We start from the raw sequence: 52,635 nt of genomic DNA, 5'->3' as shown, positions 1-52,635 counted from the left end.
CGGTGCGGACGCGTTCGGCGTGGGCGTCGGCGGCTTCGCGGACGGCGGCGGCTTCGGCGGCGGTGCGCTCGGTGAGCTCCGCGGCGGCCGTCTCGGCCTGCTCGCGTGCGGCCGCCGCGGCGGCCAGCTGCTCGGCGGTCTCCTCGCGCTCCCGGAGCAGCCCGGCGGCCGCCTCCTCGCGCTCGCGCCGGCTGTCCTCGCGCAGCTTCCCGGCGGCCGCCTCGGCCTCGGCCCTGGCCCGGGCCGCCTCGGTGTCGGCCTCGGTGCGCACCCGTTCGGCGTCGGACACCGCGGCGTCGCGCACCGCGTTCGCCTCGGCCTGGGCGTCGGACCGCAGCGCCTCCGCGGCGGCGTTCGCCTCCGCGCGCACCCGCTGGTCGAACTCGGTGGCCCCGCGGCGCAGTTCGGCGGTCTCGCGCTCGGCGGCGGACCGGTTCTCGGCGGCCGCGGCCTTGGCGGCGGTGAGCGCGTCCCGGCACTGCTGCTCGGCCGCGGCGGTGGTCTTGGCGGCCTCGGCGCGGGCCCGCTCCAGGGTCTGCTCGGCCCGGCGCTGGGTCTCGGTGGCCTGCTCCTTGGCCTGCTCGCGCAGCCGCTCGATCTCGGCGGCGGCGCCCGCGCGCAGCTCGTCCGCGTCCGACTTGGCCTTGGTGAGCAGCTCCTCGGCGCTCTTCGCCGACTCCTCGATCTGCAGCACCGCCTGCCGGCGGGCCTCGCCGCGCACCCGGTCGGCCTCGGCGGCGGCCTGGGAACGCAGCTCCTCCGCCTCGGCCCGCAGCCGGGCGGCCTCGTCCTGCATCTCCTGGATCCGCTCGCGGATCGCGGCGGCGTCGTCCAGGGCGGCGTTCTGGGCGGCCTCGACGGCGGCCTGCGCCTGCTCGCGCAGCCGCTCGGCCTCGGCGGCGGCCTCGGCCCGGATCCGCTCGGCCTCGGCCCCCGCGCCGGTGCGGGCGGCCTCGGCGTCCCGGCCGGCCCGCTCCAGCATCTCCTCGGCGGCCTTGGCGGCCTTGGCCAGCTGGGCGGCGGCGTCCTTGGCACCGGCCGCCCGGCCGGCCTCCTCGGCCTCGCCGCGCAGCTGCTCGGCGGCGGCCTCGGCCTGCGCCCGCAGCTCGGCGACGTCCCGGTCGGCCTGGGCGCGCAGCTCGGCGATCGCGGCCTCGGCCTCGGCGCGCAGCTGACCGGCCACCGACTCGGCGGTGGCCCGCAGCCGCTCGCTCTCCTCGGTGGCGGCGGCCTTGGCGGCCTCCGCCTGGGCCTGCTTGGTGGCGGCCTCGGCGCGGATCGCCTCGGCCTCCTTGGTGGCGTGGGCGACCATCCGGGCCACCTCGGCCCGGGCGGTCTGCGAGCGCTGCTCGTTGGCGGCCTCGCCGTCGGCGACCTTCCGCTCGGCGGCGGCCTCGGCGTCGGCCTGGAGCTGCACGGCGGCGGCCTCGGCCCGGGCCCGCAGCTCGGCGGCCTCCTGGCGGGCCCGCTCGGCCTCGGCGACGGCCTCCTCGCGCAGCCGTGCTATCTCCGCCTGGGCGTGGTCGAGCTCCTGCTGGGCACGGGCCTGCTCGGCGGCGGCGGCCTCCTTGAGCCGGCCGATCTCGGCCCGGGCGTGACCCAGCTCCTGCTGGGCGGCGGCGTGCGCGGCGGCGAGCTGCTGCTGGGCCTCGCCGCGGGCGGCGTCCACGTCGGCGGCGGCCTGGGCACCGGCCTGCTGGGCCTGCTCGGAGGCGGCCCGCAGCAGCCGCTCGGCGTCGCTCTGGGCGCGCTGGAGGGCGGCCTCGGCGGCGGCCTGGGCCTCGCCGCGGGCGGCGTCGACGTCGGCGGCGGTCTGCGCGCGGGCCTGGTCGGACAGCGCGGCGGCCTCGGCGCGGGCGGCGGCCATCATCCGGTCGGCCTCGGCGCGGGCCTCCTGCAGCAGGCGCTGGGCCTCCTGCTCGGTGCCGGCCCGGGTCTGCTCGGCCCAGCTGACGTTCTCGTTGACGTGCTGTTCGGCGCTGCGCCGCAGCTCGGCGAGCTCCTCCTCCAGCTGGCGGCGGCGGGCGGCCAGCTCGGCCTCCAGCCGGGCGGTGCGCTCGGCGGCCTCGGCCATGATCCGCTGGGTGGCGGCCTGGGAGTCGCGCAGCTGGCGCTCGGCGTCGGCACGCAGCTGCTGGGCCTGCATCTCGGCGGTGCGGAGCATCTGCTCGGCCTGGCCGGACACGGCGTCGAAGGCGCGCGGCTGGGCGAGCATGCGACGGGACTCGTGCAGCTTGGCCCGGAGCACCTCCACCTGGTAGGCGAGGTCCTCGGCATGCTCGACTGACTTGTCCCGCTCCTTCCGAGTCCGATCCATCTCGGCCTCGAACTGGGAGAGGTGATCGTCAACCTCGTAGCGGTCGTAGCCCCGCACTCCGCGGTCCCATCCATCTCCTGGTCGCGTCCTCGACCCGGCCGGTCCGCGGTCCCCTCGTCGAGGCACGGTCCGACTGGTCCTTGCATCCGCGGCCGTCCGGACGCCCTGGCCTAGCCGGGGACGCCCGCCGCGGTCGTCGGAGTCCTGGGCGTGGGAGCGCGGTCGATCCGCATTCCCCCGTCCGGGTGGACTCCTGGGCGAACTCTTGCCTTGTGGAGAATGGTGACAGATCCGTCTAGCGACTGTTCAGCCGTGCCCGCGTAATGGACTCCCCTGCGACGGGCCTCCCGCCGGGGCGGACGGGCCTGTCTTCGGCCGTGCCCGTCGGCCCCGTCCCCCGGAGTCTTCGCGCACCTGGGCATTGTAGTGGGAGCGTCTTGCGGGGGAATGGTCGCGTGGGGGTTTTCGGGGTTGCCCGCCGAGGTTACTGACGGGTCATGAGGGTGGCGGGGCGGCGGACGGCCGGATGCCGCCCCGCGCCGGCGGCGGAAACCTCAGTGCGCGTCGGACTCCGCGGCGGTGACCAGCTCGGTCAGCACCCCGCCGCAGTCCTTGGGGTGCAGGAAGGTGATCCGCGAGCCCATCGAGCCGGTGCGCGGCTGCTCGTAGAGGACCCGCACGCCCTTGGCCCGGATCTCCTCGGAGTCGGTGTCGACGTCGGCGGTGCCGAAGGCGATGTGGTGGACGCCCTCGCCGTTCTTCGCCAGCCACTTGCCGACCGGGGAGTCCTCGCGGATCGGCTCCAGCAGCTGGAGGTAGGAGGCACCGCCGTCGCCGGTGTCGTTGATCTTGAGCATGGCCTCGCGGACGCCCTGCTCCTCGTTGACCTCGCTGTGGAACACCTCGAAGCCGTAGGTGGCGCGGTAGAACTCGACCGTCTTGTCGAGGTCGTGGCAGGCGATGCCGATGTGGTCGATGCGGGTGAGCACGGGGGCCTCCGGTCTGGGGCTGGTGCGACAGGACGGCAACAGTGCAGCGCATGGCGGACGGCGGCGCCAGGGGTGAGGGTGCGAGTCCGGTCACACGGGGGGCGCGGCAGGGTTCACCCGGATCGGAGCGGCACGGTGTTGACTGGATGGTGCCAGTGCGCTCGATCACATCTTGGGTCCGGTGACGGGCGGGTAACAGGTCAGTACATTGAGCGGAATCCTCCACCTGGCCACGACGTGCGAAGGGGCTCGTCCCATGACCAACACCACCTCAGTGATCGTCGCCGGGGCACGCACCCCGATGGGCCGGCTGCTCGGCTCCCTCAAGGGCTTCTCCGGTGCCGAGCTCGGCGGCTTCGCGATCAAGGCGGCGCTGGAGCGGGCCGGCGTCACCGGCGACCAGGTCCAGTACGTGATCATGGGCCAGGTCCTGCAGGCCGGCGCCGGCCAGATCCCGGCCCGCCAGGCGGCCGTCAAGGCCGGGATCCCGATGAGCGTCCCGGCGCTCACCATCAACAAGGTGTGCCTCTCCGGCCTGGACGCCATCGCGCTGGCCGACCAGCTGATCCGGGCCGGCGAGTTCGACATCGTGGTGGCCGGCGGCCAGGAGTCCATGACCAACGCCCCGCACCTGCTGCCGAAGTCCCGCGAGGGCTACAAGTACGGCGCGATCGAGCTGCTCGACGCGATGGCGCACGACGGCCTGACCGACGCCTACGAGAACATCCCGATGGGCGAGTCCACCGAGAAGCACAACGCCCGCCTCGGCATCCCGCGCGAGGTCCAGGACGAGATCGCCGCCGCCTCGCACCAGCGGGCCGCCAAGGCGCAGGCCGACGGCGTCTTCGACGCCGAGATCGTCCCGGTGGAGATCCCGCAGCGCAAGGGCGAGCCGGTCCTGTTCAGCCAGGACGAGGGCATCCGCGCCGACACCACCGTCGAGGGCCTGGCCAGGCTGCGCCCGGCGTTCACCAAGGACGGCACCATCACCGCCGGCACCTCCTCGCAGATCTCGGACGGCGCCGCCGCCGTGGTCGTGATGAGCAGGGCCAAGGCCGAGGAGCTGGGCCTGACCTGGATCGCCGAGATCGGTGCGCACGGCAACGTCGCCGGCCCGGACAACTCGCTGCAGTCGCAGCCGTCCAACGCGATCAAGCACGCGGTCGCCAAGGAGGGCATCACGGTCGGGGACCTTGACCTGATCGAGATCAACGAGGCCTTCGCCGCCGTCGCCCACCAGTCGACGAAGGACCTCGGCGTCTCCTCCGAGATCGTCAACGTCAACGGCGGCGCCATCGCGCTCGGCCACCCGATCGGCATGTCCGGCGCCCGGGTCGTGCTGCACCTGGCGCTGGAGCTGCAGCGCCGCGGCGGCGGCGTCGGCGCGGCCGCGCTGTGCGGCGGCGGCGGCCAGGGCGACGCGCTGATCGTCCGGGTGCCCAAGGCCTGACGACCGACGCAACGACCGTTCTTCCGGGGCTGCGGACCGCCACGAGCGGTCCGCGGCCCCTCGGCGCAAGGAGCAGCCACCCATGATCGATGTGCCGACCCTGGTCGAGCAGGCCCGGCAGGGCCGTCCGCGGGCCGTCGCCCGCCTGATCTCCCTGGTCGAGAACGCCGCGCCCGAGCTGCGCGAGGTGATGGCCGCGCTGGCGCCGTACACCGGTCGGGCCTGCACCGTCGGCCTGACCGGCTCGCCGGGCGTGGGCAAGTCCACCTCCACCTCGGCGCTGGTCTCGGCCTACCGCCGGCTGGGCAAGCGGGTCGGCGTGCTGGCGGTCGACCCGTCCTCGCCGTTCTCCGGCGGTGCCCTGCTCGGCGACCGGGTCCGGATGCAGGACCACGCCACCGACCCCGAGGTGTTCATCCGCTCGATGGCCACCCGCGGCCATCTCGGCGGACTGTCCTGGGCCGCCCCGCAGGCGCTGCGGGTGCTGGACGCGGCCGGCTGCGACGTCATCCTGGTGGAGACGGTCGGTGTCGGCCAGTCCGAGGTGGAGATCGCCGCGCAGGCCGACACCACCGTGGTGCTGCTCGCCCCCGGGATGGGGGACGGCATCCAGGCCGCCAAGGCGGGGATCCTGGAGATCGGCGACGTGTTCGTGGTCAACAAGGCCGACCGGGACGGCGCCGACGCCACCGCCCGGGAGCTGAACCACATGCTCGGCCTGGGCGAGGCCCGGGAGGCGGGGGACTGGCGCCCGCCGATCGTGAAGACCGTCGCGGCCCGGGGCGAGGGCGTGGACGAGGTGGTCGAGGCGCTGGAGAAGCACCGCGCCTGGCTGGAGGAGCACGGCGAGCTGGCCGTGCGCCGCCGCCGCCGGGCCGCCGACGAGATCGAGGCGATCGCGCTGGCCGCGCTGCGCGCCCGGATCGGCGACCTGCACGGGGACCGGCAGCTGGCGGCGCTGGCCGAGCGGGTGGTGGCCGGTGAGCTGGACCCGTACGGCGCGGCCGACCGGCTGGTGGCCGGCCTGACCGCGCACTGACCCGGCCCGCGCACGACGACCGGAGGCCGGCACCCCGCAGGAGGGGGTGCCGGCCTCCGGCCGGTCCGCTCAGCCGCGGCCGCGCAGGCCCCGCAGGTGCTCGGCGACGGGCGCCAGCGCCTCGTACATCGCGTCGAGCTGCTCGGGGGTGAAGCGGTCGATGAAGTGCGCCCGGACGCTGCGCACATGGCAGGGCGCGACCCGCTGCATGGTCTCCCAGCCCTGCTCGGTGAGGTGGGCGAAGAGGCCGCGGCGGTCACCGGGACAGTCCTGGCGCAGCACCAGCCCGGCGTTCTCCATGCGGGTGATCTGGTGCGAGAGCCGGCTCTTCGACTGGAGGGTGGCGGTGGCCAGGTCGGTCATCCGCATCCGTCGCTCGGGGGCCTCGGAGAGCACCACGAGGATCTCGTAGTCGTTGATCGCCAGGTTGTGCGGCTGGAGTTCGCGGCTGAGCTGGTAGTCCAGCAGCTTGGCGACCTCCAGGTGTGCGCGCCACAACCGCTGCTCCCTGGCGGTCAGCCAGGGGGTCTCCTCCTCGGGCGCCTCCGGCGGTGCGGCTGAGGTGTCGGCAGGGTCGATCGTGTGCGTCTCCATGGGCCCCAGGATACCGCATTTAGTTCAATGTTGTACGACTTTACCGGAGCCACATCCGGCGACCGCCGGGATCCGGCCACGGCGCGATGGGTCCGTCCGTCGCGCCGCGGCCGTGCGGTCAGAGCCCGAAACGCCGTCCGAGGTTGCCCAGGTTACCGAGACCGGGCACGTTCACGTTCGGCAGCTGGGTGCCGTGTCCCGAGGGGTGCTGGGTCGGCACCCCGCCCATCGGCACCCCGGCCTCGGCGTGCACCTGGCCGACCGCCCGCTCCGCCATCAGCACCTCGGTCGACTGCAGCAGCACCTGGCCGGCGCCGATGAACTCGAACTGGTGCTCCTCGCCGGAGGCCCCGCCCAGCCCGGTGAACCGGCGCAGCCCGCCGATAAGGCCGTGCATGTAGTCGTGGTCGTAGTGGTGGCACGGCGCCGGGCAGTCCGCCCAGCCGACCAGCGCCTGCGGGTCGACCCGGATCGGCGGCTCGACGAAGTGCACCGGCCCGTTCGAGGCGGCGACGAACTTGCCGGTGCCGATCAGGGTCAGGAAGCCCGGGATGATCGACTGCTTGAGCTTCAGGCTGGGCTCGAAGGCCAGCAGGTTCCCCGAGCGGACCGTCAGGTTCCCCTCCTCCAGGTCGTAGGAGTTGAGGTCGAAGGCCCGGTCGGCCAGCAGCAGCTTGCCGCGCCCCTCGGCGACCACCCAGTCCGCCGCGTGCATCGGGGAGTTGAAGTTGCCCATCAGCCGGTCGGCCACGCCGGCGCCGACGCCCTTGAAGGAGATGTCGCCGTAGTAGGCGATCATCTTGCCCTTCTGCAGGAAGTACGAGCCGTTGAGGTCCACCGAGAAGGCGTACGGGTTGACGTTGTCGTTGGGCGGCAGGCTGTGCGCGTCGTGCACCACCGGGCCGGAGCCGTCCTGCGCCTTGGGCAGCGGGGCCTGCGCGCCGCCGTACTGCTCCTGGGCGTACTGCTGCGGCGGCTGGGCGGGGTGGCCCGGCGGCGGGGGCGGCGGGTAGCCGCCCTGCTGGGGGTAGCCCTGCGGCGGGTACGGCTGCCCCTGCGGGGGATAGGGCTGACCCTGGGGCGGGTACGGCTGTCCCTGCGGGGGGTAGGGCTGGCCCGGCGGCGGGTAGCCGGGCGGCGGGGCGGCGGGGTAGCCGGGCTGGGTCGGCTGGCCGTACGGGTCCTGGGGCTGCCCGTACGGGGGCTGCGGCGGGTAGGACATCAGAGCTTCTCCTCGCTCGCCTGCACGTACACCGTGCCGTTCCCGGACAGCTCCAGCTGGAACGCCTCGCCGGAACCGCGGCCGATCATGTCGCGCCACCCGAGCGCGGTGGACAGCTTGTTCTGGACCTGGCCGCGGTGCGCGACATAGGCCTGCGGGTCGACGTGCACCGGCTGGTGCGGGGTGATCGGCAGCTCGAAGACGCCGCCGTGCGCCATCACCGCGATCGAGCCGTGGCCGTCCAGCTTGGTGGTGAACAGGCCCTGGCCGGTCACCTGGCCGCGGACCATGCCCATCACGCCGCCCTGCGAGCCCATGAACATGGTGGACTGCTGCAGCGAGCCCTCGAAGGCCAGCAGCCGGTCGGCCTCGACGTACAGGGTGTCGCCGGTCAGGTCGATCACGTGCACGTGGTGGCCGCCGTGGCCGAACATCACGCTGCCCTGGCCCTCGACGGTCATCAGCGGGGTGTCCTCGTTGGCCACCCGGCGCCCGATCATCGACATCACGCCGCCCTGGCCGCCGGTGATGTTCGGCGTGAACTTCACCTCGCCGGTGTACGCGAGCATCGCGCCGCGCTGGCTGAACAGCCGCTGGCCCGGCACGACCCGGGCCTCGATCATCTTGTTGTTGATCTTCGTGAAGGCCATCAGACGTCCCCCCCGACGGTCAGCTTCTCGGAGGGCTGCACGTAGACCAGGCCCTCGCCGGTGAACTCCACCTGGACGGCCTCGCCGCCGCCCTCGCCGATGAAGGTGCTCCAGCCGGCGCCGGACTTGATGGAGCGGTTGAGGTTGCCGGTGTGGGCGACGTACGCGCCGGGGTCGACCCGCAGCGGCATGCCCTGCGAGACCCGCAGGATGATCGCCGGCCCCTGGGAGGTGACGGCGGCCCACCCGTGGCCCTCGACCTTGGTGGTGAACAGGCCGTTGCCGGAGGACACGCCGTTCAGGCCGGTGAAGGTGGTGCCGGTCCTCAGCGTGCCCTCGGTGCAGAGCAGATTGTCGGACTCGACGTAGAGCGTCTCGCCGTTCAGCCGCACGAGGTTGATCTCGGTGGCCTGGTCGGCGAAGTAGCAGGTGCCCTGTCCCTTCACCTCCATGACGGTCATCTGCTCGCCGGTGAGCCGGCGGGTGACCATGCCGCGCAGGCCGTCACCGCCGCCGCTGAGCTTCTTGAAGTTCATCTGGCCCGTGTAGGCGACCATGGAGCCGTTCTTGGCCTTCACGGAGTCGCCGGTCATGTCGACGGCGAGCGTCTTTGACCCCTGGAGTCGAAACTGTGCCACGGCCGCAATCTAGCGGTCGGCGGGCGCGGTGGGGGAGAGGGCGAGGGTGTTCTGGTACGCGTCTGCGACAAAGCGGGCGGCCGGTGCGGGCCGCCACCCCGGCGGCGGGTTCGGACGTGTGCTCGGTGATAATGGAGCGAATCCTTGTGAGTCCGTTCACAAGCGATCTCCGAGCCCCCCGCGTATCGAGGTACCCATCGTGAACAGCAGCGCCGTCCACCGCCTGCGCCTGGTCTCCGGCCCCGAAGGGGTCTCCTTCCTGCTCCTGCTGCTCTGCTCGGTGCTCAAGCGCACCACCGACTTCAATGCCGTGCCGGTGATGGGCATGATCCACGGGATCCTGTTCATCCTGTACGTGGTCTTCTGGATCATGGCGTGGCAGACGCAGAAGTGGGACGTCAAGCGCGGCGCCCTGCTGTTCGTCCTCTCGGTGCTGCCCGGCGGCGGCTTCGTGGCCGAGCGGATGCTCGCCAAGGAGGAGCGCGGCGAGGCCCTGGCACCGGCCGCGGCCTGACCCTCTCCCGAACGTGCCGGCAGGCTGCCGGGGCCTCCTCTCCCAATGGGCCCCGGCAGCCTGCCGTCTTTCCGGTGGTGGTCAGTCGGCGGTCAGTTGACGCCCACCGCGCTCCAGGCCGCGGCCACCGTCTTGTACTCGGGGGTGTTGACGCCGCCGAAGAGGTCCGCCGCGGCGGACAGCGTGCCGGTGCGGGCGCCCTTGTAGTTGGTGCTGGAGGTGAAGTACACGGTCAGCGCCCGGTACCAGATGGCGGCGGCCTTGTCGCGGCCGATGCCGGTGACGGTCGAGCCGTTGGAGGTCGGGCTGTTGTAGGTGACGCCGTTGATGGTCTTGGTCCCGCTGCCCTCGCTGGCCAGGTAGAACCAGTGGTTGGCCACGCCCGAGGAGTAGTGGACGTCGATGCTGCCGATGCCGGAGTACCAGGTGTCCTTGGACGAGCCGTCCTTGGAGGGCTTGTCCAGGTAGCGCAGCGGCTGGCCGTTGCCGAAGATGTTGATCTTCTCGCCGATGAGGTAGTCCGGCACGTCGACCGGCAGGTTGGCGTACCACTCGACCATGGTGCCGAAGATGTCCGAGGTGGCCTCGTTGAGGCCGCCGGACTCGCCGGAGTAGGTCAGGTTGGCGGTCGCCGAGGTGACGCCGTGGCTCATCTCGTGGCCGGCCACGTCGAGGGCGGTCAGCGGGTTGACGTTGCCGCTGCCGTCGCCGTAGGTCATGCAGAAGCAGGAGTCCTGCCAGAAGGCGTTGACGTAGGCGTTGCCGTAGTGCACCCGGTTGCTGGCGCCGACGCCGTTGTTCTTGATGCCGGTGCGGTTGTAGGTGTTCTTGTAGAAGTCCCAGGTGACGCCGGTGCCGAACTGCGCGTCGACCGCGGCGGACTGGGTGTCGGAGGCGGTGCCGTTGCCCCAGTTGTTGTCCGCGTCGGTGTACAGCGCGTTGCCGCTCTTGGCGTTGCCGGTCCACTGGTTGCCGCGGGACGGGTCCTTGAGCTGGTAGGTGGAGCCGCTCTGGGTGGTGTTGAGGGTGACGGTGCCGACGTGCACGCCCTTGCCGGTGCCGTTGACGGTCTGCACCTCCTCGTGGGTGGAGAGCACCTGGCCGGTGGCGTCGTCGGTGAGCAGCCGCTGGCTGCTCGGGGTGCCGTCGGCCCGCTCGCCGTGGACCACGGTCTGGTAGGCCAGCCGCGGGCTGCCGTCGCCCGCCCAGACCACCAGGGAGGGGGCGCTCGCGCCGTCGACCCTGGTGACCGGGGAGGCGTCCTTGTCGGTCGGGGCGATGCCGACGGTGGCCCGGACCGAGGCGACGGCCTGGTCGGAGGCGGCGGCGGAGGAGAGCGCCGGGGTGAGGCTCGGCAGCGCGAGCCGGCCGTCGAAGGCCCGGTCCACCGCGGTGATCGTGCCGTTGGCCTTCTGGTGGACGACGAGGTCGCCGCCGAGGACCGGCAGGCCGGCGTAGGTGCGGTCGTAGCGCAGGTGGCGGGTGCCGTTGGCGTCGACCACGACGTCCTTCACGACCAGCTGCTCCTGGCCGCCGAGGGCGAGCGCCCTGGCGACCGGCGCGGCCTGCTGCCCGGCCAGCGCGATGAGCGACGCCTGCTGCGGGACGGGCGCGGCCTGGGCCGGGGCGGCGGCGACCTGGATGGCGCCGGCCAGCAGGGCGGAGGCGGAGAGTACGGCGCCGGCTGTCAGCTTTCGCTTCACGAGCGGGTTCCTTCCACGAAACCGCGGGTGCGCGGTCACGCCTCGTACCGGGGCGCCGGGGTTGGCGCCAGGGGGCGGTAGGGCGCTGACGTGCTGCTCCCGTGCGGCCTGACGCGTCGTCGATGGGTGGGGGCGACGGGCGTCCGGACGGGGCTTTGGACAGAAGCATGACAATGCAGGTCGTGAAAGGACAGGGTGCCGCCGGGGATTGGCCAGGTCTCGCCAAGTCCCTTACGGGTGATGGGGGGTGGGACAGGTGCCCGGTATGTCCGGATGGGGCCGCTGGCGGGATCCCGCCAGCCGTTGGACTTGTCGACCCGGGCCCGCGTTGCTACGCGGGCGAATGACGAGGCGTCCGGGGCCCGCCTCCCGTCGGGGACCCCGGACGCCTGCCGCGCGGCCGTCAGTTGACGTTGACGCCGCTCCACGCGGCCGCCACCGCGTTGTACTCGGCGCTGCCCGCGCCGTAGAGGTCGGCCGCCGCGCTCAGGGTGCCGGTGCGGGCCGCCTTGTAGTTGGTGGTCGAGGTGAAGTAGACGGTCAGCGCCCGGTACCAGATGGCGGCGGCCTTGTCGCGGCCGATGCCGGTGACGGTCGAGCCGTTGGAGGTCGGGCTGTTGTAGCTGACGCCGTTGATGGTCCTGGCGCCGCTGCCCTCGGCCAGCAGGTAGAAGAAGTGGTTGCCCACGCCCGAGGAGTAGTGGACGTCGAGGCCGCCCACCGAGGAGGACCAGGAGTCGGCCGAGCCGCCGTCCTTGGAGGGCTTGTCCATGTAGCGCAGCGGGGTGCCGTCGCCGTTGATGTCGATCTCCTCGCCGATGAGGTAGTCCGGCGGGTCGGCGGGGAGGTTGGCGGACCACTCGACCATGGTGCCGAAGATGTCCGAGGTGGCCTCGTTGAGGCCGCCGGACTCGCCCGAGTAGTTCAGGCCGGCGGTGGCCGAGGTGACGCCGTGGGTCATCTCGTGGCCCGCGACGTCCAGCGCGGTCAGCGGGTTGGTGTTGTTGGCGCCGTCGCCGTAGGTCATGCAGAAGCAGGAGTCGTTCCAGAAGGCGTTGACGTAGTTCCTGCCGTAGTGGACCCGGCTGGTGGCGCCGACGCCGTTGTTCTTGATGCCGTTGCGGCCGAAGGTGTTCTTGTAGTAGTCCCAGGTGGCCGCCGCGCCGAACTGGGCGTCCACCGCGGCCGACTGGCGGTTGGCGGCGGTGCCGTCGCCCCACGCGTTGTCGGTGTCGGTGAACAGGGTGCCGGAGCCGGAGGTCTTGCCCTTGAGGTCGCTGGTGGACTGGCCGCCGCGCGAGGCGTCCTTGAGCGAGTAGGACGAGCTGCCCTGGGTGGTGGTCAGCGGGACGGTGCCGACGAAGACGCCGGTGCCGGTGCCGGAGGCGGTCTGCACCTGCTCGTGGCTGGACAGCACCTGGCCGGTGGCGGCGTCGGTGACCAGCAGCAGGCTGCTGGGGGTGCCGTCGGCGCGCACGCCCTCCACGGTGGTGCGGTAGGCCAGCCGCGGGTTGCCGTCGGCGGCCCAGACGACCAGCTGGGCGGCGCCGGCCCGGTGGACCCGGGTGATCGGGGACTCGTCCTTGTCGGCGGCGATGCCCGCGGTGGACGCCACCGCGCCGGAGGCCTGGTCGGCGGCCCGGTCGGCGGGGATCGCCGGGGTCAGGCTCGGCACCGATATCCGCGCGGCGACGGCCTTGTCGACCGCCTTGACGGCGCCGTCGGCACCCTGGTGCACGACCAGGTCGCCGCCGAGCACCGGCAGACCGGCGTAGGTGCGTTCGAAGCGGAGGTGGCGCGTGCCGTCGGCGTCCACCACGGCGTCCTTGGCGACCAGCTTCTCCTGGCCGCCCAGGCCGAGGGCACCGGTCAGCGGGCCGGCCTGGCCGTTCGCCAGCGCGATCAGGCCGGCGCGGTGCTCCGCGGCCTGCGCCTGGACGGAGGGGGTGGGAGTGGCCTGGGCGGCGGTGCTCACCTGGATGACGCCGGTGAGGAGGGCGGTGGCGGAGAGTACGGCGACGGCTGCGAGCTTTCGCTTCACGTACAGGTCCTTCCGGGAAACCGCGTGTGCGCGGTCGCGCCGCGCTCCGGGGTGCCGGGGTTGGCACCTGAGGGGCGGAACGGGCGCTGACGTGCTGCTCCGTGCGGTCCACGGCGGTCACCGGCGAGTGGGGCGGTGGCCACCGGACGGGGCTGGCGGAAAGCATGACAATCCAACACGTGAAATGACAGGTCTCGTTCATGGATTGGCCAGGTTCCGCCAGTGCGACGGAAGGTGAACGGAGTGACAAAAGGGGTGAATCACCCCGTCTTTCGGCGGGTTACCACCCGAACCGCCGCCCGGCAGCGGGGCGGGCGCCGTCGAGGGGAGTCGATCGCGGCCCCCGCAGGGGAGGTCGGCGCCCGTTCACACCCCCGCAACGTGCTGGTCCGGACCTGACGGACCGCTTGGCGGGTTCCCGCCACGTGTCGCGCTTGTCCACCATCAGGACGCCTGGTAGCCCCCGCCCCGCCCGCCGGTACGGTAAGGAGGTGGCCAAGCCCCTCGCACTCGACTTCGACCCGATCGCCCGTGCCGACGAGCTGTGGACCCGCCGCTGGGGGACCGTCCCCGCGATGGCGGCGATCACCTCGATCATGCGGGCGCACCAGATCCTGCTCTCCCGCGTGGACGCGGTCCTCAAGCCGTACGGGCTGACCTTCGCCCGCTACGAGGCGCTCGTCCTGCTCACCTTCAGCCGGACCGGCGAGCTGTCGCTCTCCAAGATCGGCGAGCGCCTCATGGTCCACCCGACCAGCGTCACCAACACCGTCGACCGCCTGGAGCGGGCCGGCCTGGTGGCCCGCCGCCCCAACCCGCTGGACGGCCGCGGCGTGCTCGCCGCGATCACCGACCGGGGCCGCGAGGTCGTCGAGGGCGCCACTCGGGAGCTCATGACGATGGAGTTCGGCCTGGAGGAGTACGACGCCGACCAGTGCCGCGAGGTCTTCGACCTGCTGCGCCCGCTGCGGGTGGCGGCGGGCGACTTCGCCGAGCCGCCGGGCGAGGGGCCTGCGCTGCCGGAGGCGTGAGGGCGGCTACCCTCGTGTGAGCGGTGCGCGGATCAGGACGTACCCCCCCGATGCTGCCGAGCGAGGCGATGTAGACGATGAAGGCGACCCCCCTGCTGGGCTGGTACCGCGCCCTGGCCATTGCGACCGGTGTGGCGCTGCTGGTGTTCTGCGGCTTCATGGTCGCGAAGTACGGCTTCGACGCGGCCGAGGACCTGACCACCTACGTCGCGATGCTGCACGGCTACCTCTACATCGGGTACTTCGTGGTGACCTTCATGCTCGGCCAGAAGCTGAAGTGGCCGCTGGGCCGGATGGTCTTCTTCCTGGCCGCCGGCTGCATCCCGTTCGCCTCCTTCGTCGCCGAGCGCAAGGTGGTCGCCGAGGCCGCCGCCAAGCTGCCCTCCGGCGACGCCGCCCGCCAGCCGGCCGGCGTCTGAGCCGCGGAGCCCTCGGGGCGCCCTTCCCCGCACGGGGGAGGGCGCCCTTTCCGTTCGTCCCGGCACTCCGGGCGCGGTGTCCGTCGACAAGTACTAGGACGTCCGAGTAAATTAGTAGGACGTCCTAACAGCTGTGCCGCCCGCTGGCGTGGCGGCCGTACGGAGCGGAGTTCGGGGTCATGGACGCCGAGGAGATCGAGCGCGGACGGCAGCGCTGGCAGCAGCGGTACGACAGCGCCCGCAAGCGGGACGCGGACTTCACCACCCTCTCCGGGGACGAGGTCGAGCCGGTCTACGGCCCGGCCCCCGGGCAGGCCCACGAGGGCTTCGAGCGGATCGGCTGGCCCGGCGAGTACCCCCACACCCGCGGCCTGCACCCGACCGGCTACCGCGGCCGGACGTGGACCATCCGCCAGTTCGCCGGCTTCGGCAACGCCGAGCAGACCAACGAGCGGTACCGGATGATCCTGGAGGCGGGCGGCGGCGGCCTCTCGGTCGCCTTCGACATGCCCACCCTGATGGGCTACGACTCCGACGACCCGCGCTCGCTCGGCGAGGTGGGCCACTGCGGCGTGGCCATCGACTCCGCCGCCGACATGGAGGTGCTGTTCCGCGGCATCCCGCTCGGCGAGGTCACCACCTCGATGACGATCAGCGGCCCGGCGGTGCCGATCTTCTGCATGTACCTGGTGGCCGCCGAGCGGCAGGGCGTCGACCCGGCGGTGCTCAACGGCACCCTGCAGACCGACATCTTCAAGGAGTACATCGCCCAGAAGGAGTGGCTCTTCGCGCCCGAGCCGCACCTGCGCCTGATCGGCGACCTGATGGAGTACTGCGCCGAGGGGATCCCGGCGTACAAGCCGCTCTCGGTCTCCGGCTACCACATCCGCGAGGCCGGGGCGACGGCCGCGCAGGAGCTGGCGTACACCCTGGCCGACGGCTTCGCCTACGTCGAACTGGGCCTGTCCCGCGGCCTGGACGTGGACGTCTTCGCGCCGGGCCTGTCCTTCTTCTTCGACGCGCACCTCGACTTCTTCGAGGAGATCGCCAAGTTCCGCGCCGCCCGCCGGATCTGGGCCCGCTGGATGCGCGACCGGTTCGGCGCGAAGAGCGACAAGGCCCAGTGGCTGCGGTTCCACACCCAGACCGCCGGGGTCTCGCTCACCGCCCAGCAGCCGTACAACAACGTGGTCCGCACCGCGGTCGAGGCGCTCTCGGCGGTGCTCGGCGGCACCAACTCGCTGCACACCAACGCCCTGGACGAGACCCTGGCGCTGCCCTCCGAGCAGGCCGCCGAGATCGCCCTGCGCACCCAGCAGGTGCTGATGGAGGAGACCGGCGTCACCAACGTGGCCGACCCGCTGGGCGGTTCCTGGTACGTCGAGGCGCTGACCGACCGGATCGAGCAGCAGGCCGAGGAGATCTTCCGGCGGATCCTGGACAAGGGCCGCGAGGACCACCCGATCGGCCCGATCACCTCCGGCATCCTGCGCGGGATCGAGGACGGCTGGTTCACCGGCGAGATCGCCGAGGCCGCCTTCCAGTACCAGCAGGCGGTGGAGAAGGGCGAGAAGCGGGTCGTCGGCGTCAACTGCCACCCGCGCAGCGTCACCCCCGAGCTGGAGATCCTGCGGGTCAGCCACGAGGTGGAGCGCGAGCAGGTCCGGGGGCTGGGTGCGCGCAAGGCGGCCCGGGACGAGGCCGCGGTCCGGGCCGGGCTGGACGCGATGCTGGCCGCCGCGCGGTCCGGTGCGTCGATGATCCCGCCGATGCTGGACGCGGTGCGGGCCGAGGCCACCCTGGGCGAGATCTGCAACGCGCTGCGCGAGGAGTGGGGGATCTACCGGGAGGCCGCCCGGTTCTGAGCCCGTCCCCGCGTGCGGAGGCCGCCCGGCACCCCTCCGAGGGGCGCCGGGCGGCCTCGGTGCGTTTCCGGGCCGCCCCCGGTCGCTCCGGCCGCCCTCAGCCGGTCGGCGGGGCCGGGAAGGTGCCGAGCAGCAGGCTTGTGAAGCGCCGGGTCCACTCGGGGGTGATCGGCTCGCCGCTGACCAGCACCCGGTGCTCGACCGTCCCGGCGATGGTGTCGAAGATGATGTCGACCTCCTCGCGGGCGGCCGCCTCGTCGCCGTCCGGGGCCAGCTCGCCGCGTGCCTGGGCGGCCGCGCGGCCCTGCCGGACGAGCCGCTTCTGCGGATCGACGATCGCCTCCCGGATCCGCCGGCGCAGCTGCCGGTCGCGGGTGCCCTCGGCGAACAGGGCGAGCAGCGCCGCCTGGCTCTCCGGGCGGGCCAGCAGCTCGGCGAACTGGGCCACCACCGCCTCGATGTCGGCCTGGAGGCTGCCCAGGTCGGGCATCACCAGCTCGTCGAAGAGGCTGGCGACCGCGTCCACCACCAGTTCGTTCTTGGACGGCCAGCGGCGGTACAGGGTGGTCTTGGCGACGCCGGCGCGGGTCGCCACGTCGCCCATGGTGAGCCCGCCCCAGCCGAGTTCGGCGAGGGCCGCGCGGGTGGCGTCCAGGATGGCGCGGTCGGCGGCGGCGCTGCGCGGGCGGCCCTTGGTCCGGGGGGCGGCTTCCGGGCTCTCCGGGACGGGTGGCTGGGGGGCCGGCACCGGGCCTCCTTGCGATTTACCGGTAAGTAACTTGGGTGGGGCTGGTAACGGTAGCGACTGTTGCGTGTCCGGGTCAGCCGGGCCGTGCGGGAAAGTGGCCCACCTCACGTCCGGCGGGGGCGGGCAGGGGTTGCGGTGGGTGCCCGGGGTCCAGTTACGCTACGACTCGTAGCGAAAGCGACGACCAGGCGCCGCGTCCCCGTGGGACGGGAGCGGCGCGGGCGCGGATGGGGATCCGCGCCGAACGGTTCAGGCTATCGGGGAGCGGCTCCGCCACTCCGGGAATCGGTACCGCGCAGCCCGCGCGGGGCGTTTTCCGGGAGGTTGGTGCCCACCAGCGGCGCGGGCGGGGGAGGATGGTGCCATGCAGCCACGGAATTCTCGTCTCAACAGTGCCGCCCTGCGTGGTGCGGTCGACCTCGCCGCGGTGAAGGCAGCCGGCGAGGCTGCCCAGAAGGCCGAGCAGGCCAGGGCCGAGCGGGCCCGCCAGGCGGCCGCCGGCGAGGCCGGGGACGCCCCGGCCGGAGCGGCCGGATACCCGCTCGTCATCGACGTCACCGAGGACACCTTCGAGGCCGAGGTGGTCCAGCGGTCCACCGAGGTGCCGGTGGTCGTCGACTTCTGGGCCGAGTGGTGCGGGCCCTGCAAGCAGCTCAGCCCGATCCTGGAGCGCCTGGCCGAGGAGTACGCCGGCCGGATCGTGCTCGCCAAGATCGACGTCGACGCCAACCAGCTGATCGCCCAGCAGTTCGGCATCCAGGGCATCCCGGCCGTGATGGCCGTGGTGGCCGGCCAGCTGGTCCCGCTGTTCCAGGGCGCCGAGAACGAGGCCAACGTCCGCAAGGTGCTGGACCAGCTGATCCTCGTCGCCGAGCAGCGCTTCGGCATCGTCGGCACCGGCGGCGCGCCTGTCGAGGGCGGCGCGGAGGCCGCCGCCCCGCGCCGGCCGGAGGACCCGGCGCTGGCCGCGGCCCACGACGCGCTCGACCAGGGGGACCTGGGCGGGGCGATCCGTGCCTACCAGAACGTGCTGGCCGACCAGCCGGGCAACACCGAGGCCAAGGTCGGCCTCGCCCAGGCCCAGCTGCTCCAGCGGGTCGAGGGCCTGGACCTCCAGGCCGTCCGGGCGGCCGCCGCGGCCGACCCGAAGGACGTCGGGGCCCAGCTTCGGGCGGCCGACCTGGACCTGGTCGGCGGCCACGTCGAGGACGCCTTCGGCCGGCTGGTGGCGACGGTCGGCAAGACCTTCGGCGAGGACCGGGACGCCGCCCGGCTGCGGCTGCTGGAGCTGTTCGAGGTGATCGGCCCGGAGGACCCGAGGGTCACCGCGGCGCGCCAGGCGCTGGCCCGGGTGCTGTTCTGAAGTCCCGCCGGTGACACGGCTGATGACCTGCGGTGCCGCTGGTGATTTGGCGACAATCCGGTCATCGGCTCTGAGGTTTACCAAATCTTGACAACACCCGTGGACGGTCACGACATGTGACCGTCCACGGGTGTTTCACTGATGTTTCCGAGGGATTTCGCCCCCACGAATCCTCCATTTCGTCACTCTGCGTGCCCGTGGCGCCGATTTCATGATCATTCGCGCCCGTGTGGGATTACCCGTCAGTAATGCGACCTCTTGTGCTTCGTCCGGGATTCGAGCAGCATCGGCACGCCCGGTCCCCACACTTCGACCCCCGCCGGCAGCCGGTCGGCGGACCCGGAGGAGGGGATCCCCACCGGGCGGCCGGCGGTCCTGCCGCCGGCGAGAGGGCAGGGGGGTGTCCGCTCCCACGGCGGTTCCTGTCCTTCGCACGGCCGCGCTGCCCGCGCGGTCGCTGGTTGTCGCTCGGGGGGACCGTCCGTGTCGTCACGGCGCTCTCCGCTACCGAGGACGTAGCTCTCTCCCATCCCAGGCCCCCGTCGGTGCGGATCCCGCCACCGGGGGGCCGGAGATGTACGTCCCAGAAGGAGGACACGCATGTCCAAGACCTACGGCAAGACCCGCTGGAAGCGCTTCGCCCTGGTGATGGTGCCGAGCCTCGCGGCCACCGCCGCCGTCGGCGTCGGCCTGGCGAACAGCGCGCTGGCCGCCTCGTTCAGCATCTCGGGCCAGCAGTTCAAGGTCTCCGCCAAGGAGCTGCACGGCACCAACTTCGCGCAGTTCGGCTCGATCGACGTGCAGACCGACAAGACGACCCACCCGGTCGCGGTCTCGGCCTTCGACACCGCCCGGATCAAGGGCCTGTGCCAGTCGCTGGTCACCGACCCCAACGTGATCCCGCTGCCCTTCAAGCTCCCGAAGGTCACCCTGCGCCTGGAGGCCGGCGACAGCGACCAGAAGGAGCGTCAGGTCGACGCCGCCAACCTGCTGATCGACCTCGACTCCCTGGAGGCCGACGCCGAGTTCGGCAACATCAACATCGGCCAGGACGCCTCCACCCTCAAGGGCGAGGCGACCAAGCACTGGACGTCCGCGCTCGGCTCCGGCCTGCCCAGCGGCAAGACCGGTTTCGCGCAGGCCGCCGACACCGCCGACCTGACCGGTGTGAAGCAGACCGCGTGGGCCACCTCGGCGGGCACCTTCAAGCTCCGCGGCCTGAAGCTCAACCTCTACACCGACGACAGCCACGAGTGCTTCTGAGCCGGCTCCTCGGTTGACCGGCTGACCGCCTGACGGCGGGTCGGGGGCCGGGGGCGGTGGCCACGGGGCCGCCGTCCCCGGGCTCCCCCTTTCTGTTTCACCTCGTCACACCATCGAGGAGCTGCTCCGTGTCCAGCACCCTTGCCGAGCCGCGGCCCGTCGAACGCGAGAACCCCCTGAGGTGGGCGCGCCGGGTGTTCCGTGACTTCCGCCGCTCCCGGCCGTTCTGGGGCGGGCTGCTGGCCGTCCTCGCCGGCGTCCCGATCATGTACTTCCCGTACGCCAACCTGTCGTTGAACGGCATGACGATCGCGATGGCCACCACGGCCGGCGCGGGGTCGCTGATCATCGGGGTGCTGCTGGTCGTGCTCGGGCTGACCGGGTGGTTCCAGCCGGTCGTCCGGGTCTTCGCGGGGATCGCCACCACGCTGCTCACCCTGGTCTCCATCCCGGTCTCCAACCTCGGCGGTTTCGGGCTGTCGATCCTGCCGGGCCTGATCGGCGGCGGCCTGATGATCGCCTGGGCGCCGCTGCCGGAGGCCGACCCGGCCGAGGCCGACGCGACCGCCTCCGGCGCGACCGCCGCCGACACGACCGTCCTCGCCGCGACCGCCGCCGGGGAGCCGGCCGCCGCGGCCGTCGCGGACCACCCCGCCGTCGAGGAGCCCGCCGCCGCCCAGCAGCCCCCGGCCGCCGCCGGGGGGACCGTCCCGGCGCAGCAGGCCGGCGAGCCGAAGGAGATCCGGTGAGCGAGCCGCGCGAGGAGCTTCCGCAGGCCCCGGCGCAGCGCTCGCCCCGGCACGCGGCGCCCCGCACACCGGTGCGGGTCCGGCTGCGCGGACGGGCGCTGGCGATGGCCGCGGTGCCGACCGCGCTGCTGATGGCCGCCGCCTACACGCCGAACCCGGCGATCGCCGAGTCCACCGCCGGCAAGCCGTGCGCCACCGCCCCGGACACCGTGCCGCAGGCCCCCGCGCCGGCCGAGACGCCGGTGCCGAAGAGCGAGCTGCCGCCGCCGGTCCCCGGGCCGTCGGTCCCGCTGCCCGGGGCCCCGGCCACCGCGGCGCCCGCGCCGGCCGGCGATCCGGCCGCCACCCCGGCCGCCACCCCGACGACCGCACCGGAACCGGGCGCGCCCGAACCGGGCGCGACCGCACCGGCGACGACGGCGGCCGCGCGCACGACCGACGGCGGCGGGGTCGTCCGGGCCGGTCTCATCGACGACCTCGTCGGCGGCATCACCCACCTGGTCACCCCGGGCGGCACGGCGAGCCCCACCGCCACCGCGGGCCCGTCCACCGGGGCGCGCGCCGCGGCCCCGGCCCCGACCGCCGAGCCCCCGGCGCCGACGGTCACCCCGACGGCCGCCCCGAGCGCCCCGAGCGCCCCGGGCGCCGAGCCCACGGGCACACCGGCCGGCACCACCGCGCCCACGCCCCCGACCACCCCGGGGACGACCGCGCCGACCGCCCCGGCCACGCCGACCGCCTCGACGGCCCCGGCGGGCCCGAAGACGTCCGGCACGCCGTCCGCGTCGGCGAAGCCCTCCGCCGCCGCGAAACCGACCGCGTCCGGCAGCCCCTCGGCCACCGCGTCGAAGGACCCGAACTGCCTGGTCGACACCAAGGCGCTCGCCCCGAACGGCAAGCCGGCCGACAACCCGATCCTGGTCCCGGACCAGAACTGGACCCTGCAGACCACCCGGCTCGCCCTGAACCACGCCGTCCTGCTCGGCGTGGTCGACGTCCGGTCGCCCACCGGCACCAAGCGGGTGCTGAAGTTCGAGGTGGAGAGCGTCGACATCGAGAACCTGCACATGTCGACGCTGCAGGGCAACGGCAAGACCTTCCACGTGAAGGGCGGGCCCGGCTCGGTCTCGACCATGCGCAAGGGCCCGGTCACCATGTACGTGGAGCGGCTCTCCGGCCACCTGGCCAAGGTGCTGGGCCTGCCGGTCCCGATCGACCTCGGCGAGCTCACCCTCACCCCGGACGGCCCGCTGCCACAGTGGCTGTACGACCTGATCGGCCAGCTCCAGGTGCCGCTGTGGATCGAGCTGACCGGGGTGACCGCGATCCAGTCGGGCCAGTTCGGCGGCACCCTGAAGATCCCCGGCATGCGGCTCTACAACGACGACCTGCCCTACCCCGGGAACGCCTGAGCCGGGGCCCCGGACGCCCGTGGGGCGGCCCCTCCCGTCCGGAGGGACCGCCCCACGGGCGTGTTCCGCGCGGCCTCAGGCCTTGCGGGTGCCCAGGTGGTGCACCTGGACCATGTTGGTGTTGCCGGGGATGCCGGGCGGCGAGCCGGCGGTGACGATCACGGTGTCGCCCTCGCCCAGCTCGCTGATGCGCAGCAGCTCGCGGTCGACCTGCGCGACCATCTCGTCGGTCGTCTCCACCTGCTCGGTGACATGGGCCTCGACGCCCCAGCTCAGCGAGAGCTGGTTGCGGGTGGCGTGGTCCGGGGTGAAGGCGATCACCGGGATCGGCGAGCGGTAGCGGGAGAGCCGGCGCGCGGTGTCACCGGACTTGGTGAACGCGACCAGCGCCTTGCCGTTCAGGAAGTCGCCCAGCTCGCACGCGGCGCGGGCGATGGAGCCGCCCTGGGTGCGCGGCTTGCGGCCCGGGTTGAGCGGCTGGAGGCCCTGGGAGAGCAGCTCCTCCTCGGCCTTCTCGCAGATCCGGCTCATGGTGCGGACGGTCTCGACCGGGTACTTGCCGACGCTGGACTCGGCGGACAGCATGACCGCGTCGGTGCCGTCCAGGATGGCGTTGGCGACGTCGGAGACCTCGGCGCGGGTCGGGCGCGAGGCGTGGATCATCGACTCCATCATCTGGGTGGCGACGATGACCGGCTTGGCGTTCCGGCGGGCCAGGGTGATCAGCTGCTTCTGGACCAGCGGCACCCGCTCCAGCGGGTACTCGACGGCCAGGTCGCCGCGGGCCACCATGATCGCGTCGAAGGCGAGGACGATCTCCTCCATCGCCTCGACGGCCTGCGGCTTCTCGATCTTGGCGATGACCGGCACCCGGATGCCGACCTCGTCCATGACCTCGTGCACGTCCTTGATGTCCGCGGCGTTGCGGACGAAGGACAGGGCCACCATGTCGACGCCCAGGCGCAGGGCGAAGCGCAGGTCGTCCTTGTCCTTCTCGGACAGGGCGGGCACGTTCACGGCCGCGCCGGGCAGGTTGATGCCCTTGTTGTTCGAGAGCACGCCGCCCTCGACGACCACGGTCCTCACCCGCGGGCCGTCGACGCTGACGACCTCCAGGGCGATGACGCCGTCGTTGATCAGGACGGGGTCACCGGGCTTGACGTCGCCCGGCAGGCCCTTGTACGTGGTTCCGCAGATGTGCTGGTCACCGGGGACGTCCTCGGTGGTGATGGTGAACTCGTCGCCGTTGTCGACGGTCACCGGACCGTTGGCGAAGGTCGCCAGACGGATCTTGGGGCCCTGGAGGTCGGCCAGAACGCCGATGGTCTTGCCGGTGTCCTCCGAGACCTGGCGGACCTTGCGGTACCGCTCCTCGTGGTCCGCGTGGGTGCCGTGGCTCATGTTCAGTCGGGCGACGTTCATGCCCGCTTCGACGATGGCCTTGAGCTGTTCGTAGGAGTCCGTCGCGGGACCCAGGGTGCAGACAATTTTCGCTCGGCGCATATCGATCAGTCTATCCGTTCGTGTTATTGGTGCATTCGGCGCGAATGGAGAGGAATCGCCGGCCGGGAGTCCGCGGACCGAGACGACGAGGGGTCAGTTTCCGGACAGCTGGTGCACCAGGGCGAAGGCCTGCCGGGCGATCTCCAGCTCCTCGTCGGTGGGGACGACGGCGACCGTGACCCGCGCACGGCCCCCCGAGGGGAGCAGGGCGGGGGAGATGATCCTCGGCTCGCGCGAGCGTACCGAGTTGAGCTCCGGGTCGACGGCGATGCCGAGCTCCTCCAGCCCGGCCGTGGCGGCCGCCCGCACCGGCGCCGCGTTCTCCCCGACGCCCGCCGTGAAGGCGATCGCGTCCACCCGGCCGAGCACCGCGTAGTACCCGCCGATGTACTTGCGCACCCGGTGGACGTACGTGTCGAAGGCCAGCTTCGCGTCCGCGTCGCCGTCGTCGGCGCGGCGCATGATCTCGCGCATGTCGTTGTCGCCGCACAGGCCCAGCAGGCCGCTGCGGCGGTTCAGCAGGTCGTCGATGCCGTCGATCGACAGCCCGCCGACCCGGTGGAGGTGGAACACCACGCCCGCGTCGATGTCACCCGAACGAGTGCCCATCACCAGGCCCTCCAGGGGGGTCAGGCCCATCGAGGTGTCCATGCAGCGGCCGCCGCTCACCGCCGAGGCGGAGGCGCCGTTGCCCAGGTGCAGCACGATCACGTTGACCTCGGCCGGGTCTTTGCCGAGCAGCCGGGCGGTGGCCCGCGAGACGTACTGGTGCGAGGTGCCGTGGAAGCCGTAGCGGCGCACCCGGTGCTCGTCGGCCACCGCCTTGTCGATCGCGTACCGGGCCGCGTGCTCGGGCATCGAGGCGTGGAAGGCGGTGTCGAAGACGGCCACCTGCGGCAGGTCCGGCCGCAGCGCCCGGGCCACCTCGATGCCGGTGATGTTGGCCGGATTGTGCAGCGGCGCCACCGGGATCAGCCGGCGGATCTCCTTGAGCACGTCGTCGGTGATCACGGTCGGCTCGGTGAAGCGCAGCCCGCCGTGCACCACCCGGTGGCCGATCGCGGCCAGCTGGGGCGAGTCCAGCCCCAGCCCGTCGGCGGCCAGCTCCTCGGCCACCGCCTTGAGCGCCGCGCCGTGGTCGGGGAAGGCCTGGACGGTCTCCCGCTCCGCGCCGCCGCGCGGGGCGTGCAGCAGCCGGCCGCCCGCCTCGCCGATCCGCTCGACCAGCCCGGAGGCGAGCCGGTCGCCGTCCAGCATGTCGATCAGCTGGTACTTCACCGACGAGGAGCCGGCGTTCAGCACCAGGACCCGCGTGCCCGCACTCATGCCGTGCCCCCTTCACCGCGCGGCTGGGACCCGCGCTCCTGCGACTGGATGGCGGTGATCGCCACCGTGTTGACGATGTCCTGCACCAGCGCGCCGCGCGACAGGTCGTTGACCGGCTTGCGCAGCCCCTGCAGCACCGGGCCGACGGCGACCGCCCCGGCCGAACGCTGGACCGCCTTGTAGGTGTTGTTGCCGGTGTTGAGGTCCGGGAAGATCAGCACGCTCGCCCGGCCGGCCACCGGCGAGCCCGGCAGCTTGGTCGCCGCGACGCGCGCGTCCACCGCGGCGTCGTACTGGATCGGCCCCTCGACCAGGATGTCCGGGCGCAGCTCGCGCACCAGCTCGGTGGCCTTGCGGACCTTGTCGACGTCCGCGCCGGAGCCGGAGGTGCCGGTCGAGTAGGAGAGCATCGCGACCCGCGGCTCGACGCCGAACTGGGCGGCGGTGGCGGCCGACTGGATGGCGATGTCGGCGAGCTGCTGGGCGTCCGGGTCCGGGTTGACCGCGCAGTCGCCGTAGACCAGCACCTTGTCCGCGAGGCACATGAAGAAGACGCTGGAGACGATGGCCGCGCCCGGCGAGGTCTTGATCACCTCGAAGGCGGGCCGGATGGTGGCGGCGGTGGAGTGCACCGCTCCGGAGACCATGCCGTCGGCGATGCCCTCCTGGACCATCAGGGTGCCGAAGTAGGAGACGTCGGTGACCACGTCCAGGGCCAGCTCGACGGTCATGCCCTTGTGCGCCCGCAGCTTCGCGTACAGCTCGGCGAACTGGCGGCGCAGCGGACTGGTCGCCGGGTCGACGATCCGCACCCGGGCGCGGTCGCCGGCCGGGGCCTCGGCCGGCAGGTCGATGCCGAGGGCCGCGGCCTTGCGGCGGACGGCGTCGGCCTCGCCGAGCAGGGTGAGGTCGCAGATGTTGCGGCGCAGCAGGATCTCGGCGGCGCGCAGCACCCGCTCCTCGGTGCCCTCCGGCAGCACGACGTGCCGGCGGTCCGCCCTGGCCTGCTCCAGCAGCTCGTGCTCGAACATCATCGGGGTCACCCGCTCGGACCGGCCGGTGTCGATCAGCTTGGTCAACTCGTCGGTGTCCACGTGCAGTTCGAACAGGCCGAGGGCGATCTCGGCCTTCCGGGGGCTGGCCGCCGAGAGCTTGCCCTCCAGGTGGGTCAGCGCGGCGGCGGTGAGCCAGCTGCCCTCCGGGACGACCGCGACCGGGGTGCCGGGGGCGAGCCGGGCGGCCAGTGCCATCACGTTCGGGCCGGGGTGCTGGCCGAGGGTGAGCAGCACCCCGGCGATCGGCGGTGCGCCGGCGGCGTGCGCGGCCAGCGCGCCGATCACCAGGTCGGCGCGGTCGCCGGGGGTGACCACCAGGGCCCCCTCGGTCAGCGCGTCCAGGAAGGTCGGCAGCATCGCGCCGCCGAAGACGAAGCCCCGGACGTCGCGGGCCAGGCCGGCCGCGTCGCCGATCAGCACCTCGGCGCCGGTCGCGTCGACCAGCTGGGCGACGGTCGGCGCGGCCAGCGCCGGCTCCTCGGGGATCACGTAGGCGGGGATCGGCAGCTTCTCGGCGAGCTTGCGCCGGACCGGCTGCTCGGCGGCCGGGGCGACCCGGTTGGCGATCATCGCCAGGGTCTCGCAGCCGAGGTCGGTGTAGGCGCGGTGGGCGTTGCGCACCTCGGCGACGACCGTGTCGGCGTCCTCGCCGTGGCCGCCGACCACCGGCAGCACGGCGGCGCCGAACTCGTTGGCCAGCCGGGCGTTGAAGGCCAGCTCGTCGGGGATGTTGGTGCCGGCGAAGTCGGTGCCCAGCACCAGGACCGCCTGGCAGCGCCGCTCCAGCGCGTGGAACCGGTCCACCAGCACCGAGACCAGCTCGTCCTGCCCCTGCGCGGCCTGCAGCGCGGCGGCCTCCTCGTAGGTGAGGCCGTAGAGCTCGGTGACCGGCAGGTCCAGCCGGTACCGGGCGCGCAGCAGCTCGACCACGTGGTCGGAGCCCGCCTCCCCCGGGGACGGGGCGTGCACCAGGGGGCGGAACACCCCGACCCGGTCCACCCGGCGGGTGAGCAGTTCCATGACCCCGAGCTCCACCGCCTGCCGGCCGTCCCCGCGGTCGATCCCGGTCACGTACACGCTGCGCGCCACGTGGCTCTCTCCGTCCCGTCGTCTCAGGAAGTGGTCATATCGACCATACCTTCGCACCGTGAACCCCCGTCCGCGAGCAGAACGGCCCGGCGGGGGGCAAGGGGCCGAAGGTCCCCGGGGCGCGGCTCACGGGGAGCGGTCGGGGCCGGTGAGCCGGACGGTCACCGCGGCCGGCTGCTCGGTGAGGAAGACCTGGGTGATCCGCTTGTCCAGCAGCCAGCCGTGCCGGTGGACCAGGCTGCCGCCCGGGCCCGGCGACCAGCCGTCGGCGGTCATCCGGGCGCGCAGCCGGCGGGCCGCCTCGGCACCCGGCAGGCCCTCGGTGCTCACCACCACGAGGTCGCGGCGGCAGGCGTGCAGGCCGCAGCTGCGGTCCGGACCGGTGTCGTGCTCGACGGCGAGGCCGGGCGGCAGCGACAGCTCGGAGCGCTCGGGGGAGAAGGGTTCGTGGACGGCGAGCTGGTAGAGCAGTCCGATGACCAGGCCGACCAGGGAGTGGGCGGCGATCACGATGGTGGCCCCGGCGGCCGGCTGGCCGGACCCCCGGGCGGGCCGCGGGCCGCACCGCCGCCGCTCGGCCAGGGTGCCGAGCAGGACCACCAGCCCGGCGACGAGCGGGTAGCCGGACTGCGACTCCGCGACGGCCCGGCTGTGGAACCACTCGCGTTCCAGCCCGACCGGGATCACCGCCAGGGCGACCAGGACGACGGCGACCACCACCCCGGCCGTCCGGGTGCGGGCCAGCGCGGCCCAACAGGCCAGTGGCAGCAGAACGTAGCCCCAGCCCAGCACCAAACCCACAGAAGGCCCCCCGCCCGCTGTCGACGTCTCAGGCGGGGAGCCTAGAACGTCACGCCGGACGGAGCCAGAGGGTCGCGAGCGGCGGGAGAACCAGTTCGGCACTGCGGGGCTGGCCGTTCCAGGGTGTCGATTCGGCTTTCACCGGACGGGAGTTGGCGGTTCCGCCGCCACCGTACTCGACGGCGTCGGTGTTGAGGGCCTCCTCCCAGAGCTGGTCGCGGCCGTCCAGTTCGGGCAGGCCCACCCGGTGGGCGTGGCGGACGACGGGGGAGAAGTTGCAGACGGCGACCAGCGGGGTGCCGTCGGCGGCGTACCGGACGAAGGAGAGCAGGTTGTCCTCGGCGGCGCCGCCGTCCAGCCAGCGGAAGCCGTCCGGGGTGGCGTCCTGCTCCCAGAGCGCCGGGGTGGCGAGGTAGCACCGGTTGAGGTCGCCGACCAGCCGGCGCACGCCCCGGTGCTCCTGGTGGGCCGGCCACTGCTCGTCGAGCACCCACCACTGCGGGCCCTGCTCGTGGTGCCACTCCGCGCCCTGCGCGAACTCCTGCCCCATGAAGAGCAGTTGCTTGCCCGGGTGGGCCCACATGAAGCCCAGGTAGGCGCGGTGGTTGGCACGCTGCTGCCACCAGTCGCCGGGCATCTTGGCGACCAGCGCCTGCTTGCCGTGCACCACCTCGTCGTGCGAGATCGGCAGGATGTAGTTCTCCGAGTAGGCGTACACCATCGAGAAGGTGATCTCGTTGTGGTGGTACTTGCGGTGCACCGGGTCCTTGCTCATGTAGACCAGGGAGTCGTGCATCCAGCCCATGTTCCACTTGAGGCCGAAGCCGAGGCCGCCCTGGTCGGTGGGCCGGGTGACGCCGTCCCAGGCGGTGGACTCCTCGGCGACGGTGATCACGCCGGGGCAGCGCCGGTAGACGGTGGCGTTCATCTCCTGAAGGAAGGCGGCCGCGTCGAGGTTCTCCCGCCCGCCGTACCGGTTGGGGGTCCAGTCGCCGCTGTCGCGCGAGTAGTCGAGGTAGAGCATCGAGGCCACGGCGTCCACCCGCAGGCCGTCGACGTGGAACTCCTCGCACCAGTAGACCGCGTTGGCGACCAGGAAGTTGCGCACCTCGACCCGGCCGTAGTCGAACTCCAGGGTGCCCCAGTCGGGGTGCTCGGCGCGCTGCGGGTCGGCCGGCTCGTACAGCGGCTCGCCGTCGAAGCGGGCGAGCGCGAAGTCGTCCTTGGGGAAGTGCGCGGGCACCCAGTCGACGATGACGCCGATGCCGTGCTGGTGCAGGGTGTCGACCAGGAAGCGGAAGTCGTCCGGGCCGCCGAGCCGGGCGGTGGGGGCGTAGTAGCCGGACACCTGGTAGCCCCAGGAGCCGCCGAACGGGTGCTCCATGACCGGCATGAACTCCACGTGGGTGAAGTCCAGCTCCTTGAGGTACCGCGGGAGCTCGGCGGCGATGGCGCGGTAGCTGGTGAGGTCGGGGCGCCAGGACGGCAGGTGCAGCTCGTACACCGACATCGGGGCGCGGTGGTGCGCGGTGCGCGCCCGGCGGGCCATCCACTCGCCGTCCTGCCAGCGGTGGGTGGAGGCGGTGACGACCGAGGCGGTGCCGGGGGGGACCTGTGCGGCGCGGGCGAGCGGGTCGGCCTTGTCCAGCACCCAGCCCTGCCGGGTGTGGATCTCGTACTTGTACTGCGCGCCCTCGCCGAGGTCCGGGACGAACAGCTCCCAGACGCCGGAGGAGCCGAGCGAGCGCATCGGGTGGCCGGTGCCGTCCCAGTGGTTGAAGTCGCCGATCAGCCGGACGCCGACGGCGTTCGGCGCCCAGACGGCGAAGGCCGTGCCGGGCACGCCGTCCACGGTGCGCAGGTGCGAGCCGAGGGCGCGCCAGAGCTGCTCGTGCCGGCCCTCGGAGATGAGGTGCAGGTCGAGTTCGCCGAGGGTGGGCGGGGTGCGGTAGCCGTCGTGCTGGCGGATCGGTTCGCCACCGGGGTAGCCGACCAGCAGCCGGTAGTCGGGGGCCTGCGGGGCGGCCAGCAGGCCGGTGAACAGGCCGCCCTGCTGGTGGGTGAGCTCGACGGGGCCCTGCCCGGTCTCCACCACCACCCGCTCGGCGAACGGGCGCAGCACCCGGATCGCGGTGCCGCCGTGCACCGGGTGGGCGCCGAGCAGGGAGTGCGGGTCGTGGTGCTGGCCGCGCACCAGCCGGTCCACCTCGCCGGGCGGCAGCGGTGCCTCGGGCAGCCGCAGCGCCCCGGCGGGGACCGGGCCGGGGGCGGCGGCGGGAAGCGGGTCCGGGTCGGCGGGCCCGGCCGGGTCGGACGCGGCGGGCGCCGGCTCGGCCCGCCGGACGGTCGCGGGCTCACTCTTCGGGGAGTCCGGGCCGGCCAGGAAGGTGGCCGGCACGGAGCGGGTGGTGCGGCCTGGCGGGTCGAGCGGCGTCACGTCGGGGACCTCTCTGGAGCGGGGCGGCGGAACGGGGGACGTCAGACGGTGAGCGCCAGCCGGTTGATCGCGGCCAGCGGGATCGGCAGCCAGCTCGGCCGGTGCCGGGCCTCGTACACCACCTCGTACACCGCCTTGTCGATCTCCAGCGCGCGCATCAGCTCCGGCGAGGCGGCCGGGTCGGTGCCGCCGCCCGCCGTGTAGCCGGCGCAGAAGGCGGTGCGGTTGCGCTGCGCCCAGGCGGCGGCCAGGTGCGCCAGCTCCGGGTCGGGCGGCCCGCCGGCCAGCAGGTGGGCGGCGGCGTAGTCGAAGGAGCGGAGCATCGCGGCGACGTCCCGCAGCGCGGTCTGCGGTTCGCGCCGTTCGGCGACCGACTTGGCGGGCTCGCCCTCGAAGTCCAGCAGCACCCAGCCGTGCGGGGTGCGCATCGCCTGGCCGAGGTGCAGGTCGCCGTGGATCCGCTGGACCGGCAGGCCGTCCGGGTGGGCGTCGGCCATCTGCCGGAAGGCCGAGCGCAGCGCGCCCCGGTAGCGCATCAGCCCCGGGACGGCGGCGACCGCGCTGTCCAGCCGGTCGGCCATCGCGGTGGCCAGCTCCCGGGTCTGGGTGCGGTCCAGCCGGGCGACCGGCATCGAGCGGGCGAGCACCCGGTGCACCTCGGCGGTGGCCCGGCCGAGCCGGTGCGCCTCGATCGCGAAGTTGCCCGGCGACGGGTCGCCCTTCAGCCGGCCGACCTGGTCGAGGGCGAGCTCCCAGCCGTCCTCGGCCTCGGGGAGGTAGCGCTGGAGCAGCCCGAGGGTGGCCGGCTCGGCGCGCTCCAGGCGGCTCTCGAACCAGGCGGCGACCCGGGGGATGCGGGTCGAGCCGGCCCGGGAGAGCGCGAGCGACAGTTCGAGGTCGGGGTTGGTGCCGGGGTGGACGCGGCGGAACAGCTTGAGGATGTACGAGGTGCCGTAAATGACCGAGCTGTTGGACTGCTCGGCGGTGGAGGCGCGGCCGGGCAGGTTGGTGGGGAGCCCGGAGCCGGGGGTGCGGCGGAAGGACAGCGAGCCGAACCGGTCGCCGGTGGCCAGGTGCTCCAGCAGCCGCCCGGTGAGCTCCGGGTCGTGCACCGCGTCGTAGAGCGCCGCCCCGTCGTACGGGCCCTGGGTGAGCCGGCCGAGGACGGCGGCCGGCTCGATGCCGGCCGGGCCCTGCGAGCGGATGCCGAGCAGCAGTTGGTACAGGTCGCCGTGCGGCGCGCCGGCGGTGGCGGCGTGCTCGACCCGGAGCAGCAGGTGCAGCAGGGCGGGGTCGCCGACCTGCAGGGGGGTGCCGACCAGCGGGGTGAGGCCGGTGATCGGCCGGCCCTTCCCGGCGTACCAGCGCTGGGTGGGGAGCCACTCGGCGATCAGCGGCAGCGCCGCCTGGACGAGTTCGCTGACCCCCAGGGCGGTCCTCCGGACCCCGGTGCCCCGTGTGACGGCCGCCGCGGCGGGGCCGGCGGGGGCGTCACGGTGCAGGGGGGCTTGCGAACGGGAGGTTTCGGACATGACTCCCTTTCCCCGGAAGAGCTGGGCGGACCGCCCGACGGGTCTGGCCGGGTCCGTCAGTCTTCCGGATTGCGGCGGCGCGGCGGCGGCGGCACGCGAGCGGTGGGCCCGGGTGTCACGCCTTCGTGTGGGTGGCCGTTGGGCTGTTCTCCGTACGCGGTGGTGCAGAGACGACCGGGGGCGCGGGGTGCGAACTCGCGCCCCCGGAGGCTTCGGTGGGGCCTGCGACGGGTGCCGGATCGTTACTTCGACCGCCTGGTTCCGCTCAGCCTGGAGGGCCTGCGGAGCTGGAACCAGTAGAAGCCGTGGCCGGCGAGGGTGAGCAGGTACGGCCACTCGCCGATCGAGGGGAAGCGCACCCCGCCGATCAGCTCGACCGGATACCGCCCGCCGTACTGCCTCAGGTCCAGTTCGGTCGGCTGCGCGAAGCGGGAGAAGTTGTTCACGCACATGACCAGGTCCCCTTCGTGCTCGCGCACGAAGGCCAGCACCGCGGGGTTGCTGGAGGGCAGTTCGGTGTAGCTGCCGAGGCCGAACGCCGGGTTGAGCTTGCGGATCTCGATCATGCGACGCGTCCAGTGCAGCAGCGAACTCGAACTGCTCTGCTGCGCCTCGACGTTGGTCACCTGATAGCCGTACACCGGATCCATGATGGGCGGCAGACTGAGCCTGCCCGGGTCGGCGGAGGAGAAACCCGCGTTGCGGTCCGGGGTCCACTGCATCGGGGTCCGGACGCCGTCGCGGTCGCCCAGCCAGATGTTGTCCCCCATGCCGATCTCGTCCCCGTAGTAGAGCACCGGCGAGCCGGGCAGGGAGAGCAGCAGGGCGGTGAAGAGCTCGATCTGGTTGCGGTCGTTCTCCAGCAGCGGGGCGAGCCGCCGGCGGATGCCCACGTTGGCGCGCATCCGCGGGTCCTTGGCGTACTCGGCGTACATGTAGTCGCGCTCCTCGTCGGTGACCATCTCCAGGGTCAGCTCGTCGTGGTTGCGCAGGAAGATGCCCCACTGGCAGCCGTGCGGGATGTTGGGCGTCTTGGCGAGGATCTCCGAGACGGGGTAGCGGGACTCCCGGCGGACCGCCATGAAGATCCGCGGCATCACCGGGAAGTGGAACGCCATGTGGCACTCGTCGCCGCCGGAGGCGAAGTCGCCGAAGTAGTCGACGACGTCCTCCGGCCACTGGTTGGCCTCGGCGAGCAGCACGGTGTCCGGGTAGTTGGCGTCGATCTCCTTGCGGACCCGCTGGAGGAACTCGTGGGTCTCCGGGAGGTTCTCGCAGTTGGTGCCCTCCCGGGCGAACAGGTACGGCACCGCGTCCAGCCGGAACCCGTCGATGCCGAGGTCCAGCCAGAACCGCAGGCCCGCGATCATCTCGTCCTGGACCCGCGGGTTGTCGTAGTTGAGGTCCGGCTGGTGGGAGAAGAACCGGTGCCAGAAGTACTGCTTGCGCACCGGGTCGTACGTCCAGTTGGAGGTCTCGGTGTCGACGAAGATGATCCGGGCGTCGGGGTACTGCTTGTCGTCGTCGGCCCACATGTAGAAGTCGCCGTACGGGCCGTCCGGATCCTCCCGGGAGGCCTGGAACCACGGGTGCTGGTCGCTGGTGTGGTTCATGACGAAGTCGATGATCACCCGCATGCCGCGGGCGTGCGCGGCGTCCACGAACTCCATGAAGTCGGCGAGGTCGCCGAACTCCGGCAGCACGGCCTTGTAGTCGGAGACGTCGTACCCGCCGTCGCGCAGGGGGGAGGCGAAGAACGGCGGCAGCCAGAGGCAGTCGACGCCGAGCCACTGCAGGTAGTCGAGTTTGGACGTGAGCCCCTTGAGGTCCCCGACCCCGTCGCCGTTGCTGTCCTGGAAGGACCGCACCAGCACCTCGTAGAAGACCGCACGCTTGAACCACTCCGGGTCCAAGTTCTTCTCGGAGGTCTCGGGGAAGGTGTCGGGGACGGGCTCGTTCACTGTCACGCTGGGTTCCTCCGAACCGTGAGGAGGTGGGCCGGCTCGGCTGAGGGGTCGAGCCGGACGTAGTTGTGCCGGCCCCACGTGTAGGCGGCACCGGTGAGCTCGTCGTGGACCGCGAAGGGCCCGTCCCCGTCCAGGGTGACGGTGGCCTCCTGGGCGTGATGGGGATCCAGGTTGACCACGGTGATGAGGTGGTCGGTGAGGCCGTCGGGAGTCAGGGCGGTCTTGGAGTAGGCGAGCACCTGGTCGTTGTCGGTGGGGTGGAAGCGCAGCGAACGCAGCTGCTGGAGGGCCGGGTGACGGCGGCGCAGCCGGTTCAGGACGGTGAGCAGCGGGGCGAGGGTGTCGGTGCGGCTCCAGTCCCGGGGGCGCAGTTCGTACTTCTCCGAGTGGAGGTACTCCTCGGATCCAGGGTGGGCCGGCTCGTTCTCGTAGAGCTCGTAGCCGGCGTACACGCCGTAGCTGGGGGAGAGGGTGGCGGCCAGCACGGCGCGGATCGCGAAGGCGGCCGGGCCGCCGTGCTGGAGGAAGGCGTGCAGGATGTCCGGGGTGTTGGCGAAGAGGTTGGGCCGCATGTGGGCGGCCGCCTCGCCGGTCAGCTCGGTGAGGTACTCGGTGAGTTCCGCCTTGCCGGTGCGCCAGGTGAAGTACGTGTACGACTGGTGGAACCCGATCTTCCCCAGGGTGTGCATCATCGCGGGGCGGGTGAAGGCCTCGGCGAGGAAGAGGACGTCCGGGTCGGTGCGGGCGATGTCGGCGAGCACCCGCTCCCAGAAGACCACCGGTTTGGTGTGCGGGTTGTCGACCCGGAAGATCCGTACGCCGTGCGCCATCCAGAACCGGAGGACCCGGATCGTCTCCTTGACGATTCCGTCCATGTCCTGGTCGAAGTTGATCGGATAAATATCCTGATATTTTTTCGGCGGATTTTCGGCGTACGCGATGGTGCCGTCCGCGCGGTGGCTGAACCATTCCGGGTGCTTGTTCACCCACGGGTGGTCCGGCGAGCACTGGAGCGCGAAGTCCAGCGCCACCTCCAGGTGCAGCGCGCCGGCCTCGGTCACGAAGTGGTCGAAGTCCTCGATGGTGCCGAGGTCCGGGTGGACGGCGTCGTGGCCCCCCTCCGGCGAGCCGATCGCCCAGGGCGAGCCGACGTCGTGCGGACCGGCCGTCAGGGTGTTGTCCGGACCCTTGCGGAAGGCTCGCCCGATCGGGTGGACCGGGGGCAGGTAGACCACGTCGAAGCCCATCGCGGCGATCGCCGGCAGCCGCTCGGCGGCGGTCCGCAGGGTGCCCGAGCGGGGCGGCTCCACCCCGGCCGGGTCGACCACCGCGCCCTCCGAACGGGGGAAGAACTCGTACCAGGAGCCGAACAGTGCCCGCTCCCGGTCCACCTGGAGCGGCGCCGGCCGGGAGGCGCTCACCAGCTCGCGCAGCGGGAAGCGGCCGAGCAGCTCCAGCACCTCCGGGGCGAGCGCGGCGGCCAGCCGGGACAGCGGCGGCAGGCCCGGGTCGCGCAGCGCCTCGGCGGCGGCCAGCACCACCGCCCGGCCGTCCTTCTTGGGCACCCCGGCGGCGGCGCGCTCCAGCAGCTGGGCGCCCTCCTCCAGGACGAGCGCCGTGTCGATCCCGGCCGGCAGCTTGACCGCGGCGGCCCGGCGCCAGGTGGCCAGCGGGTCGGACCACGCCTCCACCAGGTACGACCAGCGGCCCGGGGCGGTCGGGGTGACGTACGCGCCCCACCGGTCGGTGCCCTCGGCCAGCTCGCGCATCGGCGTCCAGGGGCCGCTGCGCCCGCGCGGGTCGCGCAGCACGACATTGGCGTTCACCGCGTCGTGGCCCTCGCGGAACACGGTCGCGCTGACCAGGAAGGTCTCGCCCACCACGGCCTTGGCCGGGCGGCGGCCGGCGTCTACGAGGGGGCTGACGTCCAGGACGGGGATGCGGCCGATCACGGTGTCGCTCTCTGTCGTCGGGCGGGCGGTCTTGCGGGGGGCGGCGGGCTTGGCGCGGGCGCGCCCGGCCGCGGGCCGTGCCGCGGCGGGGTCGGCGGCGTTCGCGCTGCGGCGGGTGGTGGTGCGCTTGCGCGGGGCCTCGGCCCGGTCCGGTCCCGGTGCGGTCCGGCCCTCCCCGGCCCCGGGTTGCCGGGCCGGTTCGTCCGGTCGCTCCGTACGGATAGCCCCGGCACCCCGGGGCCCCGGCATCGCCGCGTCTGTCCGAGTGTCAGAATCCATCCGTCCGGCGGATTCCGCGACCGCTGCGTCGAGGGTGTCGGCCACCGGTGTGGACTGGTCCCGCGTGTCGCCGTGCATGCCAAACTCCTGCCCGAGATCGGCGGCAGCTCCCGCGGGCCGGCACGGCCAGGGGAGTACCGGGAGGACTGCTGGGTGGGGAGGACGTGCGACCGGAAGCCTGCCCGCGCCGCCGTTCCGGGCAACCTGCCCCGCTCCCGCTCGGCCCGTGACGGAGAGCCCGAGAGCCCGCGCGCGTTCCGGCGCACGCCTCCGCGGGCGCGCCTCCGGACGACCCAGCCCACCCGTGAACGAGCAGGGCCGGGACGAGGACACGCGGCGGCCCTCGATGGGCGCCGAATGGACCAATCAGGATGAGGAACGGTCAATGCGAAAAGGTTTCGGACGTGCTGCTTCGCGGGGGAACGCCACCCGTCTCCGCACACCCCGCAGCATCGACGACCGTGCTTCATCCTCGCACTGGTGACCCCGATCCCGCAGCGGTACGGCAGGAGTTCCAGAGACGATCGGGCGCGGGTCCGCCGGCGGAAATGGAGCGGTTCCGCGGTGTTCACGTATTGGTGGCGCGGCCCTGCGTAAAGTGCGCCTCGCGCGCCCCCCGTGCAGACCAATGCGCCGAATGCGATCTCATCAATAGGCCGAACGGATGCCGAATAGCCCAACTGACGCACCATCATGCCATCCGCCGAGGCTACGCTTCACGCCGTGAAGGCAATCCGCAGATTCACCGTCCGCACCGTCCTGCCCGAACAACTCCAGCCGTTGCACGAGCTGGCCCTCAACCTGCGCTGGTCCTGGCACCCCGAGACCCGGGACCTCTTCCGGTCCGTGGACCCGGACGTCTGGGCCGCGACGGGCGAGGACCCGGTGCGGCTGCTCGGGGAGGTCCCCGCCGCCCGGCTCGCCGCGCTCGCCGCCGACCGCCGCTTCCTGCGCCGGCTCGGCGACCTCGCCGACGACCTGCGGGAGTACCTGGCCGGCCCGCGCTGGTACCAGGGCGCCGGGCAGCAGGCCGCCGCCCCGCTGCCCGCCGCCATCGCCTACTTCTCGCCCGAGTACGGCATCGCCGCCGCGCTGCCCCAGTACTCCGGGGGCCTCGGCATCCTGGCCGGCGACCACCTCAAGGCCGCCAGCGACCTCGGCGTCCCGGTCATCGGCGTCGGCCTCTTCTACCGGCACGGCTACTTCCGGCAGTCCCTCGACCGGGACGGCTGGCAGCAGGAGCGCTACCCCCTGCTGGACCCGGACGAGCTCGCCGTCACCCTGCTCCGCGAGGGTGACGGCACCCCCAGCCGGGTCGACCTCGCCCTGCCCGGCGGACGCACCCTCGCCGCGCACATCTGGAAGGCCCAGGTCGGGCGCGTCCCGCTGCTGCTGCTCGACTCCGGCATCGAGGCCAACTCGCCGGCCGAGCGCGACGTCACCGACCGCCTCTACGGCGGCGGCAGCGAGCACCGGCTGCTCCAGGAGATGCTGCTCGGCATCGGCGGCGTCCGGGCGGTGCGCGCCTACCAGCGGCTCACCGGCCACCCCGCCCCCGAGGTCTTCCACACCAACGAGGGCCACGCCGGCTTCCTCGGCGTCGAGCGGATCCGCGAACTGGTCGCGGACGCCGGCCTCGACTTCCCCGCCGCCCTGGAGGCGGTCCGGGCCGGCACCCTGTTCACCACCCACACGCCCGTCCCGGCCGGCATCGACCGGTTCGACCGGGAGCTGGTCGCCCGGCACTTCGGCGGCGACACCGCGCTGCCCGGCGTCCCGGTCGACCAGGTGCTCGCGCTCGGCGCCGAGACCTGGCGCGGCGGCGACCCCAAGCTGTTCAACATGGCCGCGATGGGCCTGCGGCTCGCCCAGCGCGCCAACGGCGTCTCCACCCTGCACGGCGAGGTCAGCCGCTCGATGTTCAACGGCCTCTGGCCGGGCTTCGACGCCGCCGACGTCCCGATCACCTCGGTCACCAACGGCGTGCACGCCGCCACCTGGATCGACCCGGCCGTGGTGCGGCTCGGCGCCGCCGAGCTCGGCGCCGACCGCGCCGAGGAGGCCATGACCACCGGCGGGACCCAGCGCTGGACGGGGCTGGAGAGGATCGGCAACAGCGAGGTCTGGGACCTGCGCCGCACCCTGCGCGCCCAGCTGGTCGACGAGGTCCGCGACCGGCTGCGCGCCTCCTGGCGCCAGCGCGGCGCCGGCGAGGCCGAACTCGGCTGGGTCTCCTCGGTGCTCGACCCGGACGTGCTCACCATCGGCTTCGCCCGCCGGGTGCCGTCCTACAAGCGGCTCACCCTGATGCTCCGCGACCAGCAGCGGCTGCGCGCCCTGCTGCTGCACCCGACCCGGCCGGTGCAGATCGTGGTCGCCGGCAAGGCCCACCCGGCCGACGACGGCGGCAAGCGGCTGATCCAGCAGATGGTCGCCTTCGCCGACGACCCGGCCGTCCGGCACCGGATCGTCTTCCTGCCGGACTACGACATGGCGATGGCCCAGCACCTCTACCCGGGCTGCGACGTCTGGCTGAACAACCCGCTGCGCCCGCTGGAGGCCTGCGGCACCTCCGGCATGAAGGCCGCCCTGAACGGCTGCCTGAACCTGTCGGTGCTGGACGGCTGGTGGGACGAGTGGTTCGACGGCCAGAACGGCTGGGCGATCCCCACCGCCGACACCGGCGAGGGCGTGCTCGACCCGGACAGCCGGGAGGCCGAGCGGCGCGACGACATCGAGGCGGCCGCGCTCTACGACCTGATCGAGGACCAGGTGGCCACCCGGTTCTACGACCGGGGCTCGGACGGCCTGCCCCACCGGTGGATCGCGATGGTCCGGCACACCCTGGTCACCCTCGGGCCCAAGGTGCTGGCCGGGCGGATGGTCCGCGAGTACGTCGAACGGCTCTACGCCCCGGCCGCGCTGGCCCAACGCGAGCTGGCGGGGACGGGCGCCTTCCGGGCCGCCCACGAGCTGGCCGCGTGGAAGGCCCGGGTGCGCGAGGCCTGGCCGGTCGTCCGGGTGGAGCACGTCGAGGCGGACTGTCCGGACGAGGCGCAGGAGCTGGGCAGCGCGCTGGCGCTGCGGGTGCAGGTGGCGCTCGGCCCCCTGGAGCCGGCCGACGTCGAGGTGCAGGTGGTCTCCGGCCGGGTCGACGAGTCGGACCGGATCTCCGACGCCGGCGTGCTCGCGCTCAAGCCGGTCGGCGGGCCCGACCTCGACGGGCGGACCAGGTACGAGGGCTCCCTGGAGCTCGGCCGCACCGGACCGTTCGGCTACACCGTCCGGGTGCTGCCGGCCCATCCCCGGCTGGCCTCGCCCGCCGAGCTGGGCCTGGTGGCGCTCCCGGCCGAGGTGGCGGGGATGGACGCCGGGCTGCTGCGCTGAGCGGAGTGCGGGAGGGGGCCGGCGCGGGCCGGCGCCCCTCCCGCACGTGTTCAGCGGACGGCGGCCACCAGGGCGTCGGTGACCGAGCGCCAGGCCACCCCGGCCTCGGCGAAGCCGGCCTCCCGCAGCCGCTCGACGTGCCAGCCGGCCGGGTGCGACTCGCCGTCGCCGTGCGAGCCGTACATCCGGTTGCGGACGGCCACCTGCTCGGCGAGCAGCGGGTCGGCCGCGGCGGCGAGCCACCAGCTCTCCCAGTCCAGGACGCCCTCGGCCTTCTCGCGCTCCTGCCGGCCGTGCCGCAGGGCGCGTTCGGCGGCGTTGAGCAGCGGGACGGCCGGGTCGGGCATGTGGTCGGCGTTGAGGAACACCCCGCCGGGGCGGACCAGGCCGGCCAGGTCGCCGAAGAGCCGGACCAGGGCCGTGCCGGGCAGCCAGTGCAGCGCGGTGGCGGTCACCACCGCGTCGAACGGGCCGGGCGGCAGGGCGTCGGCCCACCGCGGGTCCTTCAGGTCGGCGGTGACCAGGGTGAACCGCTCGTCGTCGCCGAGGACGCCGCGGGCGATGGTCATCAGCGCCGGGTCCTGGTCCACGCCGACGGCGGTGGCGCCGGGCAGCCGGGCGAGCAGGCGCTCGGTGATGCTGGCGGTGCCGCAGGCGAGGTCGAGGACGCGCGGCGCGGGCCCGGTCACCGCCTCGACGACGTCGAGCATCACCCGGAACCGTTCCTCGCGGTCGGGCAGGTACCACTCCTGCTGGCGGTCCCAGCTGCGCTGCCACTGCTCCCAGTGGTGACGGTCGACCATGGTCGCTCCTCTCGTGGGCCGGGGGGCGGTCCGCCCCGGGAACGACCCTAGGCCCTTTCGGTAATGGACGAAAGGGCCTAGGGTCTCTTACATGGGGTGTGTCGGGGTCAGACCAGGCTGTCCCGCCAGGCCTGGTGCAGCTGGGCGAAGCGTCCGGCCCCGTCGATCAGCTCGCGCGGGGTGCCGTCCTCGACGATCCGGCCCTGGTCCATCACCAGCACCCGGTCCGCGATCTCCACGGTGGACAGCCGGTGGGCGATGATCACGGCCGTCCGTCCGGCCAGCACCGTCCGCATCGCCTGCTGCACGGCCCGCTCACCGGGCACGTCCAGCGAGCTGGTGGCCTCGTCCAGGATCAGCACCGCCGGGTCGGCGAGCAGCGCGCGGGCGAAGGCGACCAGCTGCCGCTGGCCCGCCGAGATCCGCCCGCCGCGCTTGCGCACGTCGGTGTCGTAGCCGTCCGGCAGCTCGGCGATGAAGGCGTGTGCGCCGATCGCCCGGGCGGCCTCCTCGACCTCGGCGCGGGTGGCGTCCGGCCGCCCGATGCCGATGTTCTCGGCGACCGTGCCGGAGAACAGGAAGGACTCCTGGGTCACCATCGCCACCCCGCGCCGCAGCTCCGGTCCGGCCAGGTCGCGCAGGTCCACCCCGTCCAGGGTGATCCGGCCCTCGGTCGGGTCGTAGAACCGGGCGAGCAGCTTGGCCACCGTGGACTTGCCGGCGCCGGTCGCACCGACCACGGCGACGGTCTGCCCGGCCGGCAGCAGCAGGTCGAACGTCGGCAGCACCTCCTTGCCGGTGCGGTAGGCGAAGCTGGTCTTCTCGAAGTGCACCTCGCGGCCCTTGACGGCCGAGGCCGGCAGCTCGCGGGGCTCCGCCGGCTCGGCCACGGTGGGTTCGTGGGCGAGCAGGCCGGCGATCTTCTCCAGCGCGGCGGCGGCCGACTGGTAGCTGTTCAGGAACATCGCCAGCTGGTCGATCGGCTCGAACAGCCGGTGCAGGTAGAGCACGAAGGCGGTCAGCACGCCCAGCTCGGTCGAGCCGTCGGTGACCAGGTAGGCCCCGAGCAGCACCACGCCGGTGGTCCAGATGTTGGCGGTCATCCGGGACAGGCCCCCGTACCGGGCGACCTCCAGCAGGCTGTCCGCGGTCGCGTCGGCCGACTGCCGGTTCACCACGTCGAACGCGGCGTCGTTGGCCCGCTCGCGGCGGAACGCCTTCACCGGGCGGATGCCGTTCATGGTCTCGGTGAAGCGGACGATCAGCGACGCCGCCGCGGTGCGCGAGCGCCGGTAGACCAGGCGGGACCGGCGCCGGAACGACTGGGTGATCACCCACAGCGGCAGGAAGGCGAGCAGCGCGGCCAGGCCGAGCTGCCAGTCCAGCACCAGCAGGATCACCGAGATGGAGCAGACCGACAGGGAGACCGTCAGCAGCTCCTGGAGCCCTTCGGAGAGCAGTTCGCGCAGCGCCTCCACGTCGCTGGTGGCGCGCGAGATGATCCGGCCCGAGGTGTAGCGCTCGTGGAAGTCCAGGCTGAGCCGCTGGGTGTGCCGGAAGATCCGGCCGCGCAGGTCCATCAGGACGTCCTGGTTGACCCGGGCGCTGATCCTGATGAACGTCCACTGGAACAGCGTGCCGAGCAGCGCGCAGCCCAGGTAGGCGACGACCACCGCGATCAGCGGGCCGGCGTCGTGGTCGCGCAGCGCCGGGATGCCGCGGTCCATCGCGAGGGCGACCAGTAGCGGTCCGGACTGCAGGGCGGCCTGCTGGAGCAGGATCACCGTCATCGCGGCGGCGATCCGGCCGCGGCGCGGGCCGAGCAGCGAGCGCAGCAGGGCGCCGGGTGCGCCGGACGGGACGGGGATGTCCTCCTCGTCGGCCGGCGGGGGCGGCAGCTCGTCCTCGGACAGACCGGCCGGTTGCGTGCGGACGTCCTTCGTCCGGGTGTCGACGGGCTCGCAGGCGGTGGTCATCGGGCGGTGCTCCCCTCGGGGGCGAGGGTGGCCTCGCCCGACATGAGTGCGCGGTAGCGCGCAGAGCTCTGCAGCAGTTCCTGGTGGGTGCCGACCGTCTCGATCCGGCCGTCGGCGAGGACGGCGACCCGGTCGGCGAGCAGCACGGTGCTCGGGCGGTGGGCGATCACCAGGGCGGTGGTGGAGGCGAGGACCCGGCGCAGGGCGCGCTCGACCAGCGCCTCGGTGTGCACGTCCAGCGCGGAGAGCGGGTCGTCGAGCACCAGGAAGGCGGGGTCGCCGACCACGGCGCGGGCCAGTGCGAGGCGCTGGCGCTGGCCGCCGGAGAGCCCCTGGCCCTGCTCGCCGACCGGGGTGTCCACACCCCCGGGCAGCTGGTCGACGAATCCGGCCTGGGCGGTGTCGAGGGCGGCGCGCATCCGGTCGTCGCCCGCGTCCGGGGTGCCCATCAGCACGTTCTCGCGGATGGTGGCGGAGAACAGGATGGGGTCCTCGAAGGCGACCGCGACCAGTTCGCGCAGTCGCGAGCGGTCCAGCTCGCGGATGTCCCGGCCGTCCAGGGTGATGGTGCCGGCGGTGGCCTCGTAGAGGCGGGGGAGCAGGGCGGTCAGCGTGGTCTTGCCGCTGCCGGTGGCGCCGACCAGGGCCATCGTCTCGCCGCTGCGGATGTGCAGGTCCACTCCGCGGAGCAGGTCGGGGGTGCCCGCGGGGGCGTCGGGGTAGCGGAAGCGGACGCCGGTGAACCGGATGCCGTCGGGGGTGGTGACGGTCTTCGGGGCGGTCCGGGGGGTCGGGACCGTGGTCAGGGTCGGGCGGACGGGCTCGGCCGGTTCGGCGTCGGGCTCGTCCAGCACCTCGAAGAAGCGGTCGGTGGCCGTGGCGGCCTCGTTGGAGTAGGCCATCAGCCAGCCGAGCGACTCGATCGGCCAGCGCACGGTCAGCGCGGTCGAGAGGAAGGCGACGAGGGCGCCGGCGCTCAGCTCGTCGTGCGCGACCAGGTAGGCGCCGACCGCGAGGGCGCAGCCGAGCGCGAGTTCGGGCAGGCCGATGACGATCGACCAGAGGTTGGCGAGCATGCCGGCCTTGTCCAGCTCGGTGCGGCGGAGCACGGCGGACTGCTCGTGGAACCGCTCGGCCATCGAGCGGTGGCGGCCGAAGGCCTTGAGGATCCGGATGCCGAGGACGGACTCCTCGACGAGGGTGGTGAGGTCGCCGTTGCGGTCCTGCGTCAGGCGGGTGGCCAGGGAGTAGCGGGACTCGAAGCGGCGGGTGAGCAGGAAGAGCGGGAGGGCGGGGCCGAGGGTGATGAGGGCGAGCCGCCAGTCCTGGGTGAACATCAGCGCGATGCCGGCCAGGAAGGTCAGCGTGTTGACGACGAGGAAGATCAGCGGGAACGACAGGAACGTCCGCATGACATGCAGATCGGACATCGCCCGCGAGAGTAACTGGCCGGAGCCCCAACGGTCGTGGAAGGAGACCGGCAGGCGTTGCAGCTTGCCGAAGAACTCTCCGCGCATCGCGGTCTCGACCTCGGCCAGCGGCCGGGCCAGCACGACGCGGCGGGCGTGGAAGAAGGCGGCTTCGGAGAGGCCGAGCAGGAGCAGGAGGGCCGCGAGGGGCCAGAGGGCTTCGAGGTCGTGCTCGGCGATCGGGCCGTCGACGATCCTGCCGAGGACGATCGGGACGAGCAGAGTGCTGAGGGAGGCGAGCAGCGCGGCGGCCACCGAGACGGCCAGGCGCGTGCGGACCGGACGGACGTAGGGCCACAGCCGGAGGAGGGATCGCACAGTCGAACGGCGGGGCGCGGGAGGCGCGGTGCCGGGCACTGCGACGGAATCGGTGGCTGTGTCAAGGACTGGGTTCTTGGCCATCGTGGCGAGAATAGGCCGGATACTCCCTATCGCTCAGCCGCATATCGAACGCACCGTCGATTACCGGCCAAGTGCGCGGCCGGATCAGGGTGTCGCCCGGAAAAGTCGCAGCGAGCGGCCGGTGAGCAGCACGGTGTCGCTCGGGAGGTGTAGACCGGTGGGGCCGGCGCCGTCCTCGGCGGAGGTGTCCACGACCGCCTCGAAACGGGTTCCGTCGGCCGTCCAGGGGGCACCCGGCAGGACGAACGGAAGGGGGCGCGCACCCGCGTTGAGGAGCAGCAGGAAGCTGTCGTCGACCACCGGACGACCGTACGCGTCGCGTTCGGACATCGCGGTTCCCGACAGGAGCATGCCCAGCGATGCGGACGGCGTAAACCAGTCGGTCTCGGTCATGTCCCGGCCAAGCGGGGTGAACCAGACCAGATCGGGCCGGCCCCCCGGTGCGGGGGCCCGGCCGGAGAAGAACGCCCGCTGCCGGAGCACCGGGTGGCGGCGGCGGAGCCGGACCAGGGCGGCGGTGAACGCGCGCAGGTCGCGCCAGGCCGGGTCGTCCAGCAGCGACCAGTCCAGCCAGCTCACCTCGTTGTCCTGGCAGTAGGCGTTGTTGTTGCCGCCCTGGGTGCGGCCGAACTCGTCCCCGGCGGTGAGCATCGGCACGCCGGCGGAGAGCAGCAGGGTGGCGAGGAGGTTGCGCAGCTGGCGGCGGCGCAGGGCGGCGACGGCGGGGCCGGCGCTCTCGCCCTCGGCGCCGTGGTTCCAGGAGCGGTTGTCGTCGGTGCCGTCCCGGTTGGCCTCGCCGTTGGCCTCGTTGTGCTTGCGGTCGTAGGAGACGAGGTCGCGCAGGGTGAAGCCGTCGTGCGCGGTGACGTGGTTGACGGAGGCGTACGGGCGGCGTCCGGCGTGCTGGAAGAGGTCGGAGGAGCCGGAGAGGCGGTAGCCGAGCTCCCGGACGTCGGGGCGGGCGCCGCGCCAGAAGTCGCGCACGGTGTCGCGGTAGCGGTCGTTCCACTCCGCCCACGGCGGCGGGAAGCCGCCCACCCGGTAGCCGCCCGGCCCGACGTCCCAGGGCTCGGCGATCAGCTTCACCCGGTTGAGCAGCGGGTCCTGGGCGATGGCGGCGAGCAGCGGGTGGTCCATGGTGACGTCGCCGCCGTCGCCGCGGGCCAGGGCGGTGGCGAGGTCGAAGCGGAAGCCGTCCACGCCCATCTCGTGCACCCAGTAGCGCAGCGAGTCGGTGATCAGCCGGATCACCTGCGGGCGGCGGGTGTCCAGGGTGTTGCCGCAGCCGGTGTAGTCGGCGTAGCCGCGCGGGCGGTTGGGCGGCAGGCGGTAGTGGCCGGCGTTGTCGATCCCGCGCAGGAACAGCGAGGGGCCCAGCTCGGAGCCCTCGGCGGTGTGGTTGTACACGACGTCGAGGATCACCTCGATGCCGGCGGCGTGCAGCGCGCGGACCATCCGCTTGAACTCGCCGACCTGGCCGCCGCGCGAGCCGGAGGAGGAGTAACCGGCGTGCGGGGCGAAGTAGCCGACGGTGTTGTAGCCCCAGTAGTTGACCAGGCCGCGGGCCTGGAGGTGGTCCTCGCTGACGTGGTGGTGGACGGGGAGCAGCTCGACCGCGGTGACGCCGAGCCCGGTGAGGTGGGCGACCGCGGCGGGGTGGGCCAGACCGGCGTAGGTGCCGCGCAGGGCGGGCGGGACGCCGGGGTGACGGAGGGTGAAACCGCGCACGTGCAGCTCGTAGAGGACTGTCTCGGCCCAGGGGGTCTTGGGGCGGTGGTCGTCGGACCAGTCGTCGTCGTCCCGGACGACGACGGACCGGGGCACGTACGGGGCCGAGTCGCGGTTGTCCCGGACGGTGTCGGCGACGTCCGCCTCGGGCCAGCCGCGGACGGCGGCGCAGGTGGCGTCGTGGGAGGTGTAGGCGCCGTCGACGGCGCGGGCGTAGGGGTCGAGCAGCAGCTTGGCCGGGTTCCACCGGGCGCCGGTCCACGGGTCCCAGCGGCCGTGCACGCGGTAGCCGTAGCGGGTGCCGGGGAGCACGCCGGGGACGAAGCCGTGCCAGGTCTGGGCGTCCTGCTCGGCGAGGCGCAGACGGGTCTCGTGGCCGTCGTCGTCGAACAGGCAGAGGTCGACGGCCTCGGCGCCGGCGGCCCAGAGCGCGAAGTTGGTGCCGGGGCGGCCGTCCGGCCCGGGGTGGAAGCGGGCGCCGAGCGGCCGCCGGCTTCCCGGCCACGGCACCGCGCCGCCGGGCTGCGCACGTACGGCGGTCGCCGACTCCTGCCCTGACGCCATGGCGGTGCCCTCCCTGACGGGGTGTCCCGGACCCCGTGCGGTCTCTCATTCCCTGTTCGCGCCGGACGGAAGCGGCTGAACACCGTCTTACCGGCAGATGGCGCCCCGGAACCCCACCCGCGGAGCGGGCCCCGCAGGCCTGCCGCCCCGCGGGCGGGGGCGGCGTGTCCTGGGCGGAGCGGCCTCGTTGTGGGGGGTGTCGGACGGAGAGGGCGGGAGGCCCCGGATGTGGGTACGGCGGCTGGCGGCGCTGGGCTGCTGCCTGGCGGTGCTGGCCGGGTGCGCCATCGGTGGCGGCGTGCCGGAGGGCGCGAGCGGGGACGCCGCGGCGAGCGGGCCGGCCGGTCCGCCGCCGGCCTCCCGGGCGACGATCACCGTGGTGCCCGCCGACGACGCCCAGAACCTGCCGCCCGAGGGCCCGGTCCGGGTGACGGTCGCCCAGGGCCGGCTGGTCTCCGTCCGGCTGGCCGACACCCGGGGCACCGAGGTCCCCGGCACGCTCCTCGCCGACGGCACCGGCTGGACCCCGGACGGCCCGCTGCCGCCGGCCACCGCGTTCACCCTGGACGCCGTCGCCGAGGACGACCAGGGCCTGCGGGCCGCCCAGCACACCGACTTCTCGACGATGGCCCCCCTGCACACCTTCGTCGCCTTCTTCACCCCCGAGGACGGTTCCACGGTCGGCGTCGGCATGCCGGTCTCGCTGCGGTTCAGCCGCCCGATCACCGACCGGGCCGCGGTGGAGCGCGCGATCGCGGTGACCGCCGACCCCCCGGTGGAGGTGGCCGCGCACTGGTTCGGCGGCCGGCGTCTGGACTTCCGGCCCCGGGACTACTGGGAACCGGGTACCAGGGTGTCGGTCGCGCTGCGGCTCAAGGACGTGCAGGGTGCGCCGGGCGCGTTCGGCACCCAGAGCAAGGACGTCCGGTTCACCGTCGGCCGGGCCCAGGTCTCCACCGTCGACCTCGACGCCCACACCCTCACCGTCCGGGCCGGGCGGGGCGGGGCGACGGTGAGCACCCTCAAGGTGTCCGGCGGCGACGCCAGGCACCCGACGTACCGGGGCGTGCTCGTGGTGTCCGAGAAGTACAAGGTCACCCGGATGAACTCGCAGACCGTCGGGATGGGCGACGAGTACGACATCAAGGACGTGCCGCACGCGATGCGGCTGACCGGCTCGGGCACCTTCCTGCACGGCAACTACTGGGCCGACCCGTCGGTGTTCGGCACCGCCAACACCAGCCACGGCTGCATCGGCCTGCCCGACGCCAAGGGCGCGACGAGCGGCGAGACCCCGGCGGGCTGGCTGTTCGAGCACACCGTCCCGGGGGACGTGTTCGAGGTGAAGGCCTCGACGGGGGACGTGGTGCCGCCGGACAACGGGCTGAACGGATGGAACCTGCCCTGGGCGCAGTGGGTGGCCGGTAGCGCCCTGCGGTCCGGCGCGAGCCCGACGCCGACCCCCACCCCGGGCCCGACCCCGAGCCCGACCCCCGCCCCGAGCCCGTCCGCGACGACGGCCCCCTGACGGCCGTTCCCCGACGGCCGTTCCGCGAGAGCCGGTGCCCGACGGCCGGCCGCGGACGTTCTCCACCGCCGTTCACCACCGGCCTCCCCAGGATTCACCCGTTCGGCCCCGCTATCCTGCTTGCCGCGCCGAACCCCGGCGCGAAAGACCGCCGCTCCGGTGCAACCCGTCCGGGCGATCAGCGCGTCCATCAGGATGAACACCGGGAGGGGAGAGACCGTGAAGCCGGTTAGGGCGGCCGACGCCGCGATACGCACCACCGTCACCCGCCGTCGCATGCGTCAGAGCGCGGTGGCGTTGGCGATGGGCGGGGTGCTGCTGCTCACCGCGGCCTGCAACGGCGGCGACGACAAGGACACCGCGGGCGGCGACGCGGCGGCGACCGCGGCGACCGCGGGGGCCGCCGCCGGGGGAGACACCGGCAGCGGGACCCCGGCACCGGGCCAGTCCGCGGCCACGCCGAAGACCTCGGCCGCCGTGGTCACCGTCGAGCCCAAGGACGGCGCCCAGGACGTCGCTCCGGACGGTGCCCTCAAGGTCTCGGTGGCCAACGGCAAGCTCACCGCGGTCGAGGTGACCGACAAGGAGGGCAAGCCGGTCGAGGGCGCCATCGCCGCGGACGGCAGCGGCTGGAAGCCCAGCGCCGCCCTGGCCGTCGGCATGGCCTACAAGGTGAACGCCCAGGCCGCCGACGCCGAGGGCCTGGTGGCCGCGTCCACCACCTCGTTCACCACGCTGACGCCCGCGAAGAAGGTCTCCACCAACGACAACATCGCCGACAACGCCACCTACGGCGTCGGCATGATCGTCTCGGTGGTCTTCAACAAGGACATCAAGAACAAGGACGCCGTCGTCCAGGGCATCACCTTCGAGACCAACAACGGGACGACGGTCAAGGGCCACTGGTTCGGCTCCAGGCGCCTGGACTTCCGCCCCGAGAAGTACTGGGCGCCCGGCACCAAGGTCACCATCAAGTACCGGCTGAAGAACGTCGAGGTCGCCCCGGGCATCTACGGCGACATCGACAAGGACGAGCCGTTCACCATCGGCCGCTCCCAGGTCTCGGTGGCCGACTCCGCCACCCACCAGATGACGGTGACCAGGGACGGTGCGAGCCACACCGTGCCGGTGACCCTCGGCGACGAGAAGAACCCCTCCTGGAACGGGACCATGGTGGTCATGTCCAAGGAGAAGGTCACCCGGATGAACTCGCAGACCGTCGGCCTCGGCGGCGAGTACGACATCCCGGACGTGCCGCACGCGATGCGGCTGACCACCTCCGGGACCTTCGTGCACGGCAACTACTGGGCCAACCCGTTCGGCAAGACCAACGCCAGCCACGGCTGCATCTCGATGCAGGACGAGAAGGGCGGCAGCGACAGCTCGGTGGCGGGCAAGTTCTTCAACGACTCGATGGTCGGCGACGTCGTCGTCATCAAGAACTCCAAGGAGAAGACCGTCTCCCCCGACAACGGCCTGAGCGGCTGGAACATCGGCTGGGCGAACTGGTAGCGGGTCGGCGCGTCCGTCGGGCCCCACCGGCCCGGTCCCCGCTCACGGGGACCGGGCCGGTCCGCGTTCTCCGGGCGGGGCGTCCCCCGGACGGCGCAACCTTTTCGCCGGGTGGCGCGTGTATCTGTCGGACACCGCGACACGAGGGAGGGACTCGACGTGAAGTCGATACGCACGGTGGTGGCCGCCGGTCTGGTCGGGGGAGCGCTGGTGCTGACCAGCGCCTGCGGTGGCGGTGGCGGCGGGAACGGCGGCGCGGGCGGGGCCGCGGCCAAGGCGGAGCTCGGCGCGGGCGGGGCCGCGGGGGCCCCGTCGGCGCCGTCCGCGACGGCCCCGGCGGCGCCCGCCACGAGCGCCGCGCCCGCGGTGTCGCAGGCGGTGGTGGACATCCGGCCGAAGGCGGGCGCGGTGGACGTCGCGCCGGACGGCGCGCTCAAGGTCGCGGTCTCCGGCGGCAGGCTCACCACCGTCAAGGTGAGCGACCGGGCCGGCCGGGAGGTGGCGGGCACCATCGCCGCCGACGGCGCGAGCTGGACGCCGTCCGCCCCGTTGCAGGTCGGCACCGCCTACCAGGTGAGCGCGCTGGCGGCGGACGCCGGCGGCGTGGTCGCCTCGGCGGACAGCAGCTTCACCACGCTCACGCCCGAGCGCGAGGCCAAGGCGGGCGACAACGTCCAGGACGGCGCCACCTACGGCGTCGGCATGATCGTCTCGGTCTCCTTCGACAAGGACGTGAAGAACAAGGAGGCGGTGGCGAAGGGCATCACCTTCGAGACCAGCGACGGCACCGTGGTCAGGGGCCACTGGTTCGGCGACCGCCGGCTGGACTTCCGCCCCGAGAAGTACTGGACGCCGGGGACGACGGTCACCGTCCGGTACCGGCTGAAGAGCGTGGAGATCGCCCCGGGGGTCTACGGGGGAGTCGACCGGGACGAGCCCTTCACTATCGGGCGATCCCGGATTTCGACGGTTGACGCCAGGACGCACCTGATGACGGTGGTCGAGGACGGCCGGAGCTCGGTCGTCGAGATCACCTCCGGCTCGCCCGAGCACCCGACCTGGAACGGCACCATGGTCGTCATGTCGAAGGAGGGCGTGGTGCGGATGCGGTCCAGCACCCTGCCCGGGATGACCGGCGAGCCCTACGACCTCCAGGCCCCGCACTCCATGCGGCTCACCGACTCCGGCACCTATGTGCACGGCAACTACTGGGCCGACCCCCTGCCCTTCGGCAAGACCAACGTCAGCCACGGCTGCGTGGGCCTGAAGGACGTCGAGGGCGGCGCCCCGGGCACTTCGGCGGGCACGTTCTACGACGGCTCGCTGATCGGGGACGTCGTCGGCGTGCAGAACTCCACGCGCGGCCGGGTCGCGCCGGACAACGGCCTCAGCGGCTGGAACCTCGACTGGAGCGCCTGGTGACCCGCCACCACGCGTGAGGGCCCGGACCTGGCCGAACGCGGGTTCGGGCGGCATGCGGCATATGCCGAAACACCCCGTGATCGTTTGCTCATTGTCCGTACGCGGCCGCTTGCGTTCCGCAATGATGGGGCGCATGGCGGGTTGGGGCGAAACAGATCAGTCATCACTTCCGGGATCCAGCTTGGTCGCTGACGCGTCGTGGGCACCGTTCCAGGACGTCCTCGCGGCCCTGGAGCGGCTCAGCTCCGACGAGCTGGAGCAGTTGTACGTCGGGAGATTGTGCGACCGGGACTCACCGCGGGAGGTGCGGCTGCCCTCCCGGCCGTCGACCGGGCCGCTGGCGCGCCGGCTGGTGCTCGCGGCCCTGGAGACCTGGGACCTGCACCAGCACCTGGAGGTCGGCGAGTTACTCACCAGCGAGCTCGTCGCCAACGCCGTGCGGCACGCCGCCGGCCGGACCATCGGACTGCACGTGGTGCGCAAGCCGGGCTGGGTCCGGGTGGAGGTGCGGGACTCCTCGCGGGCGCTTCCGTGCATGATCCTGGCGGAGCCGCTGCCGGCCAACGAGCGCGGGCGCGGGCTGCAGGTGGTCGACGACCTGGCGGACCGCTGGGGCGCCGACCTGCTGCCGCGCGGCAAGGGCGTCTGGTTCGAGCTGAAGGTCCGCGAGCGGGTCTGAGCCGGCGGCCGGTCCCGGGTCGGCGGGTCCGGTCCGGTCGGGTCGAGTCGGGGCGGGGCCGGTGACCCGGTCCGGGAAAACACGCGGGGCCCCCGGTGTCACCGTGGTCCGGTGGCTGGGGGCCCCTGCAAGTCATCGCGCCGGCCAAGGGGGTGCGTGCCGCGCGATGGACGTCGGCCGTGCCAGGTCGGGCGGGCCGAAGTTCCTCGTGCCGCGACGGGGCGCGTCAGCTGGTGACGTCCGCCGTCGGACAGGTCGACTATCGCACGGATCTCAGCATGTGGGCAAACCGGATGACTTCGATTTCAAGGTTTGTAACTTAGTTCACCTTGGGAATTTGCATAGGTTCACGCTTCGGCCTGAGATTATTCATGATCGGCACGATTCTCCGGACTCCGGAGGCCGGCCGGCGACGGCCGGCGCCGGGGCGCGCCCGGGTCAGGTGCGCGGGGGCGGGACGTTCTCCGCGTACTCGGAGGAGATGTTGCCCGGCGGGCTGTAGGTGCACACGATGTACGTCTCGTACCAGGTGCCGCCGCGGCCGTGGGCGCGGGCGCAGCCGAGGCGGGTGGAGGACTTCCAGACCACCTGGGTGAACAGGCCGGTCGCGGCGGAGAAGCCGGGGGCGTCGTAGTCGTAGTCCCCGGCCTGCGCGTACCAGGCGTCGACGGCCCGGCGGCAGCCGGCCCGGTCGGGGGCGGTGGAGGCGAACCAGGACCGGTTCTCGCCGTACGCGGGGTCGAGACCGGCGTGGCCGCCGGAGAGGCGCTCGTACGTCGAGAGCCGGGCCGCCCGGGCCCTGGCGTAGTCCTGGAGGGCCGGGTCGGGGGACAGCGCCGGGACGCCGTGGCGGGCGCGGTACTCGTTGTGGGCGCGCAGGCAGTCGTCGGCGAAGGCCGCGTCGGTGGCGTCGGGCAGCGCGGTCCGGGCCGCGGCGGGGGTGGTGGCCGCCGCGGCCAGCGCGGCGGCGAACAGCAGGGTGGTGAGGGTACGGACACCGGTTCCGGTGTTCTTCATCCGCGCTCCGGGGGCTCGTGGGGACGCTCTGCCGGCCACGATGGCAGCCGCCGGGGGCCCGGACGGCCCGATCCGGCGGGGTTCACCCGAGCGGGTGAGGGGCCCGGCCGGCGCGCCCCGCCGCACGGCTACGGTGGAGCCGGCCCGAGGGTTCGCACCGCAACGGCCGCGGCCCCCCCCGCGGGGGGGGGGGGGGGGGG

The 52,635-nt window shown here is 73.1% G+C and carries 36 protein-coding genes and 1 pseudogene; 15 read left to right on the top strand and 22 right to left on the bottom strand.

Annotated features, from left to right (window positions below; genetic code table 11):
• Positions 1-2,374 (bottom strand): annotated as a pseudogene (locus tag ACFXAM_RS00395) (hypothetical protein); the annotation flags it as partial.
• A 497-nt stretch (positions 2,375-2,871) separates the two neighbouring features.
• A complete protein-coding gene (gene mce / locus ACFXAM_RS00390; RefSeq protein WP_380286705.1) occupies positions 2,872-3,306 on the bottom strand; it encodes a methylmalonyl-CoA epimerase in 435 nt (144 codons plus the stop codon).
• A 256-nt stretch (positions 3,307-3,562) separates the two neighbouring features.
• On the opposite strand from mce, the gene ACFXAM_RS00385 reads away from it, so the two are divergent.
• Together ACFXAM_RS00385 and meaB are read left to right on the top strand one after the other, a co-directional pair.
• Positions 3,563-4,756, top strand: coding sequence for an acetyl-CoA C-acetyltransferase (locus ACFXAM_RS00385; protein ID WP_380286704.1), 1,194 nt, complete (start codon positions 3,563-3,565; stop codon positions 4,754-4,756).
• Positions 4,757-4,838: 82 nt separating this feature from the next.
• Positions 4,839-5,795, top strand: a complete 957-nt coding sequence (meaB, locus tag ACFXAM_RS00380; protein WP_380286703.1) for a methylmalonyl Co-A mutase-associated GTPase MeaB — start codon at positions 4,839-4,841, stop codon at positions 5,793-5,795.
• 69 nt (positions 5,796-5,864) lie between these two features.
• Here the strand turns inward: meaB and ACFXAM_RS00375 are convergent, their stop codons facing one another.
• The 4 genes from ACFXAM_RS00375 to ACFXAM_RS00360 all read right to left on the bottom strand — a co-directional run bounded on the left by ACFXAM_RS00375 (position 5,865) and on the right by ACFXAM_RS00360 (position 8,899).
• On the bottom strand, positions 5,865-6,389 hold the full coding sequence (locus ACFXAM_RS00375) for a MarR family winged helix-turn-helix transcriptional regulator (RefSeq protein ID WP_380286702.1): 525 nt from the start codon (positions 6,387-6,389) through the stop codon (positions 5,865-5,867).
• A 118-nt stretch (positions 6,390-6,507) separates the two neighbouring features.
• A complete protein-coding gene (locus ACFXAM_RS00370) occupies positions 6,508-7,317 on the bottom strand; it encodes an AIM24 family protein (protein WP_380286771.1) in 810 nt (269 codons plus the stop codon).
• A gap of 293 nt (positions 7,318-7,610) precedes the next feature.
• A complete protein-coding gene (locus ACFXAM_RS00365) occupies positions 7,611-8,261 on the bottom strand; it encodes an AIM24 family protein (RefSeq protein WP_380286701.1) in 651 nt (216 codons plus the stop codon).
• Positions 8,261-8,899 (bottom strand): AIM24 family protein, encoded by a 639-nt coding sequence (locus ACFXAM_RS00360; RefSeq protein WP_380286700.1) that lies wholly within the window; start codon positions 8,897-8,899, stop codon positions 8,261-8,263. Before ACFXAM_RS00360 ends, ACFXAM_RS00365 begins: the two co-directional genes overlap by 1 nt.
• 196 nt (positions 8,900-9,095) lie before the next feature.
• On the opposite strand from ACFXAM_RS00360, the gene ACFXAM_RS00355 reads away from it, so the two are divergent.
• Positions 9,096-9,413, top strand: a complete 318-nt coding sequence (locus ACFXAM_RS00355; protein ID WP_380286769.1) for a DUF3817 domain-containing protein — start codon at positions 9,096-9,098, stop codon at positions 9,411-9,413.
• A gap of 92 nt (positions 9,414-9,505) precedes the next feature.
• Here ACFXAM_RS00355 and ACFXAM_RS00350 read toward each other — a convergent pair whose 3' ends face one another.
• Complete coding sequence (locus ACFXAM_RS00350) at positions 9,506-11,116, bottom strand: M4 family metallopeptidase (protein ID WP_380286699.1); 1,611 nt, start codon at positions 11,114-11,116, stop codon at positions 9,506-9,508.
• A gap of 403 nt (positions 11,117-11,519) precedes the next feature.
• Positions 11,520-13,157 carry a M4 family metallopeptidase gene (locus ACFXAM_RS00345; protein WP_380286698.1) on the bottom strand — a complete coding sequence of 546 codons (1,638 nt, stop codon included), beginning with the start codon at positions 13,155-13,157 and terminating at the stop codon, positions 11,520-11,522.
• Positions 13,158-13,648: 491 nt separating this feature from the next.
• Here ACFXAM_RS00345 and ACFXAM_RS00340 point away from each other — a divergent pair, with 491 nt between their 5' ends.
• The 3 genes from ACFXAM_RS00340 (at position 13,649) to ACFXAM_RS00330 (ending at position 16,472) form a co-directional block, all read left to right on the top strand.
• Complete coding sequence (locus ACFXAM_RS00340; RefSeq protein ID WP_380286697.1) at positions 13,649-14,188, top strand: MarR family winged helix-turn-helix transcriptional regulator; 540 nt, start codon at positions 13,649-13,651, stop codon at positions 14,186-14,188.
• A 77-nt stretch (positions 14,189-14,265) separates the two neighbouring features.
• Positions 14,266-14,607: a DUF3817 domain-containing protein gene (locus tag ACFXAM_RS00335; protein ID WP_380286696.1), complete on the top strand. Its 342-nt coding sequence runs from the start codon at positions 14,266-14,268 to the stop codon at positions 14,605-14,607.
• A gap of 179 nt (positions 14,608-14,786) precedes the next feature.
• Positions 14,787-16,472, top strand: coding sequence for a methylmalonyl-CoA mutase (locus tag ACFXAM_RS00330; protein ID WP_380286695.1), 1,686 nt, complete (start codon positions 14,787-14,789; stop codon positions 16,470-16,472).
• Positions 16,473-16,569: 97 nt separating this feature from the next.
• Here ACFXAM_RS00330 and ACFXAM_RS00325 read toward each other — a convergent pair whose 3' ends face one another.
• Positions 16,570-17,220, bottom strand: coding sequence for a TetR/AcrR family transcriptional regulator (locus tag ACFXAM_RS00325; protein ID WP_380286694.1), 651 nt, complete (start codon positions 17,218-17,220; stop codon positions 16,570-16,572).
• A 364-nt stretch (positions 17,221-17,584) separates the two neighbouring features.
• Between ACFXAM_RS00325 and trxA the strand changes: the two genes are divergently transcribed.
• From trxA to ACFXAM_RS00305, 4 genes are all read left to right on the top strand, one after another.
• Positions 17,585-18,583, top strand: coding sequence for a thioredoxin (gene trxA, locus ACFXAM_RS00320; RefSeq protein WP_380286693.1), 999 nt, complete (start codon positions 17,585-17,587; stop codon positions 18,581-18,583).
• Positions 18,584-19,183: 600 nt separating this feature from the next.
• Entirely contained in the window at positions 19,184-19,846 is a 663-nt protein-coding gene (locus tag ACFXAM_RS00315) for a DUF6230 family protein (protein WP_380286692.1), read from the top strand.
• Between the two features lie 128 nt (positions 19,847-19,974).
• A complete protein-coding gene (locus ACFXAM_RS00310; protein ID WP_380286691.1) occupies positions 19,975-20,595 on the top strand; it encodes a DUF6114 domain-containing protein in 621 nt (206 codons plus the stop codon).
• A complete protein-coding gene (locus ACFXAM_RS00305; protein ID WP_380286690.1) occupies positions 20,592-22,007 on the top strand; it encodes a hypothetical protein in 1,416 nt (471 codons plus the stop codon). Before ACFXAM_RS00310 ends, ACFXAM_RS00305 begins: the two co-directional genes overlap by 4 nt.
• A gap of 75 nt (positions 22,008-22,082) precedes the next feature.
• On the opposite strand, the gene pyk is transcribed toward ACFXAM_RS00305, so the two are convergent.
• The 8 genes from pyk to ACFXAM_RS00265 form a co-directional block, all read right to left on the bottom strand.
• Entirely contained in the window at positions 22,083-23,510 is a 1,428-nt protein-coding gene (gene pyk / locus ACFXAM_RS00300) for a pyruvate kinase (protein WP_380286689.1), read from the bottom strand.
• Between the two features lie 93 nt (positions 23,511-23,603).
• Positions 23,604-24,836 carry an acetate kinase gene (locus tag ACFXAM_RS00295; RefSeq protein ID WP_380286688.1) on the bottom strand — a complete coding sequence of 411 codons (1,233 nt, stop codon included), beginning with the start codon at positions 24,834-24,836 and terminating at the stop codon, positions 23,604-23,606.
• Entirely contained in the window at positions 24,833-26,980 is a 2,148-nt protein-coding gene (pta, locus tag ACFXAM_RS00290; RefSeq protein ID WP_380286687.1) for a phosphate acetyltransferase, read from the bottom strand. Before pta ends, ACFXAM_RS00295 begins: the two co-directional genes overlap by 4 nt.
• Positions 26,981-27,106: 126 nt before the next feature.
• The gene (locus ACFXAM_RS00285) at positions 27,107-27,781 is read right to left on the bottom strand and encodes a hypothetical protein (RefSeq protein ID WP_380286686.1); all 675 of its coding nucleotides are present in this window, start codon (positions 27,779-27,781) and stop codon (positions 27,107-27,109) included.
• A 49-nt stretch (positions 27,782-27,830) separates the two neighbouring features.
• Positions 27,831-30,218, bottom strand: a complete 2,388-nt coding sequence (gene glgB / locus ACFXAM_RS00280) for a 1,4-alpha-glucan branching protein GlgB (RefSeq protein ID WP_380286685.1) — start codon at positions 30,216-30,218, stop codon at positions 27,831-27,833.
• 41 nt (positions 30,219-30,259) lie between these two features.
• Positions 30,260-31,750, bottom strand: a complete 1,491-nt coding sequence (locus tag ACFXAM_RS00275; RefSeq protein WP_380286684.1) for a phosphotransferase — start codon at positions 31,748-31,750, stop codon at positions 30,260-30,262.
• 242 nt (positions 31,751-31,992) lie between these two features.
• A complete protein-coding gene (gene treS / locus ACFXAM_RS00270; RefSeq protein ID WP_380286683.1) occupies positions 31,993-33,717 on the bottom strand; it encodes a maltose alpha-D-glucosyltransferase in 1,725 nt (574 codons plus the stop codon).
• The gene (locus ACFXAM_RS00265) at positions 33,714-35,669 is read right to left on the bottom strand and encodes an alpha-1,4-glucan--maltose-1-phosphate maltosyltransferase (protein WP_380286682.1); all 1,956 of its coding nucleotides are present in this window, start codon (positions 35,667-35,669) and stop codon (positions 33,714-33,716) included. The genes treS and ACFXAM_RS00265 overlap by 4 nt, the downstream gene beginning before the upstream one ends.
• A 1,002-nt stretch (positions 35,670-36,671) precedes the next feature.
• Here ACFXAM_RS00265 and glgP point away from each other — a divergent pair.
• Entirely contained in the window at positions 36,672-39,335 is a 2,664-nt protein-coding gene (glgP, locus tag ACFXAM_RS00260; protein WP_380286681.1) for an alpha-glucan family phosphorylase, read from the top strand.
• A gap of 50 nt (positions 39,336-39,385) precedes the next feature.
• Here the strand turns inward: glgP and ACFXAM_RS00255 are convergent, their stop codons facing one another.
• The 4 genes from ACFXAM_RS00255 to glgX form a co-directional block, all read right to left on the bottom strand.
• On the bottom strand, positions 39,386-40,138 hold the full coding sequence (locus ACFXAM_RS00255; protein WP_380286680.1) for a class I SAM-dependent methyltransferase: 753 nt from the start codon (positions 40,136-40,138) through the stop codon (positions 39,386-39,388).
• A gap of 107 nt (positions 40,139-40,245) precedes the next feature.
• A complete protein-coding gene (locus ACFXAM_RS00250) occupies positions 40,246-42,114 on the bottom strand; it encodes an ABC transporter ATP-binding protein (RefSeq protein WP_380286679.1) in 1,869 nt (622 codons plus the stop codon).
• A complete protein-coding gene (locus tag ACFXAM_RS00245) occupies positions 42,111-43,985 on the bottom strand; it encodes an ABC transporter ATP-binding protein (RefSeq protein ID WP_380286678.1) in 1,875 nt (624 codons plus the stop codon). The genes ACFXAM_RS00250 and ACFXAM_RS00245 overlap by 4 nt, the downstream gene beginning before the upstream one ends.
• An 84-nt stretch (positions 43,986-44,069) precedes the next feature.
• Positions 44,070-46,277 carry a glycogen debranching protein GlgX gene (gene glgX, locus ACFXAM_RS00240; RefSeq protein ID WP_380286677.1) on the bottom strand — a complete coding sequence of 736 codons (2,208 nt, stop codon included), beginning with the start codon at positions 46,275-46,277 and terminating at the stop codon, positions 44,070-44,072.
• Positions 46,278-46,503: 226 nt separating this feature from the next.
• On the opposite strand from glgX, the gene ACFXAM_RS00235 reads away from it, so the two are divergent.
• The 4 genes from ACFXAM_RS00235 (at position 46,504) to ACFXAM_RS00220 (ending at position 51,418) form a co-directional block, all read left to right on the top strand.
• Positions 46,504-47,805 carry an Ig-like domain-containing protein gene (locus ACFXAM_RS00235; protein ID WP_380286676.1) on the top strand — a complete coding sequence of 434 codons (1,302 nt, stop codon included), beginning with the start codon at positions 46,504-46,506 and terminating at the stop codon, positions 47,803-47,805.
• A 303-nt stretch (positions 47,806-48,108) separates the two neighbouring features.
• A complete protein-coding gene (locus ACFXAM_RS00230) occupies positions 48,109-49,317 on the top strand; it encodes an Ig-like domain-containing protein (RefSeq protein ID WP_380286768.1) in 1,209 nt (402 codons plus the stop codon).
• A gap of 159 nt (positions 49,318-49,476) precedes the next feature.
• Positions 49,477-50,739, top strand: coding sequence for an Ig-like domain-containing protein (locus tag ACFXAM_RS00225; protein ID WP_380286675.1), 1,263 nt, complete (start codon positions 49,477-49,479; stop codon positions 50,737-50,739).
• A 181-nt stretch (positions 50,740-50,920) separates the two neighbouring features.
• On the top strand, positions 50,921-51,418 hold the full coding sequence (locus tag ACFXAM_RS00220; protein ID WP_380286674.1) for an ATP-binding protein: 498 nt from the start codon (positions 50,921-50,923) through the stop codon (positions 51,416-51,418).
• Positions 51,419-51,856: 438 nt separating this feature from the next.
• Here ACFXAM_RS00220 and ACFXAM_RS00215 read toward each other — a convergent pair whose 3' ends face one another.
• Positions 51,857-52,435: a CAP family protein gene (locus ACFXAM_RS00215; RefSeq protein ID WP_380286673.1), complete on the bottom strand. Its 579-nt coding sequence runs from the start codon at positions 52,433-52,435 to the stop codon at positions 51,857-51,859.
• Positions 52,436-52,635: the final 200 nt, after the last annotated feature.

It is taken from the genome of Kitasatospora sp. NPDC059462 (assembly GCF_042749955.1).
In the GTDB taxonomy this organism is placed as follows: domain Bacteria; phylum Actinomycetota; class Actinomycetes; order Streptomycetales; family Streptomycetaceae; genus Kitasatospora.
Note: the sequence above shows the minus strand (reverse complement) of the source record. Positions and strands in the feature narration are given on the sequence as shown.

What these genes read in the sequence shown, in the direction of transcription:
- ACFXAM_RS00365 (WP_380286701.1), bottom strand. Translation starts at nt 8,261, where the DNA reads ATGGCCTTCACGAAGATCAACAACAAGATGATCGAGGCCCGGGTCGTG.
- ACFXAM_RS00230 (WP_380286768.1), top strand. Translation starts at nt 48,109, where the DNA reads ATGGGCGGGGTGCTGCTGCTCACCGCGGCCTGCAACGGCGGCGACGAC.
- ACFXAM_RS00295 (WP_380286688.1), bottom strand. Translation starts at nt 24,836, where the DNA reads ATGAGTGCGGGCACGCGGGTCCTGGTGCTGAACGCCGGCTCCTCGTCG.
- ACFXAM_RS00235 (WP_380286676.1), top strand. Translation starts at nt 46,504, where the DNA reads ATGTGGGTACGGCGGCTGGCGGCGCTGGGCTGCTGCCTGGCGGTGCTG.
- ACFXAM_RS00215 (WP_380286673.1), bottom strand. Translation starts at nt 52,435, where the DNA reads ATGAAGAACACCGGAACCGGTGTCCGTACCCTCACCACCCTGCTGTTC.
- meaB (WP_380286703.1), top strand. Translation starts at nt 4,839, where the DNA reads ATGATCGATGTGCCGACCCTGGTCGAGCAGGCCCGGCAGGGCCGTCCG.
- ACFXAM_RS00245 (WP_380286678.1), bottom strand. Translation starts at nt 43,985, where the DNA reads ATGGCCAAGAACCCAGTCCTTGACACAGCCACCGATTCCGTCGCAGTG.
- ACFXAM_RS00315 (WP_380286692.1), top strand. Translation starts at nt 19,184, where the DNA reads ATGTCCAAGACCTACGGCAAGACCCGCTGGAAGCGCTTCGCCCTGGTG.
- ACFXAM_RS00250 (WP_380286679.1), bottom strand. Translation starts at nt 42,114, where the DNA reads ATGACCACCGCCTGCGAGCCCGTCGACACCCGGACGAAGGACGTCCGC.
- ACFXAM_RS00275 (WP_380286684.1), bottom strand. Translation starts at nt 31,750, where the DNA reads ATGTCCGAAACCTCCCGTTCGCAAGCCCCCCTGCACCGTGACGCCCCC.
- trxA (WP_380286693.1), top strand. Translation starts at nt 17,585, where the DNA reads ATGCAGCCACGGAATTCTCGTCTCAACAGTGCCGCCCTGCGTGGTGCG.
- glgX (WP_380286677.1), bottom strand. Translation starts at nt 46,277, where the DNA reads ATGGCGTCAGGGCAGGAGTCGGCGACCGCCGTACGTGCGCAGCCCGGC.
- ACFXAM_RS00375 (WP_380286702.1), bottom strand. Translation starts at nt 6,389, where the DNA reads ATGGAGACGCACACGATCGACCCTGCCGACACCTCAGCCGCACCGCCG.
- ACFXAM_RS00330 (WP_380286695.1), top strand. Translation starts at nt 14,787, where the DNA reads ATGGACGCCGAGGAGATCGAGCGCGGACGGCAGCGCTGGCAGCAGCGG.
- ACFXAM_RS00335 (WP_380286696.1), top strand. Translation starts at nt 14,266, where the DNA reads ATGAAGGCGACCCCCCTGCTGGGCTGGTACCGCGCCCTGGCCATTGCG.
- pyk (WP_380286689.1), bottom strand. Translation starts at nt 23,510, where the DNA reads ATGCGCCGAGCGAAAATTGTCTGCACCCTGGGTCCCGCGACGGACTCC.
- ACFXAM_RS00255 (WP_380286680.1), bottom strand. Translation starts at nt 40,138, where the DNA reads ATGGTCGACCGTCACCACTGGGAGCAGTGGCAGCGCAGCTGGGACCGC.
- ACFXAM_RS00385 (WP_380286704.1), top strand. Translation starts at nt 3,563, where the DNA reads ATGACCAACACCACCTCAGTGATCGTCGCCGGGGCACGCACCCCGATG.